Source organism: Streptacidiphilus melanogenes (assembly GCF_000787835.1).
GTDB lineage: Bacteria > Actinomycetota > Actinomycetes > Streptomycetales > Streptomycetaceae > Streptacidiphilus > Streptacidiphilus melanogenes.
In genome coordinates, this window is record NZ_BBPP01000045.1 from 1 (window position 1) to 54,634 (window position 54,634).

Below are 54,634 nucleotides of genomic sequence, written 5' to 3' on the forward strand. Positions count from 1 at the left end.
AGAGGACGTTAAGTCCGTTTCTGATAGCGGCCGCGTCCGGGTTGTTCGAGGAGTCCCTGACGAACGAGTCGTCCCAGGCGGGAGCGGGTGACGTTGATCGAGGGCTCGTCGGTGGGCAGCTCGAGGAGTTCATGAAGGTCGAGAACCCGGAAGACCTGCCCGGGATGCTCGTTGAAGGCGGCCACGATGCGCTGGTAGATGCTGGCGGGCTCCGCAGGAGCTGGTTCCTGCTCGGGCGGGGTGAGGCTGTCGATGACCCTGCGGGTCGCGGCGAGCTCGGCCAGACGGTCCTCGGTTTCGACGAGCCCGGTGGTCAGCCGCTCGATCTGTTCGCGTAGGCCGTCGGCTCGGGCGGCGGTCTCGTCGTGTTCGGCCTGCAGCAGCCGCAGGAGTTCGGTGACGTTCACGCAGCCAACTCCACCCCGTCGCGCCAGGCAGGGCTGGGGGTGGTGAGGCGGCGGAGCATGCCCGCGGTGGAGGCCCAGTAGACGCGAGAGGCGGCATTGTCGGGCCGGTGGTCGTAGTCGCGGGCGAGGCGCCGGTGCAACATGAGGGTGCCGTTGACCTGCTCGACCACCCACCGCTTGGGTTGCGGAACGAAGCCCTTGTCGTCGGGGTTGCGGCGGACCACCTCGACGGTGATGTCGTTCACCGCCCCGTGGATGATCACGGCGTCCTTGAAGCCCTGGTCGACCAGGACCTTCTCCAGGCGCATCCCGCACCGCATCACCGCCTGGTCCAGCAGGGCGGTGCCGGCCTCGTTGTCGTGCGCGCTGGCGGCCAGGACCACCACGCCGATGACCGGCCCAGCACATCGACGGCCAGTCCGCGCTTCCTGCCGGGCATCTTCTTGTTCGCGTCCAGTCCCGTCGTCTCCTTCGGCACCCCCGCCGCCACGCGGACGGACTGGGTGTCGATGATCACCAGGGACGGGTCCTCTAATCGCCGGGCCCGCTCCCGCACCTGGCAGCGAAGGATCTCCTGGATCCGCTGGTCAAGGCCGTCCTGGCGCCACAGGGTGAAGTAGTAGAACACCGCCGACCAGGCCGGTAAGTCAATTGGCAGGAGCCGCCACTGACACCCCGTCCGGTTCTGGTAGAGCAGCGCGTTCACGACCTCCCGCAGATCGCAGGAGCCCGGGTCCCCGGTCGCTGAACGCGACACCCGCTCCTGCTTCCAGGCGGTGACCAGCGGCTCGATCAAGGCCCACTGCCCGTCGGACAAGTCCGTTGAGTACGGCATCCGTTCCATGCCGGCAAGGCCAACATGCACACGACACGCACGTCAGCTGGAACGGCCCCGTGTACACGAACGGGCGACACTAGAACATCCAGAAAGGGACTTAACGTCCTCTGAGGCCATGAACACACTCGAAGAGAACAAGAAGTCCGTGACCGCCGTCATCAACGCCCTGTACACCAAGGGTGACCTCGGCGCCGTCGACGCCTTCCTCGCCGAGGACTTCGTCGACCACGACCCTCCGTTCCTCGACGACACCACACGTGAGGGAATGCGCACCGCGAGCCGGATCGTGCGGGCGGCCTGCCCGGACTGGCACAGCGAGCCCGACCTGTTGATCGCCGAGGGCGACCTGGTCGTCGAGCACTTCACCGCCTGCGGTACCCAACGCGGCGAGCTCCTGGGCGGACCGGCGACCGACCGCGCGATCATCCTCAAAGGCATCAACATCTTCCGGGTCCGCGACGGCCGCATCGTCGAACGCTGGAGCCGACTCGACGAGCTCGGCCTACTGCGCCAGCTCGGCCAGGAGAGCCGGCCATGACCGGGCGGCCGGAGGTGTGGCGCGGCCGAGGCGAGGGGCGCAGGTTCACCGTGGGGCCCTCTAGCGTGTTGGTCAAAGTCTCCGCGGCCGAGACCGGGGGCCGTTTCGCACTGATCGAATGGACGATCCCGCCTGGCGCCCCGGCGCCCCCGCGCCACATCCACCGCAATGCGTCGGAGACGTTCTTCGTCCTCGACGGAAGCCTGTCCTTTCCCCTGGATGAGGGCACCGTGACCGCCTGCGCCGGCGACTGCCTGCACGTGCCCCCCGGCACTGCCCACACGCTGGCCAATGCGGGCGACCGCCCCGTCCGAGCGCTGGAGCTGTTCGCGCCGGGCGCGCTCATGGGACTGGTCGAAGAGGTGGGCCAGGTTTTCGCGGCCGGACCACGTCCGGACCGGGCAGCGCTGCTGGCCGCCTTCGCCCGGCACGACAGCGCCCTCGCACCGGACCCGACGCCTCACCCGCAGTAACGAGATGGCCGCCGCGGCCGGAAGGGGGCCGGCATCGCCGAACGGGTGGGCCGATCCGCCGGAGCGCAACCGCCGCTCACGCATCTCATTGGACCTGGGCCCGGCGAGGGCTGATCAATACCCCAGAGAGTTGGGATTCCGGGGCGACTTCGAAGATCGAGGATTTCGACATGGACACCATCGAGAAGAACAAGCAGACCGTGACCGCCTTCATCGACGCCCTGTTCACCCGGGGCGACCTCTCGGCCGTCGACACCTACCTCGCCGAGGACTTCGTCAACCACGACCCGCCGATGGGCGTCGGCACGGACCGGGAGGGCATGCGGGCCGCGGGCGCGCTGTTCCGGCAGGCCTTCCCCGACTGGCACTCCGACCGGGGGCTCCTGGTCGGCGAGGGTGAGCTGGTCGTCGAGCAGTTCACTGCCTCGGGCACCCAGCAGGGCGAGGTCATGGGTGTCGCCGGTGACGGCCGCACGGTGGTCTTGAAGGGGATCAACATCTTCCGGGTCCGGCAGGGCCGGATCGTCGAGCGCTGGGGCCGGCTGGACGATCTCGGCCTGCTGTCCCAGCTCGGCCTCGTGCCGGCACCGGCGTAGCGTCGACATCATGGCCACCGGTATCCGGGAACGACGGGTCGAACGGCTGATCGACAGCTGCCCGCCGGCTTGGCGCTTCCTGAGCTCACCACCGAGGTGCTGCGCCGACTGCCGGGCATCCTCCCCATGGGGGCGGTGTTCTTCGCCGCCGTCGACCCGGCCACTCTGCTGTTCACCGCCGCGGTCGCCCAGGAGCCACTGGCCGAAGCCAGCCCGCTGTTCCGGGACAACGAGTTCGGACGCGGGGACGTCAACAAGTTCGCCACGCTCGCGCGGCGGGGCGACCCGGTGACGTCGCTGGACCGGGCGATCTGCAGGCGGCGGGCCGACAGCGCCCGCTACCGGGAGATCATGGCAGGCCTGGGTCTCGTCGACGAGCTCCGGGCCGCCCTGATCACGGGACACGAATGCTGGGGCGTGCTGTGCCTGCACCGGACCGACGCCGAAGCCGGGTTCTCCGCCCAGGACCTCGCCGTCCTGCGCAAGATCGCCCCGCACCTTGCCGAGGGCCTGCGCCGCAGCGTCTTCCGGTAGCCGGCTTTCGAGCGTGCTGGTCGGAAGGGCTGATGTGCAGGCTATCCGGGGCGCTCAGGCTCGTTGACTGCGGGAATCTTGGGCTCTTGATCGTCCGTCAGCGTGCTGTCAGCGGGCGGCTTCGAGGTTGGTCAGGACGAGCAGTGCCCGCAGGAGGGCGGTGGCGCGGGCCGGGTCGGTGCGGAGCTTGGTCAGGATCCGCCAGGCCTTCAGATGGGCGAAGCCATGTTCGACGGGGGCGCGACCGGCGGCCAGGATCCGGTTGGCCTGCTTCTGGCCCGGGGTGAGCTTGCGGGCGCGGGTGGCCTTGTAGGCGGTGATGATGACCTGGTCATCGGGGTTCTTGGGTTTGTCGACGCCGAGGAAGCCGAGGTCGGCGAGCGCGCCGAGGCCGGCCGCCTTCAGATGCTCGACGATCTTGTCGCGGCGGGCGGCGGTGGCGTCATGGGTCCGTCCCGGACGGCCGGGCGGATTAGGGGCGAGCAGGCGTCCGGGGTGACGCGGTTCCTGGCCGTGCCGTACGCGGCTGCACCGCTGGGAGACCTGCGGTTCGCGGCCTCGATGCGGACGGGGGCCTGGGAAGGGGTGCGGGAGGCCACTCGGCCGGGCCCGACGGCGCCACAGACCCCTTATCAGCCGGTTCCCGGGCTGGACGTGATCCGGCTTGCCGGTGAGGGCTGGCGCCGGGGCGAGGAGTACCTGACCGCCAGCATCTGGTCGCCCGACACCGGGGCGGCCGGGCTGCCGGTGATGGTGTTCATCCACGGCGGCGGATACGCCACCGGCGCGAGCCTGGTACCGGTCTGCGACGGGGCGTCCTTCGTCCGCAACGGCATCGTCCTGGTGTCGATCGACTTCCGGACGGGCGCCGAGGGCTTCCTGCACCTGAAGGGCGGCGCGACGAACGTCGGGTTGCGCGATCAGATCGCCGCCTGGGAGTGGGTGCGTGAGAACGCCGCGGCATTCGGCGGCGACCCGGACAACATCACCCTGTTCGGCGAGTCGTCCGGAGCCGCGAGCATCAGCTGCCTGATGGCATCCCCACTGGCCGCAGGACTGTGCCAGCGCGCGATCCTCAGCAGCGGCCACCCCGAGATGGTCCGCCCGCCGGCCCAGGCACAGGCTCTGGCCGACGGAGTGGCCGCAGCGCTGGGCGTGCCCCGCGACCGCCGAAGCCTTCCGGGACAAGACCAGCGGGGAGCTGATCGCCGTTCAAGGCGCGGGCTACGAAGTCGATCTGCGGGACGAGCAGGGCGTCGAGCCGTTCGGCGGCATCCTGCCGTACACGCCGGTCACCGGCGACGACGTGCTGCCCGAACACCCCCTTGCCGCGATCAGGAAAGGTGCCGGATCCGGGATCGCCCTGATCGTGGGCACCAACCGGGACGAGTTCAACCTGACCACCGTCCCCAAGGGCGCCATCGACGCCCTCGACAACGACCAGGCCGTCGCGACCTTGTCGGCGATCCGCCCGAACGCAGCCGAGATCCTCGCACTCTACGGAGTGAACCTGCCCGGGACCACGGCCGGGCAAGCCTTGACCCAGGCCCAGACGGACCTGACGTTCCGCTTGCCCGCACGGCGCGTGGCCGCCGCCCACCAGGGCCGCACCCACTTCTACGAGTTCGGCTGACGATCTCCTGTCCTCGGCGGAAGGCTCGGCGCCTGCCACAGCCTCATCCTGCCGTCCATGTTCAACACCTTGTCCCTCGACACCGGCCCGGACCGCATGGCGGGCCCGAAACCGCCGCAAGAGCTTGCCGAGCGTGTTCACCGGGCCTGGATCGACTTCGCCACCACAGGGGACCCGGGCTGGCCCGAATACGGCCCCGACCGCCAGTTGATGTGGCTGGACACCCCCAGCACCACTCGCCCCGACGACGTGCCGTGGGCCAACGTCGAGCGCTTCGATCCCACCCGGGGATAGAGTCCCGGCTGGACGCCGGGCTCAACTACCGCTGCCCGTCCACGAATCTCCAACGGGCAAGTGTCGTCTCGAAGGGCTCCCAAAACCCGGAATACGGCGAGGATGCCCAGCCTGACCCGATGGTACGTGAGGCATCCGGGCAACCCGGTCGGTCAACGCCGTCATAGCCGACGGGCCGAACGCACCACACCGCAGAGATCAATCTCCCAGAAGGCCTCACTCGCGTGAACACGGTGGGTGGACGCCACGCACCGGCACCTTCGGGCAGTCCGCCCTGCCTCAGAACCCGGGCATCTGGAAGTCGTTGAAGAACCACAGCGCGCTCGTGTACCAGATGACGACGACCGCGACCACCAGGAGAAACCGCCGGCGAGCGGCAGAAGCCATCCGACCCGCAGCCGGGAGCGAACGAACACCACCTTGGCCGCGAACGCGCCGTAGAAGAAGCAGGCGGACAGTGAATGGACGGCCGCTCGCACAGGAGTGAGTTCGACACCACAGGTCTGAACGCAGTGGACGGTGATGGGGATCGTGCCGAGGAACACGAGGGCACCGACCACCCGGTGTGCGCGCGGAACGGCCTTCGGTACCGTCCTGACGCGCGGGAGCCGCCGGTACATCCACAGCGCCAGCAGGAGCTGGACCATCGCCAGCCCGAGGATGGCCGTGGCCAGTCTCGCCTTGAGCCGCACCGCGTCGGTCAGATGCTGCCCGAAGAGGCCGCTGGCGTAGTCGGGTGTGATGGTGCGGCCGACCAGGAAAAGCGCCAGCGCCACAGCAAGGGCCAGTGCCGAAGCCGAGCCCACCACGATGCCCGTCCTGCGTCGGTGCGCATCCTCGTCCACGGCCCATCCTCCGTCCAAAGAGCCGGTGCGAGGGGGCGAACCACTCGACCGACAGCCCCCTTACGGAGGTCTGCCCAGGTCAGCGGTCCGCACCGAGTGCCACGCGAGACGCGGCGTTAATGGCGGTCCGGTTAGTGGAGCTTGTCGAGCTGGTTGGTGGCGTCGTCCACGAAGTAGACGGCGTTCTGGTTCAGGCTCACGGCCAGGCCGAAGAGGGCGCCCGCGCCGGGCGGGGTGCCGCTGGAGTCCAGTTGGCGCCAGGCGATCTGGTCACCGTGAGGCGTGGTCTCGACGATGTTGCCATCGCCGGCGTTCACGGTGAGCACGTCCTCGCGGGGCGAGATGGCCAGTCCCAGGGGGCCGTTGAGGTGGCCGCCCTTGCTGATGACCCGTCCGATGCCGGCGCTTCGGTCACGGTGAAGGGCGTCGGGGATGACGGTGATCCGGTTGGCGGCGGTGTCCGCAACGTAGAGCGTGCCGTGTCGGCCCAGTCCGACGCCGGTGGGCCCCACGCCAAGCGCGGCGGGATCGGTCCGTTCCGGGAAGCCTGATCCGATGACGCGGTTGTCGACCCAGGTCGGCGGATCGTCGCCGCACCGGTTCAGGGTGATCCGCAGGACGGTGCCGCGGTGGACCGTCCTTCCGCCGGCGGCCACGGTGCCGTTCAGGACGTTGGTGACGAATAGGTCCGTGGTGTCCCCGAAGCTGGCCGCAGTCATGTCCCAGGGGCCGTTGATGCCGTGGCCGGCCAGCGTCTCACGGACGTGTCCGCGGCTGTCCAGGACCAGCAGGCATCCGGCCTTCGCCGTGGCGGCGGTGCCGTCGGTCGTGGGCAGGCTGCCCACGACGACCCAGCCGCCCGGCAGGACCGCCAGCGCGGTGGTGAGCCCGATTCCACCGGGACAGCTCCCAGGCAGATGGTTGGCGTCGATGCGGGCGAACTGTCGGACCCGGCCGCCGGGGGCGAGCTCGACGATCGTGGTACCGGTGCCCTGGAGGTTCTTGACGTTGTTGAAGTTGCTCACCAACACGTCGCCACGGTGCAGACGGCCCACAGACGATTCGACCACGGCGGTGCCGTACGGGTTCACGTCCCCGTTGCCCGGAACGGTGGACGCCACCGTGGAGATGCGGTGGAGCCCTCCCAGGAACGATCCCGCGGCTCCGGCCGGGGACGCTCCAGTCACCGTCAGAGCTCCCGCGGCCAGTCCGGCGGCCAGCATCGGCGCCACCAGCGACCTGCAGCGGATTCCGAGTCTCACGCCCGCCTCCAACAGGGGACGGCCACCCTCACCGTCTCGTCACACACGGTCGCGATCCGTCACAGCACGCGCATGGTCGGGCCGGCACACGACACGCTCACCGGTCCGGCCTCGGCCTCGCCCGCCCCCGACAAAGGACGTTCGCCGGCCGAGCAGCGGCACCCGACAGCAGTGGCTTCGCGGTCGCGAACGCGTGGCGCCACAAGCCGCTACAACACTCCCGGCTTCCTGCGGCCGGCTCCTGACACACCCCCAGCGAGAGAGCACACGCCAAGCGTCGTGGCCACCGCCGAGTGGCACCGCCGAGGCCGTCGAGAGGCGCCGCAAGGAGCTGCCCGCGCCACCGAGAGCCGGCACACGCCGAGGAGGTGCTCCGTTTGATCGGGTGCACAGCGTCGTCCTCCCCGGGGCACCGGTCGGCCGATACCCGACGGGTCCATCCCCGGTTACGGCAGTCGGACGCCACTGGGGACTCTTGGTCACCCGCACGCGTGAAGGTCGGGCGTGGGGCTGATCGCCCCGGGCAGCGGGGCGGCATTCGTGCGTAGCGTGGTTCCGCGACTCGCCGTCGGCGGGTCGGTGGCCGGCGCCACCGCTTCCCCAGGGCCAAGAGGTCTGTCATGAATCGTGCCATCACACTTGCGGTCGGGATGGCCGCCGTCGCGGCCTGTTCTTCCGGATGCAGCAGTTCCGGTACCACGGCTTCCTCGACCTCGCCCGCCGGCACCAGTGCCTCGACGACCACCGCCGGCTCGGCTATGCCCAGTAGCAGTGCCACCACCCCGACCGGCGGCGCCGCCACGGTGAAGACGGCGAGTTCGCCGCTCGGCCAGATCCTGGTCGACGGCTCGGGCAGGACGTTGTACCTGTTCAAGGCCGATACCGGGACGACCTCGACCTGCAACGGATCCTGTGCCCAGGCATGGCCGCCGCAGACCACGACGGGGAAGCCCAGCAGCAGCGGAGTGACCGCATCCCAGGTCGGAACGACCACCCGAACCGACCACTCCACCCAGGTGACCTACCACGGCCACCCGCTCTACTACTTCGCCGAGGACACCAAGCCCGGCCAAACCAACGGCCAGGGCGTCAACGCCTTCGGCGCCTCCTGGTACGTGGTCAGCCCCAGCGGCACCCCGGTCACCAGCGCCGCCTCGGCGTCTGCGTCGGCATCTGCCGGCTCCACGAGCGGCGGGGGCGGGTACTGAGACCCCTACCTCACTTCCGTCCCCTCGACGACGAGCAACGGCGGAGTGTCGCCCGGCGGGGTGCCACTCCGCCTCGGACGATCGTCAGATCCGACACTTCGGAGGAGAGTTGGCCAGGGCGACGGGCGCTGACTTCGTCCGGACCAGGCGGAGCCTGCACGGACTCGCCGAGTTGCTGATGGCTGGGCCCCAGTTCCGCCGCAGCGGGACGATCCGGCTTCGGGTGATCCCAGGCGGATTCGCCACCACCAAGGAACCGGACATCAGGGTGCAGGACCTGCGCCTGATCGCGGGCGGACACACACTCTCCCTGGCAGGCAGCTACGCGGACCTGGCCCGCACCGCCGGGATCACCCCCGGAGCCCCGGTGGACCTCTACCCCCAAGGAAGCGGCATCGCCACCGAGGACATCATCGAGGTCGATCCGCAGTCCGCTGGGCGGATCTCCGACGTCCTCGCACTCGGCCTTCAGGCGCTGGGCCACTTCGCCCCGCACGAGACCGCCGTGCTGTGGCCCGAACACTTCGACCTCAGCGTTACCTGGGACGAGGTCAACTTCGGCATCTCCCTCGGCGACGCATTCGCGGACGAGCCCTACGCGTACGTCGGGCCGTGGACCCCGCCGCAGTCGGACGCGTTCTGGAACGCGCCCTTCGGCGCCGCACGTCCCCTGAGCGGACTCTCCGACGCCCCCGCACTCGAAGCCTTCTACGCAGAAGGCCGTCGCCTGGCCCACCAGGCACGTTCGGCCTGACGACACTGCGCCTGCCGACAACCTCATCCGTGCCAGTTCCGTCGTCATGTTGGTACGCGTGGATGACGCCGACAAGCCGGTCCCTCCGGCGTATGTCGAGGTGGGCAAGCTGCCCGAGTTCGAGCGGTTCAGGCACCGGACGTTAGTGGCGCCGCCGGGTCCGCCCTCAACTACGTGGGATGATCCGGCACTTGTTCGAGCAATCCGGGCAGTATCAGGCCCGACCGAATCAGCCGTACAGTTTGTGGTGGAATACCTGCTCCTTGGTTGGTGTGAGCGTGCGAATCCGTGTGCGTGGGTGACTGCTCGGCCTGACCGATCGACAGGGTCCGCTTCGGCGGCGATTGTTCCAGCTGCCCCAGCCCCCGGCGGCGTCCCACAGGAGACGGCCGAGGAGACCTGGATGGGCGCGCGCGACATCAATGCCCGATCGACGGCAGACCGCCAACACATGCGCCGGTGCGGGATCGGGAGCACGGCCGCACTCGCGGTTGAGCGTCACGACGGGCAGGGCAGGACGACGATCAGGTTGACCGGCGAGCTGGCCCGGGACTCGGGCCGCTCCTGCGCCGGGAGTCGGCCGGTTGTCTGGCCGGTGGCGTGCACGCCATCCCGGCGGCTCGCCATGGTCGCCCTCGACGACTGCAGCGGCCTGATCGCACTCCTGCAGGCCCACCGGCGCGAGGCCGTGGTCGGGGCGGCGTTGCGACTGCACGGCCCCAGGCCCGTCGCGAGCATATGCAGATCGCGGCGCGAGGGGTTGCGGCTTCGAGAGGATCTGTCCTCGTGCGCTTCATCGACCGGCTCTCCTCGAGTAACCAGCGGAAACTCGGGCGGTCGGGCATCAGCAGCACCGTCCGTCACGGCGGTGGCGACCGGGACGAGCCGGGGCTGTCTCAGGTGAAGTCGGAGACGGACATGACAAGGCTGACTGTCTCCCAGGTGATCGCCTGCCTGGTGCGGGCCGTCCGGTGCGGCGACGCGCGGATGGCCCAGGAACTTCTGTCCCGGTTCAGCACGCTGGCCGAGTTGGAGGACCTGATGGAATTGCGGGCTGCACTGGAGGCGGACCTGCGCAGCGGACCGGACCGCCCCTCGTTCAGGCCGTGAGTAGTTTCGATGCAGGACACCCACTTTGGTCGGTCGGGATCTGCCCGTTTTGGCGTCGCCAGCGCTCGTGTTCAGTTGGCGGATTCGCATGATCGTCGCAACATTGCTGGTCTCATGCTGTCAGAGCGGCGGCGAAGGCGTGGGCAGGACTTCGCCATCCCAGGGTCTTCCAGGGCCGGTCGTTGAGCCGTTCCTCGCTTGCGCGTATTTCATCGGCGGTGCGGACGGACAGGGCGGTGCCCTTAGGGAGGCATTGCCGCAGCGGGCCGTTGATGTTCTCGTTCATGCCGCACTGCCAGGGGCTGGCTGGGCAGGCGAAGAAGACACCATCCTGGAAAAGCGGCGCCAGTTCGTCGCGGCGGGCCGTGTCGATGCCCTGGTCCTACATCAGCATCATCCTCGCGGTTTCGGGAGGGCCGCCGTCGCGGCCGTGACGGCGTCGCGAACGTTCGCGGAGTCGTGCCCGTCGGGCAGCGGGATGAGTCGCAGCGGAGCGTGTGCGGCGGTCGACGCGTGGCGGCCGATCCGACAGGTCGCCCTCTCCTGGTGCCGAGTACGGCGCTGGGCTCCGGCCCGAGCCAACGCACGGAGAGGCGGCCGGGACGACCCCGGCCTACGGTGGACGTGTGGACGGCGAGATCACTGCGCTGGACCTCAAGAACGTGCTGCGGGCGCTGGCCGAGCTGTTCGAGGAACTGCGGCGCTTCCCCACCGACCGGGACGTCGTGCAGCGCAGCGGCATGCCGGTGGACGACGTGGGGCGAACACTGAGGACCCTGGCCGAGAACGAGATGATCACCGAGCGGAGCGAGGGCGGCCACCGTGTGGTGACCCGGGTGACCCGGGTCGGCGTGGCGTTCGCGAGTGAGACCTGAACGGTATGCAGCCGGCCACCAGGGGCGGCGTGGCGGACGAGATCTTCGAGCCCATCCGGCCCAGGGCGCGGACTTCGACTCCCCGTGGACCTGGCTCGAGAGGAACACGGCCTCGGCGGAACTCAGGTGTCCATGCGGCCCAGTACCGGTCTGCTCCGGCAAGCCGTACAGTCCGTGGTGAACAGTGGATTATCTGTTCTTGGCTGGTGTGAGCATTCGAGCGTCCTGCGTCGAGGTGCCTCCGGCCGACCGACTGAGCTGACCGCTTCGGCGGTGATCGTTCCAGCTGCCCCAGACCCCGGCGGCGTCCCAGAGGAGACGGCCGAGGAGATCTGGATGCCCACGAACCACATCACCGGCCGATCGAAGGGGGCCCGCCGTCGCCCGCCACCCCGGTGCGGGGCCGCGATGCCGACGGAGACACTCACCGTCGAACGGCACGACCGGCACGGCAGGGCCGAGATCACACTGGCCGGCGAGATCGACATGGCCTCCGCGCCAATCGTGCGCCACGCGCTGTCGCGCTGCCTGGCCGACGGCGTGCACGCCATCGAGGTCGACCTCGCCCAGGTCGGCTTCTGCGACTGCAGCGGGCTGAGCGCGTTGCTGCAGGCCTACCAGCGAGCCACTGCGGCCGGAGTGTCCCTGCGGCTGCGCGACCCGAGACCTGTCGTGGCCCGGCTGACGGCGCTGGCCTGTACCGACACCCCCTTGCTGCACCTGGGAGGCGCAGGAGGGGACTGCTGACAGCACTCGTCCCGACGGATGCCGACGCTGCGTGCGGCAGGCCCCCTGCCCCGCCCCCGTCTCGTCGTGCGCGGCTCCGACGACGGCACGGTGGACCGAGTGGCGACCCCTCCGGCCTGGCAGACCGTTGCTTCGGCTGCTCCCCCGGCCGCTCTGTGCGGTACCAGGCTGTTGCAGCACAGCGTAGAGTCGATGGCGGAAGTGCGTTGTCGGCGGGTTCGGACGCCCGAAGCCCTGTTCTCCGGCGTCTCGGGCAGACCGACTGAGCCGGCCGCCTCAACGGCGAGCGCTCCAGCTGCCCAAGACCCCGGTGGTGTCCCAGACGAGACAGCCGAGGAGTCCGGGTGTCCGCGAACAGCATCACCCGCGCGATCAAGGACGAACGCGGACCGTTCACCCGCCGGATGGGCGTTGTCGGCGACGAGGGCGGATGTGGTCAGGTGGCGTCGAAACCCTCGGGGGCCTGCAGATCGTGCAGGCGACGACGCTGCCCGAACGCACCCGGTTGCGGCTGATCCCAGGAATCTCGGCCGGGCTGGTTCGATGCGCTGCCGACCTGTTGTCGGCGCGTGTTGTCGGCGCCTGGTGTCGAAGAATCGGAACGCGGGAGGCGCACATGATGCTTTCCCAGCACGAGCGACGCGCATTGTCCGACATCGAGGAACACCTGCGCGCGAGCGAACCCGAGCTGGTGCGCCTGCTGGAATGCTTCCATGCCTGGGCTCCGCCGCAACACCGCCGCCGCGGTGTCCGCCGCGTGGTCGGGCCGGCCGGGCTGGCGCTCGCCGCCGTCCTGCTCGCCGTGGCGTTCACCGTGCGCAGCGCGGACGTGCTGCTGCTGGCTGTCACGGTCCTGTTGGCGGACGCGGCCTGGTGGACCCTCCTCGCCGCGACGGCACTGGCCAGACAACGGATACTCAACAACCGCGAGTCTCATCGCCGGTGACTGCGGGCCAGGTGAAGTGAGGGCGGTGATCGACTGTGTGGGAGCGGCACATCGGGCGTGTCGTCGTCGGTGTGGACGACTCGCTCGCCGGGCTGCGGGCACTGCGCGAGGCGGTGGAGATGGCACGTCTCCGCGGCGTGGAGGTTCGAGCGGTCCGCACGTACCGTCCCCCACCTGAACCGGGAGGCGGAGGGTGGAACACCGGGATGGACCCTCAGTCCTTCGCGGCGGAGGATCCCCGGTCGGCGCTCAGGAGAAACGCACTTGTAGCTGCTCGGCATGCCTTCGAGCAGGCAATGGGCGGTGTGCCACGTGACGTGGTGGTGTCCATCGAGACCGAGAGCATTCCCCTCCACCAGGCGCTGGCGGCGGTCGCGTGCCGCGACCGGGACGTGCTCGTCGTCGCCGCATCGCGGCGACCTCACGCGTGGTGGCCGCGCAGACGGTCAGTCGCCCGGCGCTGTACCACCCGGGCAGTGTGTCCGGTCCTGATCGTCCCGGCACCACGGGGAGCATGCGAACTCGGCAGCCACTGGCACCGGTAGCAACGCCGGCGGGAGTTGGACGCCCTCCTCGACGAACTCACCGCGTAGGGCCCCTGGCCACGGGCATACCCACTGCCCCTGTTCGGTCGCTGTAGACCGTGAGGTCCGGAGGTCCGCACCGCTCGGTCTCAGGAAGAGCCGCGCCTCGACGAGGACGAGGCTGCTCCTCGGTGATCACACCGGGGGCGGAGCAGTCAGGTCCGCGTCGGCACCGCGCGGCTCGCACGTCACCAGTGCCTCGTCGACGGCCCCGCACAGGCGGGCCGCTTGCTCCTGCGGATCGGCAACGGAGAGGGCGACGCGGGCGAACTCGGCCGGCGGCCGCAGCTCGACCATCAGGACAGGACCACGCCATGGACGTACCGCGATCCAGTCACGCCCGGCCGGGTGCCGCCACACTCCCAGCCACGCCCTGTCGGGGATCGACAGACCGCTCTCTCTGCTGCCGCGCAGGCAACGCCATGGCTCGGCGAGCACCTCGACGCGCGCCACGGCGGCAAGCGGTGCCCGCACGAGCCCGTACCGCATCACCGCTCGTTCCCGCCAGGAGGGCCGGACCACCAGGTCACCGCCGTGAATCGTCACCCGCGCCATGGCCGCCTCCGGTCCGGTCCGGGCCCCGGTCCCGTCGCTCCTGTTCCCCGAAGCGCCGCCGCAGGACGTCCGGGTCCGTCGTCACGGCTACGCCCCGCGCCCCCGCTGGACCGTCTTCACCGCCGCCTGGTGCAGGCTCCGCGCGGTCTCCTCGTCGCCCGCCGGAAGCGGACTGCCCTGCAGCGTGTACCAGTCCTCGGCCCCCACGTACTGCACCGTGATGCTGGCCTGACCACCGCTCCAGGTGGTGTGCACGGTCAACTCGCCCTGGAGGACGTCCCCCTCCTGCGTCTGCACTCCACCGTGCCCGGAGAAGATGCCCTCGGTGGTCCAGGTCGCCCATGTGTTCGCGCGGGTATTCACCAGTGGGCTCCTTCGTCAGTGGGCTCCTTCGTCCTCGGCCCTCAGCGGGCCTGCGGCACGATACGTGGGGCGGTCTGATGAGACCCCTGCATACGGTCCCGGCCGCCCGGGGAAGCCTCGACTGCCCAGGAACATCTTCTGGCATCCGCGCCCGGCTGTCCTGGCGGACTGCGTGGACAGCCCAGCCGGCCGTCCCGGCGTGCCGCCCTGCATCCGGCTCAGGGCTGCGCTGCGCGCCGCGCCGCACCGGCCGATCCCGAGACAGGGCAGCGGCGAAGGCGACGAACAGGACGACCGTGACGGCCACCGGCGGCCCGACCTGGTGCGGCCTGGGTGGCCTGGGCCGGATCGGGCGCCTCGCATCGGTTCACATCGCTGCCGCGGGGTAGAACAAAGGTACCGAGGGTTTTCCGCACACCGGCTGCAGTGCCCCTGTCGTTCTCGGCGAACGCCGACGCCGGGCCTGCGCGCGGGTCCGGGGACAGGACGCGCATCATGTCCGTGTCACTCATGCGACCACCTTCGCTCGCCCTTCCCCCGCCCCGCACGGAATCCCCCGTGCTGCGCCTCGCCCTGCGGCCCGCCGCCGGAGGCGGCGGCCTCCCCGTCGGGGCCCTGGACGGCGCCTGGTGGCCGCACTCCGACGACCTCCTTCGCGAACTGCCCTCACTCATCCCCACGTTGGACCGGGTGTGGGGGCGGATCACCAGGGTCAACGTGAACCCTCGCCACTGGGAACCGCTGCCCCGCGAGGTTCCGGTTCAGGGACATGTGGTCAAGGTCGGCTGGTTCACCACCGAGCAGGACCCGCACAAGCTCCTGCTCCTGTCCTACCGCACGGGCCGTTGGGACCTGCTCGTCATCCCACCGCAAACCAGCCAGGCGGCCGCCGCCCGGCTGATGGCCGCCGCGGGCGACCCGGCCGGCTCGTCCGCCGCGAGCGCCCTGCTCGCCGCCGAACGCGACCGCAGCGTCAACGACGCGACAAACCCGGCCGACGCCCCGGCCCGTGACATCGGCGCGGAAGCCGCATGGGAATCCGAGGGCGGCGCGGCACGGTCCGTTCCGCTGATCATGCCCATCGGCCGCATCAGCGTGTCCTCAGGCAGGTGAGAACGGTGACGACGCTCCTCACCGTGCTCGCGATCGCCGCCGTGATCTACGCCTGCGTGCTGCTGATCCAACTGGCCAACGCCCGTCACACCGCCTTGGCGACGACAGTCCAGCCGCACCGTTGGGGCCTCCACCGACGTGACACTGCAGCCCGGCACGCGGTTCACCGTCCCTGACGGCGGCGCGCCGGGCCCTGTTCCTGAACCTGCCGCGCTGCGTGAACCGGCGATTCCTGCGCCGGAAACACCCGTCCGCAACTGCGGACGGGTGTCCGCGCAGCGGAGCGTGACGAACCATCGAAGGATGTGAACATCGTGATCATCCTGATCACTGTCGCGGTACTCCTCGCGATCGCCGCCCTCGTCCTGGTCTCGCTCAGCCTGCGCACCGTGCAGCAGTACGAGAAGGGGGTCGTCTTCCGCTTCGGCCGGCTTCTGCCGGGCATGCGCGATCCGGGCTTGCGGCTGATCCGCCCGATCGGGGACCGGATGCGGAAGGTCTCGGTCCAGACCGAGGTCCTCGGCGTCGCCACCCAGGGAGCCATCACCGCTGACAACGTCACGGTCACCGTCGACGCGGTCGTCTACTTCCGCGTCATCAACCCCGTCAAAGCCCTGGTCAACGTCAACAACTACCCCCACGCCGTCTCCCAGATCGCCCAGACCTCGCTCCGCTCCGTCATCGGCCGCGCCGACCTGGACACCCTGCTGTCCGACCGCGACCAGATCAACGCCGAACTCAAACAGGTCATGGACGCCCCGACCGAGGAACCCTGGGGACTGCGCATCGAACGCGTCGAGATCAAGGACATCGCCCTGCCCGACCAGATGATGCGCTCCATGTCCAAGCAGGCCGAGGCGGAACGTGAACGCCGCGCCCGGGTGATCGCCGCCGACGGCGAGTTCCAGGCCTCCCAGAAACTCTCCGAGGCGGCCGCCGTGATGGCCGACACCCCCGGCGCACTCCAACTCCGGCTACTGCAGACCGTCGTGGACGTCTCCGCGGAGAAGAACAGCACCCTGGTGATGCCCTTCCCCGTCGAGATGCTGCGCTTCTTCGACACCCAGTCGCGCCCGGTGCCCGCCCCGGCCGAGACCCGCCGCGGGCTCGCCCCCTCGGACGCCGAACTCCTGCAAGCCCTGCTCCACCCCGTCCCCGTCCAGCAGGGCTTCGACTCCGCGCCGGCGATGCTGCCCTCACAGGCCCCGCCGTTCGGCGAACTGGGCAAGGCCCGCCTGCGCGCCGACGTCGCCCGCACTCGCGCCGCTTCATGGCCCACTGCCTTCAGCCCCGACGAACCGCTCACCCGGATCTGACCCCTGACGGCCCGGGCCGACCGCGGGAGGAGTGGGACGCACTGCGACGAGGCTCCGGGGCCCGTGAGCGGGTTCCGTGACTGGTCCGCGTGACAGCAGACGGCCTCGGCACGTCGTAGAGTTCCCAGCAGAACACCTGTTTGCCTGGTCGGCGCGCACGGTCGAGGCCGGTACGACGCAGCTCCCCCGACGCCCGGCCTCAGGTCGCAACTGCGGCCTTGCTCCGGCTGCCCCAGCCCCCGGCGGTCTCACGGACGAGACAGCCGAGGAGATCTGGATGTCCGCGGAAAGCGTCGTCACTCAACGCCTGATGGTCAGCCACAGCCTTCCCCAGCCCCGAGCGGGGGCGGCGACGTTGGCAGTCGAGCGGCACGATCGCGCGAGCAGTGCAGAGATCACCCTGATCGGCGACATCGATCTGGATTCCGTCTCACTGGTCCGCCGAGCCCTGACGCGGTGCCTGCTCGATGGCGCGCGCACCATCGATGTCGAGCTCACCCACGTCGGCTTCTGCGACTGCAGCGGCCTGAGCGCGTTCCTGGACGCCTACCACCGCGCCGCGGCCATCGGAGCATCCGTGCGACTGCACCACCCGGCACCGCCGGTTGCGCGATTGCTCGCCCTGACCGACACCGAGAGCCTCCTGCTCGCGCCTCAGCCCGCGCGCCCGGCGTAGAGCCGCCCAGCCTCCGTCGCGGGCAGGGCCGGTACCGCAGATCCCCGACTACTCTGATGCCATAAGTTCTCTGTGTTGCACGGGGAGACCCGCTCGACGCAGCGAGGAGGTCGCGATGGGCCGCACCAGCGAGACCCGCACCCTGCTCCTCTCGGCGTCGTCGCCGTTGCGGAAGCTCCCCTCGTTGCCTGGGCACCGGTGCGACGGAGAGCGCGGTACGGTGGTCGCACTGGTCGGGAGTCGTAGGGATACGGGGGCACGCGCTATCGCCGTCAGCTCGGCAGCCCCTTCGTTGTCGGGTGGCGATCTGCGACGTCCCAGGTCCTTCCGGAACAGGACAACCGGTGATCAGTGACGGCATGGCCGAGGTTCTGCGGCTGCTTCAGCGCGACGAAGGGTTCGACGCCGCAGCGGACGTCGCCGTGCTGGCCGCGGTGACCCTGGGCGTGACCGGGCTGACGGTCTCCCTGGCGACCGGGGGTGACCGGGCGGAGCTGATGTGGTGCACCGACGAGGCCGCCGGCAGCTTCGAGGACCTGCAGTTCACTCTCGGCGAGGGCCCCGGCCCCGAAGCCGTGCGCGGCGACGCGATGGTGCTGGTGCCCGACCTCGCGCTGGTGCGGCCCGAACGCTGGCCGGCTCTGAGCGTGGAGGCAGCCGGCCTGGCGGCCCGCGCGGTGTTCTGCTTCCCGATGGGCATCGGGGCGATCCGCGTCGGTGTGCTGACCCTGGTACGCCGGACGGCCGGGCCGCTGACCGACGGGCAGGTCGGTGACGCGCAGGTCCTGGCGCATGCCCTGGCCGGGCGCGCACTCGGCAGCGTCGTGCCGGGCCCGAACGGGGCCGCTCCGGCCGATTCCGCCGACGCGCTGCTGCACGCCGTCGTGCACCAGGCCACCGGCATGGTCAGCGTCCAGCTCGACGTGTCCCTGCCCCAGGCGCTGCTGCGGCTGCGCGCGCACGCCTACAGCAGCGGCCGGCCACTCACCGACGTCTCCCGGGACGTGGTCGCGCGGCGGCTGCGCCTGGACCTCAACGGCAACGGCGACGGAAACCCGTTGCCCGTCTCAGACAAGGACTGATCGCCATGGCCCGCGAGCAGCAACTGACCAAGGTCTTCGTGGAGGTCGCCGACTCCCTGATCGATGACTTCGACCTGATCGACTTTCTCCAGCGGTTGTCCGAGCGCTGCGTGGAACTGCTGGACGTCGCGGCGTGCGGGGTGCTGCTGGCCGACGAGCACGACGTGCTGCAGGTGCTGGCCGCTTCGGACGAGGACACCCGGCTGCTGGAACTCTTCGCCCTGCAGTACGACCAGGGTCCCTGTGTGGAGTGCTACCGCAGCGGCCGGCCGCGCACCAACATCGACCTCGCGGACCCGAACGCCTCGCAGGCGTGGCCGCAGTTCACCCCGGCCGCGCTGCAGTCCGGCTTCCTGTCCACCAACGCGATCCCGATGCGGCTGCGCGGGCGCGTCATCGGCGCTCTCGGCCTGTTCCAGACCAGGGACAGTACCCTGAGCGACGCCGACACGGCACTGGCCCAGGCACTGGCGGACGTGGCGACGATCGCCATCCTGCAGCAGCGCACCCTGGCCCACAGCGAGACCGAGCGCGGACAGCTCCAGTACGCACTCACCAGCCGGATCGTCCTGGAACAGGTCAAGGGCATCCTGGCCGAGCGCTGGCAGGTCACCCCGGACGAGGCGTTCGCAGCGTTCCGCGCCTACGCCCGCTCCCACCACCACCAGCTCTCGCACCTGGCCCGGCTGATCGCCGACGGCGAGTTCGACACCGACCAGATCCCCCGATCACCCCGGCATCGCTGACCTCACCAACTCCGGGGCCCGGAGCGGCTTACCGCAACGGTTACCAGCGGTGCCAATGACTGCGGCTGCCCGCGGTGCTGCCCTGGCCTCGGAAGACGAAGCCGAGCAGCCACAGGGCGTGCAGGGCGAATCCGGCGCCCAGGACCAGTGGACGTAGGCGGCTTTGCCGATTCGGCTGCCGGGGGCGGTTGTGTGACACTCCAGGTCAGGGCCTGAGCGCGTCCTTGACCTTCGCGCCGGCCTGCCTGGTGTTGCCCTTGACCTGGTCGGTGCGGCCTTCGGCCTCCAAGGCGCGGTCACCGGTGGCGCGGCCTGCGGCCTTCTTCGCGCCGCCCCTGACCGCTTCGGCCTTGTGGGCGAGCTTCTTGGCGACACTGATGTCCGAGTTCCTTTCGCGAGGGATTCGCCGTTCGGCGGGGGCCTAGCGGCGAGTGACGTGGTACCCGAAGAGATGCAGACCGCGGGTGCCTCCGCCCGACGGCACGGGAGCGCCGTCCGATGCCGCGATCGCGCGCGTACCCGACGATCCGGAACGAACGCGTTCACGCTGGCCGAGTTCGCGCTGGTCGATCAGGTCGTCACGCTGTTCCGCGAGGTCTTCGCGTTCCTGCGCGACGGCTGCCGTCCTTGCGCGGGCGGTGTCACGCTGCCCGGCCAGAACCTCGCGGTCCTTGTCCGCGGCGACGGTCTCGCGGCGGGATTGCCGCAGGTCCCTGCGCGCGTTCAGGCCGATGAGCCTGTACCGCCATGCGGAGAACAAGGCCGCGTTGCTCGACGGCGTCGCCGAGACGGTCCTCGCCGAGCTCACGGTGGACCCCGCAGACCCCGACTGGACCGCCCAACTCCGCAGTGTGGCACACCAGTTCCGCCGAATCGCGCTGACCCACCCCCACGTGGTGCCCCTGCTGGCCACCCGCCCGCTGGCCACACCACTGGCCCTGCGCCCCCGCGGCACTCTTCGCCCGCTCGAGGACGTCCTCGACCTGCTGACCCGCGCCGGCTTCAGCGGAGCCGACGCCCTGCACATCTACCGCGCCTTCTTCGGCTTCCTGCACGGACACGTCCTCAACGAACTCCAGGAACTCGTCGAGAACCCCGACGAGACCGACGACCTGCTGCGCCTGGGCCTGCACCGCCTGCCGATCCACGAATTCCCCCTGCTCCGCAGCCTCGCCTCGGTCCTGGCCTCCTACGACGGCGCCGCGGAACTCGAACGCGGTCTCGACATCCTCGTCGGCGGGCTCAGGTCCTCCGTGGCTCCCGCGATGTGACGAAAGGTCATATCTCGGGAACCACGGGGTGACACGGCTGCAGACCGCCTGCGCCGGACCGGAGTTCGTGCGGGCGCCGGGTCAGCTGTGCGTCGGGGTCGCCCCGGCCTCGTGCTCCCGCGAGGGGCCGGTAGCCGGCCTGGCTCGTGCCGAGGTGATCTCCTGTTCGGCCGCCGACCGGCCGAGCCAGGAGGAGCCGTCGAAGGACTTGCCGGGTTCCAGGTCCTTGTAGACCTCGAAGTGGACACGCCCAAGGGGGAGCTGCGCGGACGCTGGGCAGCCCCGGTCATCGCTGGACGGGACTTTCACTGTTGGGGCGCCACTGTCACTGCTGGCCGCTCTCGGACGGCCCACAGACGGCCCGACCAGCCGGGTGCATGTGGGCCGCGTCCTTCTGCCTTGCTGTGTTTCTGTGCGCTGGCTGGTTGCGGGGTAGAGGCACGACCATGAAGCCTGGCAGGTCGGCAGCCCACCTGCCACATCGTCAACCCACCACAAGCCACGCGAGCTCTTGGATGCTTACAGCCCCTCAGTCAACCGGCACCGCTGAAGAATCGAGGTCAGCTCAGACTTCTGCCGCCGCCCGGTATCAGGCATCGTCCGCCTCTTCGTACTTTACGTACTTGCCCAATGGCTGATCACTCGTCGAGAACTTACCGATGAGGCCCCTAGCCCCTATGGGGTCCGTATCCAGCAGCTCGACTTGTTCCCACCAACCAAGACGCATAGCCTCGTCACTTTTTTGTGTCCCGATGAATACCGCCACGTACGGGTGACTCCAGCCCGTCTGAGACCTACCAGATCCCGCCGGTGAAGTATTAGTAATGCCCTTGGCTTGGATCACGCTTCCGCACGCTCCGCAGTTCTGTGCACCGCATTCGAGGTCTGTCACCCTCTCGCCCAGCCTTTCGGCGGCAGCAAGGATGCACATCTCACTGTGATTACTAGCTCCCTTAGTGAACTTATTGGCGATGTAAATGCCCCCTGTCAGCGTGCGCCCATGCATTTGCATAATCTCTCGGCCCGCTTTTCGCATTCCGGCCACGCCCCAGGTTACGCCGTTGGCCCTGCTGATTATCATCGAGGATGCGTCGGTGATGGCCACGGTCCAGTTCTCGCTCGCGTCTTCAACTGCAAGACATTTGAACGCATACTTAATCATCTGCGCAGGAGAGGATGTGGATGACGAAGACGATGATGTAGCCGCAGCCGACGAGGATGACGAAGACTGCTTCGCCGTGACTGGCCGACGGGAATGCGACGACGAGGACGAGGACGACGACGAGGACGAGGGCAAGTGCGAAACCCCGGTCTTGGACCGCGTTCGGGACGCCACGGTCAGTTTTGATTTCTCAAAGAGTTCCTTTTTCATCTTCTTCACGTTCACGCGAGAGGCGTCGTCGTCATCATTGAAGTCGGCCTGGTCGTCATCGTCATGCTGGCTGCGATTCCGGCGCTTCCGCGATTTGGCTGCGACTGGGGCTTCATTTTCGACTCCGGCATGAGTTGGGTCTGCAGCCGTGACGTCGCCCCAGTCGTCCTCGTTGGCTTCTTCCCATCCAGCCTCGCTCATGAACTCTTTCCTCCCCTATTCCTGGGTGTGAATTATGTCTCGCGCGAGGCTCGAAATAACTTCTTCAATATCTGCGGGGCTGAGTTCAGCCCAGCCATCCGGGTCTTCCGCCAGTGTGGTCTCAACGGCCACTCGCGCTTGCGCATGCGCCGATCTCAGCAATTCCTCGTGAGATTCTTCTGAATACTCTTCTTCGAGTTCTTCGTCGGGTGTGGCCTCCTGGTTTTCGGCGTAACGCGCGAGAACCTGTTCGTGGCTGAGCCATACGTCGCTGCAGCCGCTCGTCTGCTGGCCCGGGACCACGGCGTCAGCGAATTCGTACGCGCCGTCCGGGCCGGTGCGGAAGAACATGGCCCATGCCTCGTCCCACTCGTCCTCGGTGCGGTCGGCGGACGCCTGGAGGCCCTCCGTGCTCGCGGCGAACAGGTCGGCCCAGGCCTGGTCATTCCACGTCCCTGAGGACTCGTCGTACCATTCGTAGACCTCGCCTGTGCGGTCGTAACGGTAGTCGAGGCCGTAGTCGTCGCTCCTGGCCGGCTCGGTGTAGCGGCGCTCCTCGTAAGTCGCCCAGTCCACGCCGTCCGCGGTGGCCGAGTACAGGTACTTCTGGCTGGACTCGTCGACGCGGTAGAACTCGGTGCCAGGGGTTCCGTCGTGCTCCGGGTTGGGCCAGCCGGTACTGGGCGGGTCGTCCTCCGCGCCGTCGGGTTCGTTGTGCGCCGCTTGGTTCTCCCATTCGAGGACCAGGGGTAGGAACCAGTCCACGAAGGCGCCCGGGTCCGCGTGCGGGCCGGTCAGTTCGATGAAACGGGACCCTGCGGCGCTGTCGTGCGCGAACCACTCCTGCAGCTGGTCCCGGTATTCATCGATCCGGTCCGCATGGTTCGGCCACGCCCAAGCTCCCTGGAACACAAGGGTGGCGAGCTTCTCCACCAAGGCCTCTGCCCCCGAATGGGACCGTGCGGCACCGTCATCGGCAAGCCACTCAAGCAGCTGCCTGACATTCTCGCTCTCCACCCATGCCCCCGTCCCCGTCGGCCTTTCTGGCAGTTCGCAGTGCTCAGGCTAGAACGGCGGCACGCTGCTGTGTGGCGCGGACCAGCAGACGATCGAGCAGGCCCCGCTGCCACAAATGGCAGCCCAGAATGCGCCTGAACGATCGTGCCACGTGATGGCGTCGAGGACCCCGGGAATGCATACTGCGCCGGCGGGTCGTACCAGTCGGTTCGTGGATCGCGCACGCCCGAGCAACCGCACCCATGCCTGCCCCGCCCCACCAGCAGCAACCGCCACTCAAGCTTCCGCGAGACGACCCACCGGTTAGCAGGGTTGAGTGAGAACGCTCAAGCTTCAATGCGACGGGACACGTGGCTGCCCAACCCGACTGGTGGATGCAACCGGCGGACGCTGGTCCGCCGGGCTCAGGTGCGGCCGCCGTCCGGTGCGGAGGGACGGCGGCGTCGGTCGTGCCTTCTGCCGCTGGTCAGTGGCTCTTGCCGGACTCTGCGAGGCGCTTGATGGAGTTGGTGATCTCCTCCTCCGCCTCCTGGCGGCCGACCCAGTGGGCGCCCTCGACGGACTTGCCCGGCTCCAGGTCCTTGTAGACCTCGAAGAAGTGCTGGATCTCCCGGAGGTCGTGGGGGCGCACGGCAGCGGATCAGCACCCCCGGGAATGTGGGTTCACCGCCCAGGACGAGTGCGTCCAGCGGTTCACCGTCCAGTCCAAGAGTGCCGTCGACGTAGCCGTAGTCGGCCGGGTAGCGGGTGGAGGTGAAGAGCATCCGGTCCAACCGGATGCGCCCGAGAGCGTGGTCCATCTCGTACTTGTTGCGGCTCCCCTGGGGGATCTCGACGACGACAACGAAGTCCATGTCCCACTCCTGCCGACGGCACGGGATCAACGGGCGAGGCCGTGCCGCCCTCGACGCCTCACCGCGCAGCCGCAGAACACCGGCGCACCATGACGGCCGACTCCAGGCTACGGCCGGGGTTCCCCTGCCGACGGGGCGACACCGCGCGGAACGGAAAAGCCGGCCCGGTCGGCAGCCGGGTACCGCCGATCGGCCCCCCTCCGGCCAGGACAGCGCCCGGTTAGCATGGACTGAAGGGGATGACGCATGCGACGGCAGACGCGGTGCGTCGTCTGCCTCGCCCGTGGGCTCATCAGGACGCGCCACCGCCCACCCTGCCTGATCCCTCCGCCCAGGCGTCGAATCCGCCCCGGTCCCCGACCTCGAGTCCGGCCTCTGGCCAGGACACCCTGAGCGTCTCGAAGCCGGGAGCGACCCCGAGCACCAAGGGAGACCCCGATGGCGTCCACCCTCGACAAGTCCCCGGACCATCCCCACGCCGCCGACGTCATGGTCCCCGCTGACCTGCAGGTCAGCGACCACACCGTCGTCGACAAGGCGCTCGACATCCTGCACAGCGCCCACGTGGAACACCTGCTCGTCCGCGGCGACGACGGCCACTGTGTCGGCCTGGTCACCAGGGACGACCTGAGCGGCTACCTGTCCCAGCCCTGGTACAGCCAGCACACACGGCTGCGTGACCTCGTCCGCCCACTCGAGCCCTTCGCGCACCCCGACACCCCGATCGACGCCGTCGCCGAGGCCATGCGCGACCACGGCGCACACGTCTGGCCGGTCGTCGACGCCGACGGCTTCGCGCTGGGCGTCATCACCGCCGAGCAGCTCGGCAGCTGACCGACCGACCGTCCGGACGGCGGGTCGCGGAGAGGAGTCGTCGTGGCACACGGGGATCGGCGATGAGGCCTCGGATCGTCGCGGGGACAGGTCACCGGGCCCTGGCGGAGGCCGTCGCGGCGGCGCTCGGCACCGAACCGGTGGCCTGCGAGACCGAACGTTTCCCCGACGGCGAACTGCGGCCCGTGGTGGGCGACGTGCAGGGCGCGGACCTGTACCTGGTCCAGCCCACGGGGCCGCCGGTGAACGACAACCTGGTGGAGCTGCTGCTCCTGCTCGACGCGTGCCGCCGGGGAGGTGCGCGCAGACTCACCGCGCTCGTGCCGTACTTCGGCTACGCCCGGCAGGACCGGCGCACCGCCGCCGGGCAGCCGGTGGGCGCCCGAGTCGCCGCCGACCTGCTGGTGGCCACGGGCGCCGACCGGCTGGTCGTCATCAATCCGCACACCGCCGCGCTCGAGGCGATGTGCGGCGTCCCGGTCGAAGTGCTCACCGCCGTGCCGCTGCTCGCGGACGCCCTGGGCCAGGAGCTGTCCCGGGCCGCCGTGCTGGTCGCACCCGACCTCGGCGCGGTCAAGCTGGTCGAGCACTACGGCCGGCTGCTGCGCCTCCCTGTGGCCGTGGTCCGCAAGACACGCGTGTCCGGCACGCAGGTGCTGGCCGAGGAACTGGTCGGGGGTGTCGCGGAGCGACCTGCGGTGATCATCGACGACATGATCAGCACCGCGGGCACCGTCGAGACGGCCGTGAAGGTCCTGCTGGCCCACGGCGCCGTTGCCGACATCACTGTGGCCACGACCCATGCCCTGCTCGTCGGCGGTGCCTGGGACCGGCTCCGACGGCTTCCGATCCGCCGTCTGGTCGTCACAGACACCCTTCCCGTGGAGTCTGCCGGAGGGTTGCCGCTCCAGGTGTGCTCCGTGGCTCCGCTGCTCGCCGATGCCGTCGACCTGCTGCACGGCGACGAGCCCGCCGTGGCGTCCCCGGTCCAGGGTGGGGTGGGCGGCGTCCGGGTGTACCCGGGGTGACCTGGGGTGGGTCGTCTCGCGCATCCGCGGCGAGCCGCGCAGGCTGGGGTGCATGACGATGGATATCGACCTGGAGGCCCTGACCGACCGGATCATGGACGATGCTGGCAGGGGCGACCGGGCGGCCGTGGAGCAGGCCCTCGCCGCCTGGGGGATGAAGGGTATGGCGGCGGGATTCCTGGTCGCGCAGCAGCAGGACGTCCGGCTGCTCCTGGACGGCCAGGTCGAGCGGCTGCTCGACTATGCGAGGGCGAACGGGGCCACGCCGGAAGCGCTGAAGTGGCTCCAGGAACAACTGGACGGGGCACAGCACCCGCCCGGCTAGCACAGCCGCGGTGCCCGGATTTCCGCGCCCGGCGCGGGCGTCAGCGCTGGGCCTGGCGCCCCGATCGCCTCCAGCGCCAGCCCAGGTAGATCAGGTCGGCCACCAGGAGCACGGCTCCGATGACCAGGAGGTACAGCAGGCCCTTGGCGACGGCGCCGACGATCCCGAGCACGATCGCCACGATGATCACGAGCAGGAACAGAGCCATCACGCGCTCCCTTCCGTGCGGGGCATGTCGTTCATCGCCGGGCGAGTTGCCGCTCGCCCGCCGTTCCGGGCTGGTAGGTCAGGCCGTAGTGCCGGAAGATCGCTTCCTCCTCCGTCGCGGGGAGGACATCGTCCACACCGATCGCCGGGCAGCCCTTCACTTGCGACTTCGCGTAGTTGACCCGGACGTACCCGGGGCCGACGACCGCTCCGTCGAGGGGGACGAAGACCAGTCGGTGACGGGTGGGCAGGCCGACCTGCACCGTGGCCATGGCCGGCGCGTCGGTGGTGGTGTCCACGTAGACCGCCTCCATCACGCCGATCTTGTGGCCGCCCGGGTCCACGACGTGCTGGGTGCGCCATTCGCGGATGTCCGCAGCCTCGATCACCATGTGGCCCCCTTCCTCGGGATGTCCCCATTCAGCTTGCCCCCCGACTCCGGTCAGAGCCAGTCCTTGCGTTTGAAGGCGACGTACAGCAGCACCGAGAGGACGACGATGACGAGACTGGAGACGAGGAATCCCGACTCCTTCCCGAAGCCGGGGTAGGGCACGTTCTGCCCGTAGAAGCCGGTGATCGCGGTCGGGACGGCGATGATCGCCGCCCAGCTGGTCACCTTCTTCATGATCATGTTCATGCGGTTGGCCTGGACCGAGAGGTTGGTCTCCACCAGGGAGGTGAGCATGTCCCGCAGCGACTCGGTCCACTCGGTGACGCGCAGGACGTGGTCGTAGACGTCGCGGTAGTACGGCATGAGCGGCTCCGGCACCACCCCCAGGTCCGGACGCATCAGCGAGTTGACGACCTCCCGCATGGGGAGCACCACCCGGCGCAGACGTACCAGCGACTTGCGCAGCTCGTACGAGCGCCGCTGCACCTCCTGGATCTGCTTGCGTTCCTCCCCGAAGAGCAGTTCGTCGAGTTCCTCGATGCGGTCGTCGAAATGCTGCACGGCGGCGAAATGCCCGTCCACCAGGTAGTCCAGCAACCCGTACAGCAGCAGGCCCAAACCGGGCGCCGGGGAGGCGGCGGCAGGCGCCCGGTCCCAGCGCGCCACCACCTCGTCGAGCGGCAGACTGGCGTCCTTGCGGACTGTGATCAGCGCGTTCGCGGTGATCAGCACGGCGATCTCACTGGTCACCAGACTCACGCCGTCCGGGGCGACGGAAACCGCGTAGGCGCTGAGGAACTGGTGGGACCGGTAGCTGTCCAGTTTCGGGCGCTGTCCGGCGTGCACGGCGTCCTCGAGCGCGAGCTCGTGCAGCCCCAGCTCCTCGCCCACCGCCGCGAAGTCGGCCGGCTCCGGTCGGCACAGGTCCAGCCACACGACGGCGTCCGGCTCCGCCAGATACCGCGAGACGTCGCTGACCGGGAAGCCCTCCCGGGCGAGGACGCCGCTTCGGTAGAGCCGGGTACGGGCCATGCTCCGACCATAACCGCGACACTTCGGCAGGGCCGGACGCGGCCGACGCCTGCGGAGTGTCGCCCCCTGCGCCGCGAGTCCTCAGGTCCGGCCGTACCGGGTCGCGTCGTCGGCGAACTCCCGGGCCATCTCCTCGGTCACCGTCGCCCGGGTGCTGCCGATGGCGTCCAGGTAGTCCGCAGTGGTGGGACGTGCCCGTTCGCCGGTGTCGAGAGTGCGCTCGAAGACCGTCTGGGCGACCCCCCGGGCGACCTGCTTGATGTCGGCGGGAGTGAATCCGTCGCTGGCGTCCGCCAGGGCTTCCGTGTCGGCGTCCGTGCCCGTCTTGGCGATGTACCCGGTCCACAACGCGATGCGGGCCTCCCGGTCCGGCGGCCCGACCGGCAGGACGTAGTCGAAGCGGCCATGCCGCAGGAAAGCCGGGTCCAAGGCGGAGACCGCGTTGGTGGCGCACACCAGCAGCCTGCCGTCACGCTCCCGGAAGCTCACGATCGACTTGAGGAGCTCGTTGACCACGCCGACCGACGCCGGGTCCGCGAGGTTGCGCGTACTGGCGACCTCTTCGACCTCGTCGATGAAGACCAGCACCCGGTCGAGCTCCGCGATCTGCCCGAAACGGTGACCGAGGCCCGTGGCGAGCCCACCCTCCAACGCCAGCCGTGAGGGAAAGAGCTCGACGAACGGCCACCCGAGCCGACCGGCCACCGCTCTGGCGAACGTGCTCTTCCCCGTTCCCGGCGGCCCGAACAGCACCACCGCGCGGGGAGGTTCCACGCCGTGCTCGTCCGCGACCCCGGGATTGGCCAGCGGGAGCACCAGGCGCCGTTCGATGAGCCGTTTCTCGTCGGTCATCCCTCTCAGCTGCCCCCAGAGACCGGCATCGGGCACCGATCCCCCCAGCGACGCCAGAACCGCCGAGCCCTGGGCACTCACCACGGCGACCTTCTCGAAGTACGTCAGACCCTGGTGATGGGAGAAGCCCGAGTTGCCCAACGCCGTGGCGCCGGTCGCCTCCGTCGAAAGAACGGCCGCGACGATCCTGGCTCCGGCCGCCTGGAGACGATGCTCCAGCGCCGAGACCAGCGCCGTGCCGAGACCCAGGTTGCGCCAGGCCGGATGCAGGGCGACGCGCAGCACCCAGGCCCGGTCCCCGTCCACCCGGCCCACCGCCGCACCCACGAGATGTCCCTCGGCCACCGCAACCACGCTCGGATTCCCGGCCTGCAGCGCGGCCACGACCTCCGAGAGACGGAAGACAGCGGGCGGGTCCGCGCCGGCGTTCTCACCGTCGAGCCGCACCACTGCCTCGAGATCGTCCGGTGTGGAGTCACGGACGTGCCACACGGCCACGGTCGGCCCTCGGGGGTCGTAGTCCTGGGGCTTCCCTGTCGTCCGGCGGTCCACGGGTCACGCCGCGGATGTGATGCCGGTCTTGACGAAGATCTGCCGGGCCGAATCCGAGGCGCCGGCCAGCACCGCCGCGGCCATGGCGGCCTGGGCGGCCGCAGGGTCCGCGTCGGGAGGAACGACCAGGAGCACGAAGTGGTCGTGGTAGCCGCGGGTGAGGATCACCGTGTCGTCGCCGACCGGGAACCAGTCGATATGGACGACCCGGTCGTCGACGGTCATCCGTCCTGGCACCTCGTCCCACGCGGCGGCGTCCAGGCCCACCCGTTCGATCGGTCCCACGGACTCCGTCACCGCCGTGATGAGTGCCGGAAGCTCCGCAACCACGTCGCGTGAGCGCGGCCACCAGGCCCCGTCGTGCGCCCCGAGCCGTGACGCGGTCGTCTCCAGCCGCAGGACCACCGCACCGGGCGCCCGCGGCCAGTCGTTCCCGTCCGGCAGCAGCCTTCCCGCTGACGGCGTGGTGGAAGGATCGACACTCATGGGACACCGCCTGTCCGCAACGGACCACCCCGCCCGACGGCCGACGTCGCTCCGCCAGGCAAAGGCCGACGCGCCGAGCCGCTTCCGGGGCCGATTCCACGCTACTCCGGTGGGGCCGGAGTAGCGTGAAGGCCGTCGGGCGCGCCAAGCCCTGCCACTGGCTGCCGTGGCTCCCGACGGTCGCAGGGTCGACGATCCACGGTGGGGGGGACCCCGGAAGCCCGGCCGGCGGTCGGCCACCGACCGGCCCACACCGTGTCACCTGTCTGTGGGGAGTGGAGGACCTGTGCAGGACGAGCCGTTGCCGCCGCTCGGGCACGCCGACGTCCGCGTCATCGCAGCCACGCCGGACGCCGCGTGCCAGGTCGCGCTTGTGCTGCGCAGCACGTTCGTGAGCACCGAACAGCGCAGCTATCCGGCGGGGCCGGACGGGACCGGTACGAGACTGCACCTCACAGTGGACACCACACGCGCCCCCGAAGCGCCCGGTCCGCTCCCCGACCGTTCGTCCGGCGGCGACCACCCACACCCCGGCGAGGTCTGATCCCGGCGCGAACTGTCCCCGTGCCATGCTGATGATCAGGGACCTGGGGCCGGTCCCATCCGGCCCGGCGCGGAGTGGGCTGAAAGCACCGAAGGTCTTCCGAACACCGGCTGCAGTGCCCCTGCCGTTCTCGGCGAACGCCGACACCGGGCCTGCCCGCAGGCCCGGAGACAGGACGCGCACCATGTCCGTGTCACTGCTTCGACGGCCCTCCGTCACCTTCCCCCGCCCCGGGCTTGGTCTCCCCCGCTGCGCCCCGCCCTACCGCCGGATGGCGCCGCGAACACGACACCAGGTCGACGCCCGCGCACGATGTCCGCAGACCAGCGGAACTCTGATGCCTCATCAGTCGAGCGCGCCGGCAACAGCTCCGCGGCTACGGACTGCTCCCCTTCTAGCACAGCAGCTGCCACAGGGTGCCCGCTCCGATCTGCTCGTACGTGAGCCCGGTCTCCTCGGCCAGCGCTTCGAGTCCAAGGCTCCCGCCACGGGCCTCCGCAGCCCTGGACAGCCGGGCCGCCCACAGCTCCGCTTCGCCGAACGTCCCCTGCTGCTCGAACCGGGCCTTGAGGTGCTCGACCGTGCCGTCGGCCGCCGAGTGCCGAGCGGGTAGAGCTTGCCCAGGCGTCAGGGAGGCGCCGGCGAGGACGCTCCCGTCGGACTCCCAGGCGTTGGTGGCCAGGACGACGGCAGCGGCGAGCAGGGCGCTTGCGGTCTGCCGAGTGGCCGGGTCGGTGGTCGCCGCCATCAGCCGGGCGGCGGTGGTCGGGTCCGTCTGCGGCGGGACGACCAGCAGGTCGCAGCGTCCGACGCCGAAGGAGAGGAGCAGGAGCTTGTGCGGATCCTGTTCGACGGCGCACCAGCCGATCCGGATGACACGGCCTGCAATCGGCAGACGGGCCGGCAGCGGCTGCCTCCAGTGGCAGGGTCGACAGTCACACGGGTGATGCGCCCCCAGCCATGGTCCAACTCGGCTATGAGCAGCGGAAGTTCGTGCGCAAGGTCATCGGAGTGAGGCCACCAGGCCCCGTCGAACAGACCGGATGGCGGGCCGGCGGGCTTGAGCGCGAAGCGCGGGCGGGGCATGGACGGCGGAGGGTCGGGCAGCGCGGGAGGCCGCCTGGGAAGCGGCAGTCGGGTCATGATGCGGGCCTGTCCCCGGGCCCGCCGCGGCAGGCCCGGTGTCGGCGTTCGCCGAGAACGACAGGGCATGGCCGCCAGTGTCCGAAGAACCCTCGGTACCTTCACCGTACTCCGCTCCTGACCGGTTGCGGCCGGATCCGCGGTGCGCATCCACGCCCGCGGGCAGGTCCGTCAACGGCCCGTTCCACGCCATTCGATCAGGAAGATCGTTGCGTCGTCGCTGGTGCGCCCGCCCCGTGCTGCGTTGAGGGCGTGGGAGAGGGCGCGTGTGGTGGCTGCCAGGCCGTTCCCGGCGCGCCCCACGCGTGCGGCGATGTCGATGAGCTGCGTGCGGCCGAACTGAATGCCGCCCGAGGTGTGCTCTTCGACCACGCCGTCGGTGAAGCAGACGATCCGGTCTCCTGGTTGCAGGTTCACCTCGCTGACCAGCGGCTTCTCGCCTCCGAAGCCGACAGGCAGCGTGGTCGGGCCGTCGAGAATCCGAACGACGTCGTGGTCGCGAACGAGCAGCGGCGCGGGGTGCCCGGCGTTGACCCACTGCAACCGTCCGGTCGAGACGTCCAGCCGCATCATCTGCGCCGTGGCGAAGTGCTCGGGGTCGAACTGGTCCGCGATCACCTCGTCCATGTAGGCGTAGATCTCAGCCAGGCCGACGCCCGCACGCCGCGCGTGGCGGTAGGCGCCGATCGCTGCGGTGGCCATCACTGCGGCCTTCAGGCCGTGCCCCATGGCGTCGATCACGGCGGCATGCAGCGTGTCGCCGTTCAGGGCGTAGTCAAAGCTGTCCCCAGCGACCTCGTAGGCCGGCTCCAGGAAACCCGCCACCTCCACCTCGGGGACCGACATCGTCAGCGGAGGCAGCAGGGACCACTGAATCTCGGCGGCGACACTCATCGGACGGCGCCGCCGTGCCCGGGTGAACAGGTCCGTGGACCGGTCCCGTGACGTCAGCAGGCTCGCCACCAGGGTGGCGAACTGGGTCAGTTCTGCTCCCTCCCGGTCGTCGAGGCGGTCCACGGTCAGTGCCAGCACGCCGAGGTTCTCGCCGCCGTCGGTCAGCGGGAGGTAGACCCGCAGCCCGTCTGCCTCGGGCAGCGCGACCAGGCGCTCCTCCACGAGGGCCCGCCCCGCCGGTGAACCGACGATCGGCTGTGAGCCCGTGCCGGCGCAGTCGTCGTATGACAGGGGGACGAGGAGCAGTTGCTCGTAGTCCTGGAGCAGCAGCACGGCGTCCCGCCCGCCGGCGGCGGCGAGCTCCTGCGCGACCGCCGAGGGGAAGAGCCGCGGCTGCACGGCGGCCGCACGATCCAGGAGACGACCCAGCAGGTGTCCGCCGAACTTCCCCGCGCCCCTGGCCTCGGGCGCGACCCGATCTCGCTCACGCTCCTCCATAAAGCCATCCGACCACGCATTCCCGGTGACCGCGCCTGCTACCAGGACACGTCACGCGCACGGGTCAGGCAGGAGTAGCGTGGACGGCCATGCGGACAGGGGAGTCCCTAGCCCAGGGTGGCCGAGGCGGCGGATCCGGCAGGACTCGGCGAGGCGCTGCGGCGCGGAAGACGCCGCGCTGGTGGACAACCTCGATCGGCCCCAGCAGTCTTCGCAACCGGTTTCGACGTGGAACACGGGTCGTTCCCGTCGGCCTGCACACCCCGGTGGATGCCGTAGCGGTCCTGGCTCAGGCAGGACAGCGGGCCCTACAGGCCGCGGACCTCGGGGAGGACCGCCGGCAGGCGGCCCCATGTTGGCCGGCACCAGCTCGGAGGTCACGGACGCTCGCAGCGAGCCCTTGTGCTTGATCTCCGGAACCGAGAACCCCGGCGCGTCCGTCGGCACGACGAACCCGGCGGATGCCCCTCGTCAGCCTGCCCCCACACGACAGCGACGCCGGGTCGGAGCCGTGGTCCGGCTCGGCCATGCCGAGCCGGACAGCACGAGCCGCGATCCGATCGCCGCCGCACCGCTCCAAGCCCAGGTACGAGGGCCGTCTCGACCGTTGGCCCTTCGGAAGGGGCCGTGATCGGCACCCGGCTCGACACCCGCGGGCTCACCGAGTTCAGCACCCTCAACGTCGGGGCCCAGCCGGATTCAGTGCCGGCCGTCTGCTGGCAAGGTCTCAGCTCTGGTCATCGGTCTCTCTGGGAGCCCGCTCCAGGGCGGTACGGCAGCGCGGACACAGCTGACTGACTTCGGCGTCTTCGCAGTCAGCATCGGTCATCGGGCGCACCTCTGCGATAGATGACAACAGTCTGTGGCAGAGGGCGGCGCCGTTGGCGTCTGGGACGATGTGCCACAGTACGGCGGTGGCGACTCCGTACTCGGCCCTCAGCGTGGTCATGGCCGGTGGCCGGCTTCCCCTCTTGCTTGGCGCACTCGGGCGTGGGCGGAGCGGATGAGTCGCTGCTGGGGTTCACTCAGTCCGCACAGGCCGGTCATGGTGTCACCGGGGATGTCATGGGTGCCGCAGATGGCCAGGGCGCCGTGGATCGGCGGTTCGGGGCTGCCGAAGGCAGCCATGAGCGCCTGGCCGACCGGGTTGGGTTGCCGGCCAGAGGCGAGGGAGCCGTCCTCTGTGTAGCCGCACAGTCCTTGGGCTCTGCCCCGGGCGCGCAGGATGGTGAAGGCGACGGTGCTGGCGTGCGCGGCGTTGGGGTCGTTGAGCATCGCGCGGGTGTCGCCGTCACGGAAGTGCAGCCGTCCGTCGGGATCGATGAGGGCATAGATGCCAGGCATGGCGAAGTGTCCTCCTGTTCCAGGAGGTGTGGGCGCCAGTTCCAGGCGCGTTGACGTGCCCTCCCGTGCGCTGACCTCGACGTCGGTGTCGTCGGCTTTGGTCCAGGGCAGCTCGGCCTCGACGAGGGAGGCGTATCCGGTCTCGTGCGTCTCGGTCGCGGTCGGCCAGACTCAGCGGAGATCTGGGTCCAGGATCCACTCGAAGAGGTCGTCGAACTCGGCAGCGATCGGCTGGCCTCAGCCTACCCCTCAAGTCCACGACAGCCACGCCGGACGCCAGGTGATCAACCTGGCGGCACGTGCACGGACAAGGCCACGTAACGGTGAGTAGCACTCGCCGCCTTCAACAGCACCGGCCAGGAGGCAGCCTCGTCTCAGCTTCCAAGACACCATCGTCGCGGACACGCCTCCCGACCCTGGGGGCCAATTGGGGACCACACACTCCGCACGCTGGACAATGAGGTGTTTTGTGAGGCTCTCGCTGGCCTGCGAAAACGCGGTCGGGACGACAGGATTTGAACCTGCGACCCCTTGACCGGGCCAAGGGGTCACACGTTCAAATCCTGTCACCCTCCCCACATGTGAAGAGGAAACTCGGTCAGATCTAGAAGCGAGGAGGCATCGACTCGATTCCTCCGGCAGGACGTGCTTCCTTCGCTGCGCGTGCGCACCCGGTGGGTGGTCTGGTCTGTAGTTGTGCTCTGTTGGTTCAAGTGGCTCGTAGGCTTGTTATGCAGGATCAGCGCCCGGGCCGGTCTTGGACTGTGCGTGCTGGAGTCGTCGCCTGTGTTCTCCCCAGGTCAGCCCCTGAGAGCAAGTGAGCCGCCCGACGACGGCCCATCATCGCAGGGGCGCCAACTACCCAGTTGGTCGAGAAGCGCCACTTGGGCCACGTCGAGCGTGCCAATTTGCTCAATCTGTTGGTGCTGCCACACCCCGGGGCGAAAGCCGACATCGTCGCCGAGGCCGGAGCGGTTGCGCGGACCGCTGAGCCTTCCGCCGGCCTTCATGTACGCGGCCATGCGGCGGTAGCCGCGCTGCCACTTCGGATCCCATCGCCATAGCGGGTCCACAGCGTCCAGCACATGCCGCTGCTCTGGGGTCACGTTCTCGTTCAGGCGCTGCGCGCGCATCCACCGGCCCACGGTGTAGCCGTCGATCTTGGCGCCTGCGGGGATGGCCAGGTCGCCGTGAACCGCGTGCCAGGCCTTGGCGTAGGCGTAGCCGCGTTCCCAGGCGTGGGCGTGCTTGTCCCAGATCATGCCGATCTGGTCGAGTTCGCTGATCCGGGCGGCGTCGAGGCGTCCGGCCGCGTGCTGCTCGCGCTGCCGGTTCAGCCAGTCGACGAGGTCGCTTTCGCGGACATCGAGGTGCCCGTGCTGCTGGGAGAACGCCTCTGCGCGCTCGAACCACTTCTCCCACTCGGCGGTGCGGGGGCTGAGCGCACGGAGCTTGAGGGCGCGCAGGATCTGGTTCTCGTAGGCGGTGGTCTCCACGCGCAGCCACTCGACGTCCTCGGTCGGGAGGTTGTCCTCCAGCCCTTCGGCGTCCTGGCCTTCTTCCAGGCCCGGTTCGGCGGTGTGCGGGCGCAGTCGCTCGGCGCCGTAGCGGTTGGTGCGCAGTTCGGTGATGCGGGCGGCGACGCGCTCGTCGTGGGCGGCGAGCGCGCGCAGGACCTGCCAGACGGCGGCGAAGGCGCTGCGGTTGAGCTCCGTCTCGGTCTCGGTGCCGTCCTGCTCCTGGTTCTCGCCAGCGCCGGCGGCGGGGAGATAGACGGGAATGATGATTCTGGCGACCTTGTCGGTGACGCCGAAGGGGACGCGGAAGGCGCGGCCCGCGCCTTGGACGATGTCGACGATCGAGTTCTTGGGGTCGGCAAAGATCACGGCGTCGACGGCCGGAAGGTCGATGCCTTCAGCCAGCAGGCGACTGTTGGCGATCAGGGCGCAGCGGTGGCCGCCGTCGGAGCTCCGGGTGGTGAACTCCTTGAAGGCGCGACGGCGGTCCTTGAGCCGGTCGCTGCCGGCGACGGCGACGCGGTAGAGGTGGGTGAGGCGGTCGCTGGGCGGGAGGAGCTGGGCGGCGTGGTGGAGGGTGCGGACGAAGTCACGGGCGCCGCGGATGCGGGAGTGATAGGTGATGACCCGCTCCAGCTGGTAGGTGTCGATCGTGCGGCAGGTCGCGATCTGCAGCGCCAGACGCTGGAGTTCCTCGTTGGTGCGGCGCGAGCGCAGGTCCAAGATGCCGGGCTCGTTGAGAAGCTCCCGGAGGTCCTGGTCGGTGATGACCGGGACGATGACCTCGTAGTCGGCGATGAGTCCGTCGGCGATGCCCTGCGCGACCGGGTAGCGGAAGACCGTCTCGCCGTACGCTTCGGGATCGTCCATGGAGCAGACGACGTTGTGGGCGTTGTCCTCCAGCCCTTCGGTGATGCCGCCGGCGATGCGCGGCGTGGCGGTGAAGTACAGGCGACGGCGTGAGGGAATCTTCGTGTCGTCGTGGACGGCGGCCCAGGGCTTCGCGGACGAGCCCGCGGTGCGGTGGGCCTCGTCGATGACCGCGAGGTCAAAGCCCGGCATCGCGTGCAGCGCGTGGGCCTCCACCACACGGTCGATGCTGGCGTAGGTGGCGAACACCGTGACCGGGCCGCCCGCAGCCGCGCGCACCACTTCGGCGATCCTTTGAGGCTTCGTGGTGATGACCGCGTCGACCCTCAACCCGGCTTCCTCGAGTTCGCGGTTCTCCGACGAGGAGCAGACAATAACGACCGGCCCGCGGCGGCCGCCGTGCCCCAGCCAGACGCCAGCGGTCTGCCAGACCAGTTCGATGGTGGGCATGGTGGCCAGCACCGTGCCGCGCGGTGCGATGCGGCGTGCGCAGGCCGCGGCGATGAGGGTCTTCCCGGAGCCGCAGCAGGACTCGACGATTGCGCGGCCGCCGTCCCGGATCGCGCGCCAGGCCGCGGTGACAGCCTGCTTTTGATGTTCACGCAGCGGCATCAGAAAGGGTCCGGCCGCCTCGGGGGCGCGCTGGTGCGGTGCCACCTGGTCCGCGGCGTCGTCGACGGGGCGGGGAGCGGCATCGGTGTCCACGAACTGGGTCTCCACTTCCCTGATTCCCTTCCGAGCGAGCGGTCCTGCATCGGGTACTGCGGGGTGACGGGTGGTCAGCGGCGGGGGACCCAGCCGCGGATCTCGATGTAGATGATCTCGGCGTCCTCGGTGGCGCGGCCGGTGTCGATCAGCCACTTAAGGACGGCGGCGGTGACGTCGCCGCCGACGGCTGCGACCATGGCGGACCACTCGCGGGCGTCGAAGCCACCGCTCACTTTCGAGCCGTAGGAGCGTTCCTCGGTGCCGTCGGCGCGCGGGACCACGCCGCGGCGAAGCCCCGGGGAGTCGTCCTTGGACCCGGAGGAGAGCGCGAAGTGGCGCTTGCGCATGCGTACCGTGATGGCGACCCGGCCGCGGCGCTCGGCGGTGTCGTGGATGACGCCGGCCAGGTGTCCGGCGCCCCGGGCGATGGCCTGCCGTCCGGCGCGGCCGGCCATCGATCCGCCCGGGGTCTCCAGGACGTCGCGGCCCCGGACCCGGGCCACCCGCCCATCCTTGGTGAGTCGCCTCGTCACGTTCTGCTGCGCGATGGCCTGCAGCGACTCCGGGTCGCGTTCGCCTGCTTCGACGGCGCGGACCAGCTGGCGTAGCGCGGGCACGAAGCTGGCGCCCTTGCCCTTGGTGAAGAACTGGGAGACCAGGGAGGCGTTGCGTTGCAGCATGTCGGCGATCTGGCGGCGGTTGAACCCGGCGTCGACCAGCTGCTGCGCGAGACGGGCGGCCTCCCCCGGCTGCCTCGGCGTCGTCATCGCACACCGGCCTCGGCGGCGGCGAGTGCGGCGCGGCCCTTGTCTCGGAGCGCCAGCAGCTCGTCCTCGCTGGCGGGCGCGGGGACGGGGCTGGCGAGGTGGCCCTTAAGGAGGTAGTCGCCCGGTTCGCCGTGGTAGGGCCAGTCGTGGCGTGCTGTCAGGTAGACAGCGTCGGTGCGAAACGCCACCACCTGCCCGGCCGGAACATGCAGGGCGCCGACCTGGACGTTCTCGGGGCGCATCCGCATGGACAGCAGCGCGGCACGGGCCCCGGACCACACGCTCGCCGACCACTCGGGGTGGGCCATCGGGTCGCGGGAGAAGCCGCTGACGCGCTGCCAGGTGACGTGCCGCTCGTCGTGGGTGAGGATCTCCGCGCCTTCGGGGACCAGGTGCAGCTCATCCATGGGGGTGGTGCCGGTGATCAGGCGCGGGCGCTGCGCGAACCCACCGATCCCGAACAACAAGATGGAACGCACCGCACGGGAGGCCAGGTGCAGGGCCTGGCGCTGCCGGGGGTCGGCGTGGATCTGCGCACCCGCCGACAGGGACGCCCAGGCTTCCTTGAGCCACTTGGACCACTTGTCGATCGGGTCGCCCTCGGCGAAGAGCAGCGCGTCCAGCACCTCGATCCGCCAGGGCGCGACCGGGTTGGAAAGCGCCGTGTAGATCTCCGCGCCGCCCGCCCAGGTGGTGAACGTAGCGCCTGGGGTGGACGGGTATTCCCAGTTCCTGTCGCCACTGATCGGCGCGGGCAACAAACCGACGTGCTCCCACCCGTCGGGCACCGTGACCCGGACCTGGAGGTGGGCCGGGGACATGAGCAGCTTCTTCTGCTCCGCCTCCGTCAGCTTTGCGAACGCGGCCCCGGTGACACGCCGAGGTGTGCCGACCGGGCTGCGCCAGGTGTGCCGGGCGTAAGCGAAGGTGCGATCGTACTCGACCAAGCCAGGCAACTCGGCCGGAACCTTCGGCGGCAGGATCAGCTCGGTGCGGCCCTGCCCTGCGGTCGCGTGGAACAGGGCGCGCAGCTCATGCGACAGCACCGGGTAGCCGCCCGCCCACTGACCCTTGATCGGGATGGTGCGCGCCCACAGGTCCTTGCCCGTCTGCGACGGCGAGCCCATCAGGACGACGTCCGGCCACTTGACCCTCAATGCCTTCCACAGGCACACGAACGCCTCGCGGACCAGCGTCGGATCGGCCCCGGCCGGGTCGAACCACTCGCCCACCGAGCGGATCTCCACATGCTCGGCGTTCCGCTCCGCACCGACCCGGGTATAGCGGCCCACGGGCTGGCGCGGGTGCACGAAGTGCCCGGCCATGCGGTCCCGGCCGCGGCCGGTGTCCACAGTCCAGCGCTGCGATTCGCTGCTGAGCCAGGCGCTGACAGCCTGCTTCAGCGTCGGGTAGCGCTCGGCGTCGGCGTGCCATGGCGCCCCGGCGGTGATGTAGACGCGTTCGGTGCCCGGCGCGGCCGCCAGGACAGCGTCCAGGATCTCCTCCGGGGTGCGCGCCCGGAGGTCCAGGCGAACCTCGCCGCCGCGACCGACCATCACTTGAGTGGTGGCGTCCAGAAACACCATCTCCCGGGAGGCCTGAGTAAAGTTGGGGCGCTGGGAGAACAGGTTCTCCGTCGCCGCCCTGTAGGCCTCGCCTGGCGTGCCATGCGGCATGGAGGGCAGTTCGATCCGCTCCCCGGGACGTCGTACCGCAGGTGGCGACGGCGCGTCGTCCACCTCAGCAGGGGCGAGCGGGGCGGCGTCCTCGGCCCGGCCTGCTTGCGGCGTGATGGCGGGAGCATCGGGCACCTGCCGGCGGGGAGCGGCCTCGGCCATCGGGAAGGTCGGCGCGACGGCAGCTTCCGGACCCGTCTGAGCTGCCGCTGCAGCGATGGGCTCGGAGGCTGGCGCGACCGCAGACTGCTGAGGCTTGATGCGGACATGGGCGGGCGTGGGGTCAAGGCGCGGCACGAGAGCCACGACGTCGCCGATGCTCACTCCGGCCGCCTTCGCGATGGCGGCGGCCTTCGCGTCGTCGAAGTCGCCGAGCTTGCGCACCCGGCTCTCGCGGTCGCGCTGCAGCTTCGCGAGCGACTTCTCCAGCTTGGCGATGTCCTCGCGCAGCTGGCGCAGCTCGGCGAGCCCGGCGTTGTAGGAGGCGCGGTCCATCAGTTCCCTCCCTGTCCGTCGCCAGCAGCAAGGCACCCGTCCCAGGCTCGGTCGAACCAGTCCAGGAATTCGAGGACGGAGCCAACGCGGGCCACTCGATCGTGGATTGCCCGCTGATCGTGGCCGGGCAGGAAGGCCGATTTCCCGGCGACCGGGCTGGCACAGCCGCAGCCGCAGGAGCGCTGGGGCTCTGTGAGCTGCACCAGCGCCGCGCCCGGCTCGAAGTAGGTGATCGGATTCTGCTGATTGCCGTTGGGGGCCGGACCACCGACGAGAGCGTCGTGCACCGGGTGCCCAGGCGTCAGGATCCTGCCCTCAAAGGCACGGCGGCCCCCTGCGACATCGACAATGCACTCGATCTCCACGGCCAGTCGCACCAATCCGGCCGCACTGACGACAAAAAAGCGTTCGGACTCCGATCGCTGGCCGGGCATCACCCATGAGCCGCGGGCGCGCTCGTAGATCTCCTGATCAGACAGTCCCTCGGCCCATCCGATCACGGCGCGCCCCAGGGGGTCCTTGCGCGGGTCTATCCGCTTCTCCCGACCGAGCGTGACCTGGATCATGACGGCTCCTCACCTCGTCAACCGCTGTGCCAAGCATAGACCACGCCAGGCAAGGACAGGTCGACCCTACCCAGAGAGTCCGCAACCCTATGCTTTGCATGCCATGGTGGCGCGCAGAAGCACAACTCGAAGCTTGTGGCGATGTCGACCCCTCGCCGTCTTGGCCAGCCGCCCCAACCACCGGCTCTCCCTGCCCAAGCGACGCTTCGAACAGCTGCTGCTCGACTCGCCCGCGCGGCGGCCTACCCCAAGCTGCCGACATCGGAGTCGGAGGAGCCGGACGTGCCTGCGGGCGCGGAACCCCTGCGGCTGCCCAGGCGCGAGCAGGTGCTGAGCGAGGCGATCCGCCTCTTCGACGAGCGGGGTTCCAGTCGGTGAGCATGGCGGACATCGGCGAGGCCGTGGGCATCGTGCCGTCCGGCGTCTACCGGCACTTCGAGAGCAAGACCGAGATCCTGGTGACCGCCGCGACCATGGTGGCGAGCGGATGCTGGCCGGCCTCAACTCGGCGGTCGCCCGGGCGGCGGACCCGACCGAGGCGCTGGAGCAGGTGCTCCGCTCACACAACGCCGCGAACGTCGAGTACCGGGACGTGACCGGCGTCCTGGCCACCGAGGGCGACCAGCTCCCCGAGCGGGAACGCGCGCTGCGGGAACGCTTCTTCACCGACCGTCACCGGCACCACCCTCACGGTCGACGGCGGCCTCACGATCAGCTGAGTGGAAGGTTCCGGGAGAATGGCAGGGTGACGACCAGCTCAGCACACGACGACCTGTGGGGCGACACGGCCCGGGACAGTGCCGCATCCTGGAGGCGTCCCTGGCGGCCTTCGCCGCCCGCGGCTACTACGGTGCCTCCACCCGCGACATCGCGGCGGCCGCCGGGGTGAGCCCGCGGCCGTCTACGCCCACCACCGCACCAAGGAGGCGTTCTCTACGCGACAGCTTGGCCGGTTGTCGCAGCGCCCTGGCCACGGTAGAGCGGGCGCGGCTAGCGGAGGAGTCCACCACGGTGACGCGGATGCGAGCCCTGGTCCACGACTACAGCGCCTGGCACGCCCGCCACCACCAGCTCGCTGGCGTCGTCCAGTACGAGCTCGGTGCCCTCTCCCCCGACCACCGCGACGAGATCGTCCGGCTGCGCCGCCGCACCGAGCAAGTGGTCCGCGACGAGGTCGCGGCAGGCGTCTCTTCCGGCGCGTTCCATCGGCGGCGCGGCGACCACGACCGTTCCGGCGCCTCGCACGCCGAGTGGCCGGACGCCCGCACGGGCTACGGGCCGGCCAGGCCGACGAACCGGACGCCGGGCCCGGTCACGTCCTGGTCCGGGCGCGGGTCGTGTATCGCAGACCGTGTCGGACCAGCGCCCGCGCGAGCGGATGCCTGGTACTCGCAGGCCGACGGCGAAACTGACGGCGCGGCTTCGGGCGAGGCCACGTCGGGCCCACATGCTCGGGCGCGGAAAGTCCTGTCACCCCACCTCGATGCGCAGGGTCGAATCGCATCCGCCGAGGCGCGCGTAACAGACTGCTGCGCTTCGGATCGGGCTTCCACGTTCACTTTCCGTGCATGCTGCTTCCCACACCTCGCCACCACCGAGGACGGCCTCAGCGGCAGCCGCCCGGCACTCGTTGGGCCCGGCGCTTCTCTGACGCAACATACGCACAACAGCGGCACTCGCAAGCCCCTCGGACCCCTACGACGAAACGGTACAGTCGGACCGCCGCAAGTCCCTGACCTGCAATGACGACGCGGATGGTGCCACCGCCTTCAGCCGCGGACCGACCGCGCCCTCGTAGATGTCCCCCAACTACGCGGGGCGGCCTTGGCCGGGCGGCATTCCACGACGGAAAGGACGTCCGACCAAGCCCGCGATCACAGCCATGACCTGCGCTTTTACCCTACGGCAGGTTGCGGGCCATGACGATCCGCTGCACCTGGTTCGTGCCCTCGTAGATCTGGGTGATCTTGGAGGTGCAGCCCGGCTACCCGGGGCTTTGCCTCGGGCAGTCCGTTGACCTGCCAGAAGTCGCACTATCGGTTCGCACTGGTTGACACTGCTTTCTGCCCTCTCCCCCAACACTGACGTAACGTCAATCACTACTCGGCTCCTTCGCACACCAGCACGCCACGTTCCTGCGTCCGGCGCATGTCCCGCTCAGTGTGACCACGGACCAACGGGGCAGGCGGCCAACGGGCCCGCTGACGGACTCAGAGGCGGTAGACGCGTGCGGCGTTGCCGCCCAGGATCGCTGCGCGCTCGGACGGCGACAGCTCGGACAGCAGCTCCCGGGTGGTGTCGACGACGCGGACGTAGTCGATGGCCAGGGTGCAGACGGGCCAGTCGGATCCGAAGAGGAGGCGCCGCGGCCCGAAGGCAGCCAGGGCGACGTCGGTGAACCGACGCAGGTCGTCGGTGGTCCAGTGGTACCAGTCGGCCTCGGTGGTGAGGCCCGACAGTTTGGCGACGGTGTTGGGAAGGGCTGCGAAGGCCCGCAGCCGGGAGGCCCACGGCTCCACCTCGGCGCTGGCGATCCGGGGTTTTCCGAGGTGGTCGAGGACGAAGGTCACGCCCGGTGCCGCGGCGGCGGCCCTGGTGGCGGCCGGAAGCTGGTCCGGGGTGATCACCAGGTCGTAGGCCAGGCGGGCCGCTCCGACGGCGAGCAGGCCGCGTCGCACAACGGGACGCAGCAGCCACTCGGGGTCGGGCTCGGACTGCACTTGGTGGCGGATGCCGACGAGGTGTCGTCCTCCGGGCAGAGCACACAGGTCGGCGAGGGTGTCGGCGATGTCGGGTTCGGTGAGGTCGGTCCAACCGACCACACCCACTGCCAGGGGGTCGGCGTCGGCCAGAGCGAGGAGCTCGGGGGTCTCCTCGGGGATGCAGACGGTCTGCACCAGGACGGTGGCCTCGACGCCCGCCGTCCGGGCCTGCGGACGCAGGTCTTCCAGGCCGAAATCGCGGCGCAGCGGCGCCAGTTCCGGGCCGGTGATCCAGTCCTGGTCGCGGACGGCCAGGTCCCAGACGTGGTGGTGCGCGTCGATGACGCGGGGGCTCTCGGTGATCACAGCTGCCACACCACCGGGAGCGGCGCGCTCGCGCCGTCGGCGGAGTAGTCGTGGACGACCTCCAGCAGTTCCGCCATCCGCGCCTGCCAGGCGGTGTTGACGGGCAGCTCGCCCAGTTCCGTGAGCAGCCTCGGGTAGTCCTCGACCTCAAGGAGGTGAAAGAGGTCGGCGCCGCTGCGCCAGATGGTCCACCCGGTTGCGCCGGCGGCGCGGATGGCCGCGGTGAGCTCCTCGGGGACCTCGCGGTGGGCCTGCTCGTACGCGGCGATCCGGTCGGCGCGGACGCGGGTGTGCAGGGCGACTCTCATACGTGCGGCTCCTCACGGACGATCACGACGTCGAGGCTGCGGGGGCCGTGGACCCCCTCGACGCGGTCGAGTTCGATGTCGCTGGTCGCGGACGGGCCGGAGACGAAGGTCAACGGCCGGCCGGGGTCGAGCAGGGCGATCGCGTCCGGCACATCGGCGACGATCTGCTCGGCGCGCACGACGCACAGATGGTGGTCCGGCAGCAGGGTGAGGGCCCGGCGGCCCTGGCCGGGGCCGGCGTCGAGGACGATGGTGCCGGTGACGGCGATCCCGGCCCGGCAGGTGGTCAGCACGGTGTCGGCGGCCTCCAGATCGCCGGGCTCCAGCGGCTCCTCGAGCCGTTGCCAAGGGCCCTCAGGCACCAGGTCCGGCGGGAAGGCCGGCGGCACGACGAGCGTGCGTACGTCGCTGCCCGCCAGCAGGCCGGCGATGGTGGCGCGGGCCCGTTCGGGCGTGGTCTGCACGACCCGGGCGCGGTAGTCGGCGACGCGTTCGGCGAAGAGGCCGACCGCGTCGGCCTCCGCACGGCCGCGCCGGTAGTCGCGCGGGACGGGGGCGTCGCCGACGGCCTCCTCGGCGGGCACGTCGGCGAGGGCGGCGCGGATGCGGCCGAGGACGGTGTCACGGGCCGTCATGAGTCGGCTCCTGTCGGGTGGGTGCGTTGCCACCAGGCGCGGAAGGATTCCGTGGGCGGGGCGGGGGTGTCACGGGCGTCGGTCCACGCGTGGAGGGGACCGGGGAGCGGACCGATGACGTCCTTGCACGAGACGAGACGCCCACCGAGGGCCGCGGCCTTCTGGGCCACGGACAACCGGCGAGGTGAGGCGAGGACGGCGGTGGCAGCCTTCATCGCGAGAGCCTCTGCGCCGGGGACACGACGCTTCGCCCGCTTGGCCTCGACGACCTCGGCCCGCAGGTGGGTGAGCACCTCCGGGATGTTGATCTTCACCGGGCAGGCGTCATAGCAGGCCCCGCACAGGGTCGAGGCGAAGGGGAGGGTCGCCGCGTGCTCCACGCCGACGAGCTGCGGGGTGAGGATCGCGCCGATCGGGCCTGGGTAGACCGAGCCGTAGGCGTGGCCGCCGGTGCGCTCGTAGACGGGGCAGACGTTCAGGCAGGCGGAGCAGCGGATGCACGCGAGCGCCTGGCGGCCGACGGTGTCGGCAAGCGTGGCGGTGCGGCCGTTGTCGAGCAGGACCAGGTGGAAGGCCTGCGGGCCGTCGCCGGGAGTGACGCCCCGCCAGGTGGACGTGTAGGGATTCATCCGTTCGCCGGTGGAGGAGCGCGGCAGCAGTTGCAGGAAGACCTCAAGGTCCTGCCACAGGGGCAGCACCTTCTCGATCCCCATCACGGTGATCAGCGTCTCGGGCAGGGTCAGGCACATCCGCCCGTTACCCTCGGACTCGACGACTCCGACCGTTCCGGTCTCGGCGATGGCGAAGTTGGCGCCGGAGACGGCGACCTTGGCGCGGAGGAACTTGTCCCGCAGGTGCAGCCTCGCCGCCTCGGCGAGGGCGCGGGGCTCGTCGGTCAGGCCGTCGGGGGCCGGTCGACCCCAAGCACCCATCTCCCGCTGGAAGATCTCGCGGATCTCGGCGCGGTTGCGGTGGATCGCAGGCACCAGGATGTGGGAGGGCCGGTCATCGCCGAGTTGGACGATCAGCTCCGCAAGGTCGGTCTCGTAGGCGCGGATCCCGGCCTGCTCCAGGGCCTCGTTGAGTCCGATCTCCTGCGTGGCCATGGACTTGACCTTGACCACCTCGTGCGCGCTCGTCGCACGCACGAGTTCGGTCACGATCCGGTTGGCCCCGGCGGCGTCGGCGGCCCAGTGGACGACGCCACCGGCCTTGGTCACCGAATCCTCCAACCGCAGCAGATACCGGTCCAGATGGCGCAGCGTGTGGCGTTTGGTCGCGGCTCCGGCCTCGCGCAGCTGCTCCCAGTCGTCCAGCTCGCCGGTGACGGCCAGGCGCTTGTCGCGGATGGTGGTGGTGGCCTTGCGCAGGTTGCGCCGCAGCTGCGGGTCGCCCAGCGCGGTGTGGGCCGCCTCCGGGAAGCCCGGGCTGCCGAGCCACACCACGTTGGTTCCGGAGTCCGGGCTCACCGTGCGTCTCCTTGGGTCGATGCCAGGATCTCTGCCAAGTGCAGGGTGCCGATGCCGGTCCGCAGGCGCGAGAGGCCGCCGCCGATGTGCATCAGGCAGGAGTTGTCGGCGGCGCAGACCACGTCGGCCCCGGTGCTGACGACGTTGCGCATTTTGTCGCCGAGCATGGCGGTCGAGATCTCGGCGTTCTTCAGCGCGAAGGTGCCGCCGAAGCCGCAGCAGGAGTCGACGGCCGGGAGTTCGACCAGGTCGATGCCGCGCACCGCGCGCAGCAGCGCGAGCGGCTTGTCGCCCAACCGCAGCCCGCGCAGCGAGTGGCAGGTGGGGTGATAGGTCACCCGATGCGGAAAGTACGCGCCGACGTCGGTCACGCCGAGAACGTCGACCAGCAACTCGGTGAACTCGTGCACCCGCGGCGCACCCTCGGCGACCGCGGCGCGCAATGCGGCGTCGCCGTACTGCTGGGCCAGCAGCGGATGGTTCTCCCTGACCATCCCCGCGCAGGACGCCGACGGCGTGACGATTGCGTCGTAGTCGGCGAAAGCCTTGGCGAAGCCGCGCACCAGCGGCAGCGCCTCCGGCCGGTAGCCGGTGTTGAAGTGCATCTGCCCGCAGCAGGTCTGCGCGAGCGGGAACTCGACCGTGTGGCCGAGCCGCTCCAGCACGGTCACGACCGCCTTCCCCGTCTCGGGGAACATGGTGTCGTTGAAGCAGGTGATGAACAGCGCGATCCGCATCAGCCCAGTTCCTTCCGTCCCGCATCGGGCAGGGGCGCGTCCCAGGGCAGCAGCCCGGTCGATCGCAGCCGGTGCCACAGCTCCGCCGGGATGTCGTAGCGCGCCATGACGGCGGCGTCCGCCGCCTCGGCCGCGCTGCGCGCGCCAACGAGCACGGACGCGACGGCCGGGTGCCCGAGCGGGAACTGGAGCGCGGCCGCGCGCAGCGGCACACCGAACTCCTCGCACTCCGCCTTGATCCGCAGCGCCCGGTCCAGCAGGGCTTGGCCGGCCGGGGCGTAGTCGAAGGTGGCGCCGGGGCGCGGGTCGGCGAGCAGACCGGAGTTGAACACGCCGCCCACCACGACCGAGACGCCACGGCGGGCGGCATCGGGGAGCAGATGGGTCAGGCCTGTCTGGTCGAGCAGGGAGTAGCGCCCGGCCAGCAGCACCACGTCGACGTCGGTCTCGCGGACGAAGCGGTCCAGCATCCGGGCCTGGTTCATGCCCGCGCCGATGGCGCCGACGATCCCCTCGGCACGCATCCGTTCCAACTCCGGGTAGGCGGAGGACAAGGCCTGGCCCTCGTGCTCGTCCGGATCGTGAAGGTAGACGACGTCGACGTGGTCCAAGCCGAGCCGGGTCAGGCTGTCCTCCAGGCTGCTGCGCACCCCGTAGGCGCTGAAGTCCCAGACCCGCCCGTGCGTGGCCGGCACCGCGAAACCCTGGGCGAGATCGTCGCCGTGGGGCTCCGGCCGGGGGCGCAGCAGGCGTCCGACCTTGGTGGACACCACGTACTCGGCGCGTGGCCGACGACGCAGTGCCTCCCCCAGACGTCGTTCCGACAAGCCGAGGCCGTAGTGCGGGGCGGTGTCGAAGTAGCGGACACCCGACTCCCAGGCCGCGTCCACGGTGCCCTGGGCCTGCTCGTCGTCGACCTCGGCGAAGAGGTTGCCGAGCGGCGCCGCCCCGAGGGAGAGCCGGGTGACCTCCACGTCGCCGCGTCCGAGCCTGGTGGTGTGCATGGATGGGGTGGCCTTCCTGTCATGAGCCCAGCCTGCGCGAGGCACGACCGGTGTTGAGCACGATGTGAGGGGGCCCGGCGTGAGGGCCCGGCCGGGCCGAGGGCACGACACCCTCAGTCGCTTTCCCGGCCCGGCCGGAGTCTTTCGCACCGTGCACGCACGACGCGCGGGCGACGCGCGGACGCTCCTACGATCCGGCAGGACGCAGACGCAGGCCGGCCATGCCGCCGTCGACCGCAAGGGCGGTGCCGGTGGTCGAGCCCGCGAGGGGGCTCGCCAGGTAGGCGATGGCGGCGGCGACTTCGTCGGCGCTGACCAGCCGACCGTGCGGCTGCCGCGCGCTGAGCGCGGCACGCTCGGCGGCGGGGTCGTCGGCGGCGTCGAGCAGGCGGCCGACCCAGGGGGTGTCCACCGTACCGGGGTTGACGCAGTTGACCCGGATGCCCTCGCGGACGTGGTCGGCAGCCATCGCCAGGGTGAGCGAGAGCACCGCGCCCTTGCTCGCCGAATACAGCGCGCGCTGCGGAAGGCCTGCCGTCGCGGCGATCGAGCAGGTGTTGACGATCGCCGCCGTGGCCGCCGGTCGGGACGGCGCGGAGCGTCGCAGGTGCGGCAAGGCGGCCCGGGTCACGCGGACGATCCCGAGGACGTTGATGTCCAGTACCTGCCGCCACTGGCTGTCGGGATTGTCCTCGACCGTCCCGGCGGCGCCGATGCCTGCGTTGTTGACCAAGATGTCCAGCCCGCCGAGCGCCGTGACGGCCGCCTCGACGGCGGCGCGGACGCTGTCGTCGTCGCCCACGTCGGCGCGGATGGCGTGCAGGGGCTCCTTGGCACGGCCGGGGTCGAGGTCCAGCACGGCGACCTTGGCGCCGCGGGCGGAGAGCAGGATCGCGGTGGCCAGGCCGATGCCCGAGGCGCCTCCGGTGACGACGGCCCGCAGGCCGTGCAGCTCGTTCATTCCTGCTCCTCCTGCGCGGCGTCGGCCGTGGCTGCGGTGGCGCTGGCGGCTTCAGTGGCGGCGCGGTCGGCGGTCCAGAAGGCGCCGTCCGGGTAGGTGAAGGCGGCGATCGACACCGGAAGCATCTGCGCGGAGAAGCCCGGGGCGGCCGGGGCCCGATAGCGGCCGTCGCGGATCACCGTGGGGGTGGCGAAGTGCTCGTGCAGATGGTCCACGTACTCGATCACGCGGTTCTCGGTGGTTCCGGAGAGGGCCACGAAGTCGAACATGGACAGGTGTTGCACCAGCTCGCACAGCCCGACCCCGCCGGCGTGGGGGCAGACCGGGACGCCGAACTTGGCGGCGAGCAGCAGGATGGCCAGGTTCTCGTTCACCCCGCCGACCCGGGCGGAGTCGAGCTGCACCACGTCGATGGCGTCGGCCTGCAGCAACTGCTTGAAGACGATGCGGTTCTGCACGTGCTCGCCCGTGGCGACCCTGATCGGCGTGACGGCCGCGCGGATGGCGGCGTGGCCGAGCACGTCGTCCGGGCTGGTGGGCTCCTCGATCCAGTAGGGGTCGAACTCCGCGAGCGCCGTCGTCCAGGCGATGGCGTCGGCCACATCCCAGCGCTGGTTGGCGTCGATCGCCAGCCGCACGTCGGGGCCGATCGCGGCGCGGGCGACGCGGCAGCGGCGGACGTCGTCGGCGAGGTCCGCGCCGACCTTGAGTTTGATCTGGGTGAAGCCGTCGGCGACGGCCTGCTTGGCGAGCCGGGTCAGCTTCTCGTCGCTGTAGCCGAGCCAGCCGGGCGAGGTGGTGTAGGCCGGGTAGCCGTTCTCCCACAGACGCGTGGTCCGGTCGGCGCGGCCTGAGCGGGCCGCCTCCAGCAGCGCGAGGGCCTCCTCGGGGGTCAGCGCGTCGGTGAGGTAGCGGAAGTCGACCTGGGAGACCAGCCAGGCCGGCTCCGCCTCGGACAGGAACCGCCACAGCGGCAGTCCGGCCCGCTTGGCGGCCAGGTCCCACACGGCGTTGAGCACGGCACCGATCGCCATGTGCATCACGCCCTTCTCGGGGCCGAGCCAGCGCAGTTGGCTGTCGCCGATCAGGTCGCGGCTCAGCGATGCCGGGTCCGCGCAGAGCTCCGCGACGGAACGCCCGACGACGTGGTGCCGCAGCGCGTCCATCGCCGCGACCTGGACGTCGTTGCCTCGCCCGATGGTGAACGTGAAGCCGTGGCCCTCCAGTTCGTCGCCCGCGTCGGTGCGCAGGACCACGTAGGCGGCGGAGTAGTCGGGGTCGGGGTTCATCGCGTCCGAGCCGTCCAGCGACCGCGAGGTCGGGAAGCGGACGTCGTAGGTGTCCAACGCGGTGATCCGCGCGGTTGCAGTCGGCATGCGGTGCTCTCTCAGGCTTGTCGGAGGATCTGGCGCTGGCGGCCGAGGCGGTCGATCTCCAGCTCGACGCTCTGGCCGGGGCGCAGGTAGGGCTGGTCGGGCAGGCCGAGGGCGACGCCGGCCGGGGTTCCGGTGTTGACCACGTCGCCGGGCTCCAGCACGAGGTACCGGCTGAGATAGCGGACGATCTCCGCGACCTCGAAGATCATGTTCTTGGTGTGGCCGTTCTGCCGGGGCTCCCCGTCCACCGACAGCCGCAGGCCCAGGCCCTGGGGGTCGCCGATCTCGTCCGGCGTGACCAGCCACGGGCCGAGGGGGTTGAAGGTCTCGCAGGACTTGCCGAGGTCCCACTGGCCGGAGAACTCCAGCTGGAACTCGCGCTCGGAGACGTCGTTGCTGATCGCGTATCCGGCGACGCAGGCGAGGGCCTCCTCGTGCGACTCCAGATAGCGGGCACGACGCCCGATCACGACCGCGAGCTCCACCTCCCAGTCCGTCTTGCGCGAGCCGCGCGGGATCAGCACCTCGTCGTGGGGGCCGACCACGGTGCCGGGGTCCTTCATGAACACCACCGGCCGCTCGGGTATCGCCGCACCCGTCTCCTCGGCGTGGTCACGGTAGTTCAGGCCGATGCAGACCACCTTGCCGGGCCGGGTCACCGGAGCGCCGATCCGCCAACCACCTGGCGGCGGCCCCAGCTCGGGGAGCGACCCCGCCGCGACTGCCTCCCGCACCCGGTCGATTCCGTCAGAGGCGAGGAACGGACCGTCGATGTCACAGGTGATGTCGCTCAGGCCGAGGTACCGCTCCCTGCCGTCGCCGGTCGTGTCGAGCACGGCCGGCCGTTCGGCTCCACGGGGCCCCAGGCGCAGGAGTCTCATCAGCGGTCCCTTCGAAGATCCGGATACATCGGATGTCTGACGTCGGCGAACGTGACCCTAGGCGCGCCCGCCGACTCAGGCAAGTAGACATCAGAGGTCTCTCAACAGCCGCCCCGTGGCCCTTTCAGAGAAACCACAGGTCAACTGGACAAGAGTGCTGACGGTACAGATCTTTCGATCCGCCGGGCGATCGACGAAGACATCGGATGAAGGTCTTGTCAGGCCAGGCAACGCAGCCGTAACGTCCTCGCCATCGGGCAGCCACCCGATGAATTCGGTCAAGGGCACCGTCGCGCACCCATCCCCCGTGGAGTGATCCCCCGTGAACCTGCGTACCTCCCGTACCGCCGCAGCCGTCGCCGTGACGCTGCTGGTCGGCGGCCTGGCCACCGCGTGCAACCGCGGCAGCACGACCGCGTCCGGATCGTCCGCCGTCGCAGGCAAGCCCGCGATCGGCATCGACCTTCCCCGAGCCGACTCCGACTTCTGGAACTCCTACGCGCAGTACCTGCGCGGCGACATCAGCAGCCAGGGCCTGAACACGCTGCCGATCAGCTCCTCCCAGAACGACATCACCAAGCTCGTCGCCAACGTGCAGGTCTTCGAGAACACGGGCGCGAAGGCCATCGTGATGGCCCCTCAGGACACCGGTGCGATCGCCTCCACGCTGGACCAGCTGGCCGCCAAGCACATCCCCGTGGTGAGCGTCGACACCCGCCCGGACAAGGGCAAGGTCTACATGGTCGTGCGCGCCGACAACCGCGCCTACGGCACCAAGGCCTGCCAGTTCCTGGGCCAGCAGTTGCACGGCAAGGGCAAGGTGGCCGAGTTCGAGGGCGACCTCACCTCCGTCAACGGCCGCGACCGCTCGGAGGCGTTCGCGGACTGCATGAAGCAGAACTTCCCGAACATCCAGGTCTTCCCGCTCACCACCAACTGGGACGGCGCGGTCGCCTCCAGCAAGCTGCAGACCCTGCTCGCGCAGAACCCCGACCTGAACGGCATCTACATGCAGGCCGGCGGCGTCTTCCTGCAGCCCACCCTCGCCCTGCTCCAGCAGAAGGGCCTGCTCAAGCCGGCCGGTACCCCCGGGCACATCACCATCATCTCCAACGACGGCATCCCGCAGGAGTTCGACGCGATCCGCAAGGGCGAGATCGACGCGACGGTCTCGCAGCCCGCCGACCTGTACGCCAAGTACGCGCTCTTCTACGCCGAGGCCGCCGCCGAAGGCAAGACCTTCCAGCCCGGTCCGACGGACCACGGCTCCACCATCATCCAACTGCCCAACGGCCTGGAGGACCAGCTGCCCGCGCCACTGGTGACCAAGGCGAACGTCGACGACAAGAGCCTGTGGGGCAACAGCGTCAGCAACTGACGCCGCCTGCGATCCTCCCACTCGCCGCATTCACCGCACAGAAAGGACGGCATCCCCATGGCGGACACGGCGCAGGCCCCTGCCGCTCAGGCCGTCGCCACGGTCCCGGTGGTCGAGGCGGCCGGCATCACCAAACGCTTCGGCGCCACGGTGGCGCTGCGCGATGCGAAGATCGCGATCGACCCCGGGGAGTCGCACGCCCTGGTCGGGCGCAACGGCGCGGGCAAGTCGACGCTGGTCTCCGTCCTCACCGGCATCCAGCAGCCCGACACCGGCACTCTCTCCTTCTCGGGAAAGCCCGCCCCCGCGTTCGGCGACACCGACGCCTGGCGCTCCCGGGTGGCCTGCGTGTACCAGCGCTCCACGGTGATCGGCGGGCTGACGGTCGCCGAGAACCTCTTCCTGAACCGGCAGAGCGAGGGCGGCTTCCGTCCGATCCGGTGGAAGGCGCTGCGGGCGCGCGCCGAAGCCCTGCTCGCCGAGTACGGCGTCGACGTCTCCCCGACGGCCCGCATCGCGGACCTGACAGTGGAGCAGCGGCAGTTCGTGGAGATCGCCCGCGCCCTCTCCTTCGGCGCGCGGTTCATCATCCTGGACGAGCCGACCGCCAAGCTCGACGCGCGCGGCATCGAACGCCTCTTCACGAAGCTCCGCGGACTGCAGGAGCAGGGCGTCGCCTTCCTCTTCATCTCGCACCACCTCCAGGAGGTCTACGAGCTGTGCACGCGGGTCACGGTCTACCGCGACGCGCGGCACATCCTCACCGCACCGGTCGAGGGCCTGGGCCACGACGCACTCGTCGAGGCGATGACCGGTGAGAGCAGCGCGGCGGATCCGGTCGCCGCAGCAGCTGCGAGCCGACCGCGCACGGTCGGCTCCCAGCCCGTGCTGGAGGTACGGGGGCTGACGCTGCCCGGCGTCTACACGGACCTGTCCCTGACCGTGCAGGCCGGCGAGGTCGTGGGCCTGGCCGGGGCCACGGCCAGCGGCAACGTCCAACTCGGCGAGACCGTCGCCGGACTGCACCGCCCGCGGGCCGGCCAACTGGCCGTGCGCGGCCGCACGGTGCGCCTCGGCGACATCCCCGCGGCGCTGGCCGCCGGCATCGGCTTCGTCCCCGAGGACCGGCACCTCCAGGGCCTGGTGCCCGAACGCAGCGTCGCCGAGAACGCCACCCTCACGGTGACGGACCAGCTCGGCCCCTTCGGCACCGTTCTGCCGTCCAGGACCCGCGACTTCGCCCGCCGGATGATCGAGGACCTGGACATCAAGACTCCGGACGCCGCGACTCCGGTCTCCGCCCTGTCCGGCGGAAACCAGCAGAAGGTGGTCGTCGCCCGCGCGCTGGCCACCGAACCCGAACTGGTCGTCGCGATCCGGCCCACCAACGGCGTGGACATCAAGTCCAAGGAGTTCCTCCTCGGCCGCTTCCGGCGCCATGCCGAACAGGGTCGCGCGGCGCTGATCGTCTCCGACGAGCTGGACGACCTGCGCACGTGCGACCGGGTCGTCACCATGTTCCACGGCCGCATCGCCGCCGAGTACCCAGCCGGGTGGACCGACGAGCAACTGGTCGCCGCCATGGAGGGCATCGCCGGGACCGGGCACCCGACACAGCCCCGCCCGACCGACCTGACCGACACGACCGAGACCGAGCACGAGCGCGACACGAAGGGACCCCGCCATGGCGGCCATCACTGAACCCGGCCTGGCGAGCGAGGCAGCGCCCGCCGCCGCCTCCGTGCCGCGCCGCAGCCTGAACCTGGCCCGCTACCGCGACCTGTCCCTGGTCCCGGTGCTGCTGGTGCTCGCGCTCATCGGCTTCATCGTCTCCCCCGCCTTCCTCACCTCGGCCAACCTGCTCGGTGTCGCCCAGCA

60 protein-coding genes and 7 pseudogenes (1 of these 67 cut by a window edge) are annotated in these 54,634 nt (G+C 70.1%); 30 read left to right on the forward strand and 37 right to left on the reverse strand.

Annotated elements, in window-relative coordinates; all coding sequences use genetic code 11:
* Nucleotides 1-8 precede the first annotated feature (8 nt).
* On the reverse strand, nt 9-407 hold the full coding sequence (locus tag TR49_RS32570; protein ID WP_042388075.1) for a hypothetical protein: 399 nt from the start codon (nt 405-407) through the stop codon (nt 9-11).
* Nucleotides 404-1,251: pseudogene (locus tag TR49_RS32575) on the reverse strand (IS5 family transposase). The gene TR49_RS32570 and the pseudogene TR49_RS32575 overlap by 4 nt, the downstream one beginning before the upstream one ends.
* Nucleotides 1,252-1,360: 109 nt before the next feature.
* Between TR49_RS32575 and TR49_RS32580 the strand changes: the two are divergent.
* From TR49_RS32580 to TR49_RS32595, 4 genes are all read left to right on the forward strand, one after another.
* The gene (locus TR49_RS32580) at nt 1,361-1,783 is read left to right on the forward strand and encodes an ester cyclase (RefSeq protein WP_042388078.1); all 423 of its coding nucleotides are present in this window, start codon (nt 1,361-1,363) and stop codon (nt 1,781-1,783) included.
* Nucleotides 1,780-2,256 carry a cupin domain-containing protein gene (locus TR49_RS32585; RefSeq protein ID WP_052434836.1) on the forward strand — a complete coding sequence of 159 codons (477 nt, stop codon included), beginning with the start codon at nt 1,780-1,782 and terminating at the stop codon, nt 2,254-2,256. Before TR49_RS32580 ends, TR49_RS32585 begins: the two co-directional genes overlap by 4 nt.
* A 170-nt stretch (nt 2,257-2,426) precedes the next feature.
* Nucleotides 2,427-2,852 (forward strand): ester cyclase, encoded by a 426-nt coding sequence (locus TR49_RS32590; RefSeq protein ID WP_042388079.1) that lies wholly within the window; start codon nt 2,427-2,429, stop codon nt 2,850-2,852.
* Between the two features lie 69 nt (nt 2,853-2,921).
* Nucleotides 2,922-3,386: a GAF domain-containing protein gene (locus TR49_RS32595; RefSeq protein ID WP_052434837.1), complete on the forward strand. Its 465-nt coding sequence runs from the start codon at nt 2,922-2,924 to the stop codon at nt 3,384-3,386.
* Between the two features lie 108 nt (nt 3,387-3,494).
* Here the strand turns inward: TR49_RS32595 and TR49_RS32600 are convergent.
* A pseudogene (locus tag TR49_RS32600) lies at nt 3,495-3,878 on the reverse strand (transposase family protein); the annotation flags it as partial.
* Between TR49_RS32600 and TR49_RS32605 the strand changes: the two are divergent.
* Together TR49_RS32605 and TR49_RS45945 are read left to right on the forward strand one after the other, a co-directional pair.
* Nucleotides 3,831-5,019: pseudogene (locus TR49_RS32605) on the forward strand (carboxylesterase/lipase family protein). The pseudogenes TR49_RS32600 and TR49_RS32605 overlap by 48 nt on opposite strands.
* A 57-nt stretch (nt 5,020-5,076) precedes the next feature.
* Nucleotides 5,077-5,313: a hypothetical protein gene (locus TR49_RS45945; RefSeq protein ID WP_236653626.1), complete on the forward strand. Its 237-nt coding sequence runs from the start codon at nt 5,077-5,079 to the stop codon at nt 5,311-5,313.
* A 161-nt stretch (nt 5,314-5,474) separates the two neighbouring features.
* Here TR49_RS45945 and TR49_RS41945 read toward each other — a convergent pair whose 3' ends face one another.
* Nucleotides 5,475-6,158 (reverse strand): DUF6529 family protein, encoded by a 684-nt coding sequence (locus TR49_RS41945; protein WP_236653627.1) that lies wholly within the window; start codon nt 6,156-6,158, stop codon nt 5,475-5,477.
* Between the two features lie 131 nt (nt 6,159-6,289).
* On the reverse strand, nt 6,290-7,420 hold the full coding sequence (locus TR49_RS32615; protein ID WP_236653628.1) for an NHL repeat-containing protein: 1,131 nt from the start codon (nt 7,418-7,420) through the stop codon (nt 6,290-6,292).
* A gap of 758 nt (nt 7,421-8,178) precedes the next feature.
* Between TR49_RS32615 and TR49_RS32620 the strand changes: the two genes are divergently transcribed.
* The 3 genes from TR49_RS32620 (at nt 8,179) to TR49_RS43245 (ending at nt 10,492) form a co-directional block, all read left to right on the forward strand.
* Nucleotides 8,179-8,628 (forward strand): COG4315 family predicted lipoprotein, encoded by a 450-nt coding sequence (locus TR49_RS32620; RefSeq protein WP_236653629.1) that lies wholly within the window; start codon nt 8,179-8,181, stop codon nt 8,626-8,628.
* 223 nt (nt 8,629-8,851) lie between these two features.
* Complete coding sequence (locus tag TR49_RS32625; RefSeq protein ID WP_201776257.1) at nt 8,852-9,382, forward strand: hypothetical protein; 531 nt, start codon at nt 8,852-8,854, stop codon at nt 9,380-9,382.
* 918 nt (nt 9,383-10,300) lie between these two features.
* Nucleotides 10,301-10,492, forward strand: a complete 192-nt coding sequence (locus tag TR49_RS43245) for a hypothetical protein (RefSeq protein WP_152627562.1) — start codon at nt 10,301-10,303, stop codon at nt 10,490-10,492.
* Between the two features lie 112 nt (nt 10,493-10,604).
* Here the strand turns inward: TR49_RS43245 and TR49_RS44150 are convergent.
* Nucleotides 10,605-10,817: pseudogene (locus tag TR49_RS44150) on the reverse strand (IS30 family transposase); the annotation flags it as partial.
* A gap of 301 nt (nt 10,818-11,118) precedes the next feature.
* On the opposite strand from TR49_RS44150, the gene TR49_RS32635 reads away from it, so the two are divergent.
* The 4 genes from TR49_RS32635 (at nt 11,119) to TR49_RS46855 (ending at nt 13,605) form a co-directional block, all read left to right on the forward strand.
* Nucleotides 11,119-11,367 carry a hypothetical protein gene (locus TR49_RS32635; RefSeq protein ID WP_042388089.1) on the forward strand — a complete coding sequence of 83 codons (249 nt, stop codon included), beginning with the start codon at nt 11,119-11,121 and terminating at the stop codon, nt 11,365-11,367.
* 336 nt (nt 11,368-11,703) lie between these two features.
* The gene (locus TR49_RS32640; RefSeq protein WP_236653630.1) at nt 11,704-12,114 is read left to right on the forward strand and encodes an STAS domain-containing protein; all 411 of its coding nucleotides are present in this window, start codon (nt 11,704-11,706) and stop codon (nt 12,112-12,114) included.
* Nucleotides 12,115-12,586: 472 nt separating this feature from the next.
* On the forward strand, nt 12,587-13,060 hold the full coding sequence (locus TR49_RS41950; RefSeq protein WP_160311671.1) for a DUF3040 domain-containing protein: 474 nt from the start codon (nt 12,587-12,589) through the stop codon (nt 13,058-13,060).
* 35 nt (nt 13,061-13,095) lie between these two features.
* Nucleotides 13,096-13,605 (forward strand): universal stress protein, encoded by a 510-nt coding sequence (locus tag TR49_RS46855; protein WP_084725664.1) that lies wholly within the window; start codon nt 13,096-13,098, stop codon nt 13,603-13,605.
* A 174-nt stretch (nt 13,606-13,779) separates the two neighbouring features.
* On the opposite strand, the gene TR49_RS41960 is transcribed toward TR49_RS46855, so the two are convergent.
* Nucleotides 13,780-14,199, reverse strand: a complete 420-nt coding sequence (locus TR49_RS41960; RefSeq protein WP_174501629.1) for a hypothetical protein — start codon at nt 14,197-14,199, stop codon at nt 13,780-13,782.
* 87 nt (nt 14,200-14,286) lie between these two features.
* The gene (locus TR49_RS32650) at nt 14,287-14,562 is read right to left on the reverse strand and encodes a hypothetical protein (protein WP_042388095.1); all 276 of its coding nucleotides are present in this window, start codon (nt 14,560-14,562) and stop codon (nt 14,287-14,289) included.
* A 495-nt stretch (nt 14,563-15,057) separates the two neighbouring features.
* Between TR49_RS32650 and TR49_RS32655 the strand changes: the two genes are divergently transcribed.
* The 6 genes from TR49_RS32655 (at nt 15,058) to TR49_RS32675 (ending at nt 19,495) form a co-directional block, all read left to right on the forward strand.
* On the forward strand, nt 15,058-15,675 hold the full coding sequence (locus tag TR49_RS32655) for a DUF5994 family protein (RefSeq protein WP_042388097.1): 618 nt from the start codon (nt 15,058-15,060) through the stop codon (nt 15,673-15,675).
* Between the two features lie 5 nt (nt 15,676-15,680).
* Entirely contained in the window at nt 15,681-15,851 is a 171-nt protein-coding gene (locus TR49_RS44155; RefSeq protein ID WP_160311673.1) for a hypothetical protein, read from the forward strand.
* Nucleotides 15,852-15,989: 138 nt separating this feature from the next.
* Nucleotides 15,990-16,991 carry an SPFH domain-containing protein gene (locus TR49_RS32660; protein ID WP_439654145.1) on the forward strand — a complete coding sequence of 334 codons (1,002 nt, stop codon included), beginning with the start codon at nt 15,990-15,992 and terminating at the stop codon, nt 16,989-16,991.
* 277 nt (nt 16,992-17,268) lie between these two features.
* Complete coding sequence (locus tag TR49_RS32665) at nt 17,269-17,667, forward strand: STAS domain-containing protein (protein ID WP_236653631.1); 399 nt, start codon at nt 17,269-17,271, stop codon at nt 17,665-17,667.
* A 359-nt stretch (nt 17,668-18,026) separates the two neighbouring features.
* A complete protein-coding gene (locus TR49_RS32670; RefSeq protein ID WP_042388175.1) occupies nt 18,027-18,749 on the forward strand; it encodes an ANTAR domain-containing protein in 723 nt (240 codons plus the stop codon).
* Between the two features lie 5 nt (nt 18,750-18,754).
* Nucleotides 18,755-19,495: a GAF domain-containing protein gene (locus TR49_RS32675; RefSeq protein WP_042388099.1), complete on the forward strand. Its 741-nt coding sequence runs from the start codon at nt 18,755-18,757 to the stop codon at nt 19,493-19,495.
* 205 nt (nt 19,496-19,700) lie between these two features.
* On the opposite strand, the gene TR49_RS41965 is transcribed toward TR49_RS32675, so the two are convergent.
* Entirely contained in the window at nt 19,701-19,898 is a 198-nt protein-coding gene (locus tag TR49_RS41965) for a CsbD family protein (protein WP_369405354.1), read from the reverse strand.
* Nucleotides 19,899-19,916: 18 nt separating this feature from the next.
* The gene (locus tag TR49_RS43250) at nt 19,917-20,255 is read right to left on the reverse strand and encodes a hypothetical protein (RefSeq protein ID WP_152627563.1); all 339 of its coding nucleotides are present in this window, start codon (nt 20,253-20,255) and stop codon (nt 19,917-19,919) included.
* Between TR49_RS43250 and TR49_RS32680 the strand changes: the two genes are divergently transcribed.
* The gene (locus TR49_RS32680; RefSeq protein ID WP_084725667.1) at nt 20,227-20,766 is read left to right on the forward strand and encodes a TetR/AcrR family transcriptional regulator C-terminal domain-containing protein; all 540 of its coding nucleotides are present in this window, start codon (nt 20,227-20,229) and stop codon (nt 20,764-20,766) included. The two genes, TR49_RS43250 and TR49_RS32680, sit on opposite strands and share 29 nt — an antisense overlap.
* A gap of 81 nt (nt 20,767-20,847) precedes the next feature.
* Here TR49_RS32680 and TR49_RS41970 read toward each other — a convergent pair whose 3' ends face one another.
* Together TR49_RS41970 and TR49_RS43255 are read right to left on the reverse strand one after the other, a co-directional pair.
* Entirely contained in the window at nt 20,848-21,075 is a 228-nt protein-coding gene (locus TR49_RS41970) for a hypothetical protein (RefSeq protein WP_084725668.1), read from the reverse strand.
* A 280-nt stretch (nt 21,076-21,355) separates the two neighbouring features.
* Nucleotides 21,356-21,928, reverse strand: a complete 573-nt coding sequence (locus TR49_RS43255) for a hypothetical protein (protein WP_152627564.1) — start codon at nt 21,926-21,928, stop codon at nt 21,356-21,358.
* 16 nt (nt 21,929-21,944) lie between these two features.
* Here TR49_RS43255 and TR49_RS32690 point away from each other — a divergent pair, with 16 nt between their 5' ends.
* Complete coding sequence (locus TR49_RS32690) at nt 21,945-22,271, forward strand: hypothetical protein (protein WP_152627565.1); 327 nt, start codon at nt 21,945-21,947, stop codon at nt 22,269-22,271.
* Between the two features lie 83 nt (nt 22,272-22,354).
* On the opposite strand, the gene TR49_RS32695 is transcribed toward TR49_RS32690, so the two are convergent.
* Nucleotides 22,355-23,356, reverse strand: coding sequence for a hypothetical protein (locus TR49_RS32695; RefSeq protein WP_042388108.1), 1,002 nt, complete (start codon nt 23,354-23,356; stop codon nt 22,355-22,357).
* A 466-nt stretch (nt 23,357-23,822) separates the two neighbouring features.
* Nucleotides 23,823-24,210 (reverse strand): annotated as a pseudogene (locus TR49_RS32700) (inorganic diphosphatase).
* A gap of 438 nt (nt 24,211-24,648) precedes the next feature.
* On the opposite strand from TR49_RS32700, the gene TR49_RS32705 reads away from it, so the two are divergent.
* The 3 genes from TR49_RS32705 to TR49_RS32715 all read left to right on the forward strand — a co-directional run bounded on the left by TR49_RS32705 (nt 24,649) and on the right by TR49_RS32715 (nt 26,397).
* Nucleotides 24,649-25,044: a CBS domain-containing protein gene (locus tag TR49_RS32705; protein ID WP_042388109.1), complete on the forward strand. Its 396-nt coding sequence runs from the start codon at nt 24,649-24,651 to the stop codon at nt 25,042-25,044.
* Nucleotides 25,045-25,106: 62 nt separating this feature from the next.
* Nucleotides 25,107-26,072, forward strand: coding sequence for a ribose-phosphate diphosphokinase (locus TR49_RS32710; protein ID WP_042388111.1), 966 nt, complete (start codon nt 25,107-25,109; stop codon nt 26,070-26,072).
* 52 nt (nt 26,073-26,124) lie between these two features.
* A complete protein-coding gene (locus tag TR49_RS32715) occupies nt 26,125-26,397 on the forward strand; it encodes a hypothetical protein (protein ID WP_152627566.1) in 273 nt (90 codons plus the stop codon).
* A 40-nt stretch (nt 26,398-26,437) separates the two neighbouring features.
* On the opposite strand, the gene TR49_RS44635 is transcribed toward TR49_RS32715, so the two are convergent.
* From TR49_RS44635 to TR49_RS32735, 5 genes are all read right to left on the reverse strand, one after another.
* On the reverse strand, nt 26,438-26,605 hold the full coding sequence (locus TR49_RS44635; RefSeq protein WP_162837967.1) for a hypothetical protein: 168 nt from the start codon (nt 26,603-26,605) through the stop codon (nt 26,438-26,440).
* Nucleotides 26,606-26,636: 31 nt separating this feature from the next.
* Nucleotides 26,637-26,993 carry a PRC-barrel domain-containing protein gene (locus TR49_RS32720; RefSeq protein ID WP_042388177.1) on the reverse strand — a complete coding sequence of 119 codons (357 nt, stop codon included), beginning with the start codon at nt 26,991-26,993 and terminating at the stop codon, nt 26,637-26,639.
* 53 nt (nt 26,994-27,046) lie between these two features.
* Nucleotides 27,047-28,027, reverse strand: a complete 981-nt coding sequence (locus TR49_RS32725) for a magnesium transporter CorA family protein (protein WP_042388114.1) — start codon at nt 28,025-28,027, stop codon at nt 27,047-27,049.
* An 81-nt stretch (nt 28,028-28,108) separates the two neighbouring features.
* Nucleotides 28,109-29,377 (reverse strand): ATP-binding protein, encoded by a 1,269-nt coding sequence (locus TR49_RS32730; RefSeq protein WP_042388116.1) that lies wholly within the window; start codon nt 29,375-29,377, stop codon nt 28,109-28,111.
* Between the two features lie 57 nt (nt 29,378-29,434).
* On the reverse strand, nt 29,435-29,917 hold the full coding sequence (locus TR49_RS32735; RefSeq protein WP_052434839.1) for a DUF5994 family protein: 483 nt from the start codon (nt 29,915-29,917) through the stop codon (nt 29,435-29,437).
* Nucleotides 29,918-30,203: 286 nt separating this feature from the next.
* Between TR49_RS32735 and TR49_RS32740 the strand changes: the two genes are divergently transcribed.
* Nucleotides 30,204-30,461 carry a hypothetical protein gene (locus TR49_RS32740; RefSeq protein WP_042388118.1) on the forward strand — a complete coding sequence of 86 codons (258 nt, stop codon included), beginning with the start codon at nt 30,204-30,206 and terminating at the stop codon, nt 30,459-30,461.
* A gap of 394 nt (nt 30,462-30,855) precedes the next feature.
* Here the strand turns inward: TR49_RS32740 and TR49_RS44780 are convergent, their stop codons facing one another.
* The 9 genes and pseudogenes from TR49_RS44780 to TR49_RS32780 all read right to left on the reverse strand — a co-directional run bounded on the left by TR49_RS44780 (nt 30,856) and on the right by TR49_RS32780 (nt 40,939).
* On the reverse strand, nt 30,856-31,209 hold the full coding sequence (locus TR49_RS44780; RefSeq protein WP_042388119.1) for a hypothetical protein: 354 nt from the start codon (nt 31,207-31,209) through the stop codon (nt 30,856-30,858).
* 51 nt (nt 31,210-31,260) lie between these two features.
* Nucleotides 31,261-31,754 (reverse strand): annotated as a pseudogene (locus TR49_RS46860) (DUF5994 family protein); the annotation flags it as partial.
* Nucleotides 31,755-31,775: 21 nt separating this feature from the next.
* Nucleotides 31,776-32,996: a PP2C family protein-serine/threonine phosphatase gene (locus TR49_RS32750; RefSeq protein ID WP_042388121.1), complete on the reverse strand. Its 1,221-nt coding sequence runs from the start codon at nt 32,994-32,996 to the stop codon at nt 31,776-31,778.
* A gap of 311 nt (nt 32,997-33,307) precedes the next feature.
* Nucleotides 33,308-33,496, reverse strand: a pseudogene (locus TR49_RS45080) (acyl-CoA dehydrogenase); the annotation flags it as partial.
* A 445-nt stretch (nt 33,497-33,941) separates the two neighbouring features.
* Nucleotides 33,942-34,340, reverse strand: coding sequence for a hypothetical protein (locus TR49_RS32760; RefSeq protein WP_042388124.1), 399 nt, complete (start codon nt 34,338-34,340; stop codon nt 33,942-33,944).
* An 800-nt stretch (nt 34,341-35,140) separates the two neighbouring features.
* Entirely contained in the window at nt 35,141-37,447 is a 2,307-nt protein-coding gene (locus tag TR49_RS32765) for a DEAD/DEAH box helicase (RefSeq protein WP_042388126.1), read from the reverse strand.
* A gap of 59 nt (nt 37,448-37,506) precedes the next feature.
* Nucleotides 37,507-38,202, reverse strand: a complete 696-nt coding sequence (locus TR49_RS32770; protein ID WP_042388128.1) for a hypothetical protein — start codon at nt 38,200-38,202, stop codon at nt 37,507-37,509.
* Nucleotides 38,199-40,373, reverse strand: coding sequence for a hypothetical protein (locus TR49_RS32775; protein WP_042388130.1), 2,175 nt, complete (start codon nt 40,371-40,373; stop codon nt 38,199-38,201). The genes TR49_RS32770 and TR49_RS32775 overlap by 4 nt, the downstream gene beginning before the upstream one ends.
* Nucleotides 40,373-40,939, reverse strand: a complete 567-nt coding sequence (locus tag TR49_RS32780; RefSeq protein WP_042388132.1) for a hypothetical protein — start codon at nt 40,937-40,939, stop codon at nt 40,373-40,375. Before TR49_RS32780 ends, TR49_RS32775 begins: the two co-directional genes overlap by 1 nt.
* Nucleotides 40,940-41,319: 380 nt before the next feature.
* Between TR49_RS32780 and TR49_RS46865 the strand changes: the two genes are divergently transcribed.
* A complete protein-coding gene (locus TR49_RS46865; protein ID WP_369405355.1) occupies nt 41,320-41,535 on the forward strand; it encodes a TetR/AcrR family transcriptional regulator in 216 nt (71 codons plus the stop codon).
* A gap of 178 nt (nt 41,536-41,713) precedes the next feature.
* Nucleotides 41,714-42,685, forward strand: coding sequence for a TetR/AcrR family transcriptional regulator (locus TR49_RS46870; protein ID WP_084725669.1), 972 nt, complete (start codon nt 41,714-41,716; stop codon nt 42,683-42,685).
* A gap of 464 nt (nt 42,686-43,149) precedes the next feature.
* On the opposite strand, the gene TR49_RS32790 is transcribed toward TR49_RS46870, so the two are convergent.
* From TR49_RS32790 to TR49_RS32830, 9 genes are all read right to left on the reverse strand, one after another.
* Nucleotides 43,150-44,004 (reverse strand): amidohydrolase family protein, encoded by an 855-nt coding sequence (locus TR49_RS32790; protein WP_042388182.1) that lies wholly within the window; start codon nt 44,002-44,004, stop codon nt 43,150-43,152.
* Nucleotides 44,004-44,315 (reverse strand): L-rhamnose mutarotase, encoded by a 312-nt coding sequence (locus TR49_RS32795; RefSeq protein ID WP_042388136.1) that lies wholly within the window; start codon nt 44,313-44,315, stop codon nt 44,004-44,006. Before TR49_RS32795 ends, TR49_RS32790 begins: the two co-directional genes overlap by 1 nt.
* The gene (locus TR49_RS32800; RefSeq protein ID WP_042388139.1) at nt 44,312-44,950 is read right to left on the reverse strand and encodes a LutC/YkgG family protein; all 639 of its coding nucleotides are present in this window, start codon (nt 44,948-44,950) and stop codon (nt 44,312-44,314) included. Before TR49_RS32800 ends, TR49_RS32795 begins: the two co-directional genes overlap by 4 nt.
* Entirely contained in the window at nt 44,947-46,419 is a 1,473-nt protein-coding gene (locus TR49_RS32805) for a LutB/LldF family L-lactate oxidation iron-sulfur protein (protein WP_084725670.1), read from the reverse strand. Before TR49_RS32805 ends, TR49_RS32800 begins: the two co-directional genes overlap by 4 nt.
* Nucleotides 46,416-47,156, reverse strand: coding sequence for a (Fe-S)-binding protein (locus TR49_RS32810; protein ID WP_042388141.1), 741 nt, complete (start codon nt 47,154-47,156; stop codon nt 46,416-46,418). Before TR49_RS32810 ends, TR49_RS32805 begins: the two co-directional genes overlap by 4 nt.
* On the reverse strand, nt 47,156-48,160 hold the full coding sequence (locus TR49_RS32815) for an aldo/keto reductase (RefSeq protein WP_042388143.1): 1,005 nt from the start codon (nt 48,158-48,160) through the stop codon (nt 47,156-47,158). The genes TR49_RS32810 and TR49_RS32815 overlap by 1 nt, the downstream gene beginning before the upstream one ends.
* Before the next feature lie 187 nt (nt 48,161-48,347).
* The gene (locus TR49_RS32820) at nt 48,348-49,121 is read right to left on the reverse strand and encodes an SDR family NAD(P)-dependent oxidoreductase (protein WP_042388145.1); all 774 of its coding nucleotides are present in this window, start codon (nt 49,119-49,121) and stop codon (nt 48,348-48,350) included.
* Nucleotides 49,118-50,497: an L-fuconate dehydratase gene (locus TR49_RS32825; protein WP_042388147.1), complete on the reverse strand. Its 1,380-nt coding sequence runs from the start codon at nt 50,495-50,497 to the stop codon at nt 49,118-49,120. Before TR49_RS32825 ends, TR49_RS32820 begins: the two co-directional genes overlap by 4 nt.
* An 11-nt stretch (nt 50,498-50,508) precedes the next feature.
* A complete protein-coding gene (locus TR49_RS32830) occupies nt 50,509-51,378 on the reverse strand; it encodes a fumarylacetoacetate hydrolase family protein (RefSeq protein WP_042388148.1) in 870 nt (289 codons plus the stop codon).
* Between the two features lie 328 nt (nt 51,379-51,706).
* Between TR49_RS32830 and TR49_RS32835 the strand changes: the two genes are divergently transcribed.
* The 3 genes in view from TR49_RS32835 to TR49_RS32845 are tightly spaced (at most 57 nt apart) and all read left to right on the forward strand, a layout consistent with a single transcriptional unit that may run on beyond the window.
* Nucleotides 51,707-52,756, forward strand: coding sequence for a sugar ABC transporter substrate-binding protein (locus TR49_RS32835; RefSeq protein WP_439654146.1), 1,050 nt, complete (start codon nt 51,707-51,709; stop codon nt 52,754-52,756).
* 57 nt (nt 52,757-52,813) lie between these two features.
* Entirely contained in the window at nt 52,814-54,457 is a 1,644-nt protein-coding gene (locus TR49_RS32840; RefSeq protein ID WP_084725671.1) for a sugar ABC transporter ATP-binding protein, read from the forward strand.
* Nucleotides 54,441-54,634 carry the 5' end (the start) of an ABC transporter permease gene (locus TR49_RS32845; RefSeq protein ID WP_084725672.1) on the forward strand. 844 nt of this gene lie beyond the right edge of the window, so 194 of the gene's 1,038 nt are visible here — the first part of the coding sequence; the start codon lies at nt 54,441-54,443; its stop codon lies off the right edge, out of view. The genes TR49_RS32840 and TR49_RS32845 overlap by 17 nt, the downstream gene beginning before the upstream one ends.

Excerpts from the sequence above, each read along its gene's own strand:
- TR49_RS32580 (WP_042388078.1), top strand. The coding sequence starts at position 1,361 with ATGAACACACTCGAAGAGAACAAGAAGTCCGTGACCGCCGTCATCAAC.
- TR49_RS32585 (WP_052434836.1), top strand. The coding sequence starts at position 1,780 with ATGACCGGGCGGCCGGAGGTGTGGCGCGGCCGAGGCGAGGGGCGCAGG.
- TR49_RS32590 (WP_042388079.1), top strand. The coding sequence starts at position 2,427 with ATGGACACCATCGAGAAGAACAAGCAGACCGTGACCGCCTTCATCGAC.
- TR49_RS45945 (WP_236653626.1), top strand. The coding sequence starts at position 5,077 with ATGTTCAACACCTTGTCCCTCGACACCGGCCCGGACCGCATGGCGGGC.
- TR49_RS32620 (WP_236653629.1), top strand. The coding sequence starts at position 8,179 with ATGCCCAGTAGCAGTGCCACCACCCCGACCGGCGGCGCCGCCACGGTG.
- TR49_RS43245 (WP_152627562.1), top strand. The coding sequence starts at position 10,301 with ATGACAAGGCTGACTGTCTCCCAGGTGATCGCCTGCCTGGTGCGGGCC.
- TR49_RS32640 (WP_236653630.1), top strand. The coding sequence starts at position 11,704 with ATGCCCACGAACCACATCACCGGCCGATCGAAGGGGGCCCGCCGTCGC.
- TR49_RS41960 (WP_174501629.1), bottom strand. The coding sequence starts at position 14,199 with ATGGCGCGGGTGACGATTCACGGCGGTGACCTGGTGGTCCGGCCCTCC.
- TR49_RS32655 (WP_042388097.1), top strand. The coding sequence starts at position 15,058 with ATGTCCGTGTCACTCATGCGACCACCTTCGCTCGCCCTTCCCCCGCCC.
- TR49_RS32665 (WP_236653631.1), top strand. The coding sequence starts at position 17,269 with ATGTCCGCGGAAAGCGTCGTCACTCAACGCCTGATGGTCAGCCACAGC.
- TR49_RS32670 (WP_042388175.1), top strand. The coding sequence starts at position 18,027 with ATGGCCGAGGTTCTGCGGCTGCTTCAGCGCGACGAAGGGTTCGACGCC.
- TR49_RS32675 (WP_042388099.1), top strand. The coding sequence starts at position 18,755 with ATGGCCCGCGAGCAGCAACTGACCAAGGTCTTCGTGGAGGTCGCCGAC.
- TR49_RS32680 (WP_084725667.1), top strand. The coding sequence starts at position 20,227 with ATGAGCCTGTACCGCCATGCGGAGAACAAGGCCGCGTTGCTCGACGGC.
- TR49_RS43255 (WP_152627564.1), bottom strand. The coding sequence starts at position 21,928 with ATGATTAAGTATGCGTTCAAATGTCTTGCAGTTGAAGACGCGAGCGAG.
- TR49_RS32705 (WP_042388109.1), top strand. The coding sequence starts at position 24,649 with ATGGCGTCCACCCTCGACAAGTCCCCGGACCATCCCCACGCCGCCGAC.
- TR49_RS32710 (WP_042388111.1), top strand. The coding sequence starts at position 25,107 with ATGAGGCCTCGGATCGTCGCGGGGACAGGTCACCGGGCCCTGGCGGAG.
- TR49_RS32715 (WP_152627566.1), top strand. The coding sequence starts at position 26,125 with ATGACGATGGATATCGACCTGGAGGCCCTGACCGACCGGATCATGGAC.
- TR49_RS44635 (WP_162837967.1), bottom strand. The coding sequence starts at position 26,605 with ATGGCTCTGTTCCTGCTCGTGATCATCGTGGCGATCGTGCTCGGGATC.
- TR49_RS32725 (WP_042388114.1), bottom strand. The coding sequence starts at position 28,027 with ATGGCCCGTACCCGGCTCTACCGAAGCGGCGTCCTCGCCCGGGAGGGC.
- TR49_RS32735 (WP_052434839.1), bottom strand. The coding sequence starts at position 29,917 with ATGAGTGTCGATCCTTCCACCACGCCGTCAGCGGGAAGGCTGCTGCCG.
- TR49_RS44780 (WP_042388119.1), bottom strand. The coding sequence starts at position 31,209 with ATGGCGGCGACCACCGACCCGGCCACTCGGCAGACCGCAAGCGCCCTG.
- TR49_RS32750 (WP_042388121.1), bottom strand. The coding sequence starts at position 32,996 with ATGGAGGAGCGTGAGCGAGATCGGGTCGCGCCCGAGGCCAGGGGCGCG.
- TR49_RS32760 (WP_042388124.1), bottom strand. The coding sequence starts at position 34,340 with ATGCCTGGCATCTATGCCCTCATCGATCCCGACGGACGGCTGCACTTC.
- TR49_RS32770 (WP_042388128.1), bottom strand. The coding sequence starts at position 38,202 with ATGACGACGCCGAGGCAGCCGGGGGAGGCCGCCCGTCTCGCGCAGCAG.
- TR49_RS32775 (WP_042388130.1), bottom strand. The coding sequence starts at position 40,373 with ATGGACCGCGCCTCCTACAACGCCGGGCTCGCCGAGCTGCGCCAGCTG.
- TR49_RS32780 (WP_042388132.1), bottom strand. The coding sequence starts at position 40,939 with ATGATCCAGGTCACGCTCGGTCGGGAGAAGCGGATAGACCCGCGCAAG.
- TR49_RS46865 (WP_369405355.1), top strand. The coding sequence starts at position 41,320 with ATGGCGGACATCGGCGAGGCCGTGGGCATCGTGCCGTCCGGCGTCTAC.
- TR49_RS32795 (WP_042388136.1), bottom strand. The coding sequence starts at position 44,315 with ATGAGAGTCGCCCTGCACACCCGCGTCCGCGCCGACCGGATCGCCGCG.
- TR49_RS32800 (WP_042388139.1), bottom strand. The coding sequence starts at position 44,950 with ATGACGGCCCGTGACACCGTCCTCGGCCGCATCCGCGCCGCCCTCGCC.
- TR49_RS32810 (WP_042388141.1), bottom strand. The coding sequence starts at position 47,156 with ATGCGGATCGCGCTGTTCATCACCTGCTTCAACGACACCATGTTCCCC.
- TR49_RS32815 (WP_042388143.1), bottom strand. The coding sequence starts at position 48,160 with ATGCACACCACCAGGCTCGGACGCGGCGACGTGGAGGTCACCCGGCTC.
- TR49_RS32820 (WP_042388145.1), bottom strand. The coding sequence starts at position 49,121 with ATGAACGAGCTGCACGGCCTGCGGGCCGTCGTCACCGGAGGCGCCTCG.
- TR49_RS32825 (WP_042388147.1), bottom strand. The coding sequence starts at position 50,497 with ATGCCGACTGCAACCGCGCGGATCACCGCGTTGGACACCTACGACGTC.
- TR49_RS32830 (WP_042388148.1), bottom strand. The coding sequence starts at position 51,378 with ATGAGACTCCTGCGCCTGGGGCCCCGTGGAGCCGAACGGCCGGCCGTG.
- TR49_RS32840 (WP_084725671.1), top strand. The coding sequence starts at position 52,814 with ATGGCGGACACGGCGCAGGCCCCTGCCGCTCAGGCCGTCGCCACGGTC.